Origin of the sequence: Streptomyces eurythermus (genome assembly GCF_014649115.1) — a bacterium.
Taxonomy (GTDB): Bacteria; Actinomycetota; Actinomycetes; order Streptomycetales; family Streptomycetaceae; genus Streptomyces; species Streptomyces eurythermus.
In genome coordinates this window covers 173,014-229,828 of sequence record NZ_BMSK01000002.1, presented here as the reverse complement: position 1 = coordinate 229,828, position 56,815 = coordinate 173,014, and the positions used below count along the sequence as shown (strand labels likewise).

Genomic DNA, 56,815 nt, shown 5'->3' with positions numbered 1-56,815 from the left:
ACCGCCGTCATCACCTTCGCCGCCGCGCACCCGGGGCTCCTCGACACCAGCCGCGCCGTCTGGCTCCTGGCCCGCGCCGTCGATCTCCTCGACGATCCGGGCAGCGCCGAGCGCGCCCGGCTGCGGCGCACCGCGCTGACCTCCGTACCGCCGCGCGTCTTCCCCTCGCTGCATCTGTCCATCGCCCGGGAGGCGATCGACGCGCTCGCCGACGCCGGGGACTGGACCGGCGCGGCCGACGTGGCGGCGGACATGCTGGTCGCCGTCCACGCGCTCTACGACGCACAGGTCACCGCCGCCGCCCGCCGCAGCGTGCTGCTGATGACGAGCGGAACCGCCCGCCAGGCCGCCTTCCTGCTGGCCCGCGCGGGGCGTCCGGAACACGCGGTCGAGGCGATCGAACGGGGGCTCGCCCGCGAGTTGTCGGTGGCGGCCGGGCGCGACACGGTGGATCTGAAGGCGCTGGAACGCGTCGATCCGTCGGCGGCCCGCCGGTACGAGGAGGCGCGGGAGCGCTATCGGGTGGTGGCCGCCGGGGTGGCAGGGGCCGGCGTCGACTCCGGTGGCGGTTCGGCGGGACCGGGCGACGGCTCGCATGGTGGGTTCGTCACCTCGGTGGGGGCGCAGGCCGCGGCCGAGCGGGGTGTGCGGGCGGCGGTCGAGGAGATCCGGGCGATCCCCGGGTTCGAGGGGTTCCTGCGGACGACCGAGGTGGCGGACGTCGTTCGGGCCGCCGGCGGAATGCCGCTCGCCTACCTGGTGAACTCGCCCTGGGGCAGCTGCGTGCTCCTCGTCCCGCGAAACCACGAGGAAGGCGTGCGTGCCGTACTCGTCCCCGAGGTGACCAGTGCCTCGATCGCCAAACTGCTGACCCTGGACCTGGACGCCCCCGCGGTGGGGCTCTTCGTGGTCCAGCAGGCCGGTGCCCTCAAGCGGCGCCGTGAACTTCCCCGGGCCGTGGACCGGTTGCGTGAGCTCGCCCCGCTGCTGCGGCCCCTCGCCGGGCTGCTCGCCGAGGATCCGGGGCACGAGGCGGTCGTCGTACCGACCGGGCTCCTGGGGCATGTGCCGCTGCAGGCCGTACCGCTGGGACCGGGTGATGAAATCCTGGACGACATGGGTACGTTGACGCTCGTCCCGTCGGCCGGTGTGTACGCCGCCGCGCGGGCCGCCGCCGCGCGGGCGGCACCGTCCGTGCCGCGCCTGGTCGCCGTGTCCGATCCCGACGGCTCGCTGCCCGGTGCGCGCAGCGAACTCGCCGAGATCCGGGCGCTGTTCGAGCCGGGTGGGGAGACCGTGTGCGCCGTGGGCGCCGATGCCACGGTCGGGTGGCTGCTGGAGCACCTCACCGAGGCGTCGTACCTCCATCTGAGCTGTCATGGAACCGCGGAACTCGTCGGCCGGGGTGGGACCTTGGTGCTCGCGGACGCCACCTTGGACCTGGAGGCGCTCGTAAGGCGCCGGCTCCCCTCCTGCCGGCTGGTGGTGGCGGGCGCCTGTCAGTCCGGGCGGTACGAGATCATCGACGCGCCCGACGAGTTCACCGGGCTGCCGGGCGGCTTCCTCCAGGCCGGGGCCGCGTGCGCGATCACCAGCCTGTGGCAGGTGAACGACCTGGCGACCGCGCTCTTGATGACCCGCCTGTACGAGTTGCTCGCCCCCGGCGCGGACGGCGAGGAGCCCGTGTCCGCGCTGCGCGGGGCGCGGACCTGGCTGCGGCGGCTGACCTGGGACGGCCTCGGCCGCTACACCGAGGCGCATCCGCATCTCGCGGCACTGGCCGGGCAGTACACCCGGCCGGGGCACGACCCGGACGAGTGTCCCTTCGCCTCCCCCGTCCACTGGGCCGCGTTCTCGGCGTGGGGGGTGTGAGCCGGGTCAGCCGCGGTAGGTCGGGCCGAGCCGGTCGAGCGTGTAGTGGGCGTCGGGGTCCGTGGGCGACCGCGGGGCCCGCACCTCCATGAGGGTGTAGCGGCCGCCGGACAGCCCGGAGACGACGACCGTGGCGGCCGAGGCGACCTCCCGCCCGTCGACGCAACTGGGCCGGCAGACCACCTCCGTGACCATCCCCCGCGCGGTGGCCGTGGCGTCGCCCCAGCCGGTCCACACCAGGTCGTGCAGCATGGCCGTGCCGTCCCCGCAGAACAGCAGGAGCGAGACGGGTTCGGTCAGTGGCTTGCCCTCGCAGTCGTTGACGGTGCCGGTCCGCCTGGTCTGCTCCGGGCTGGGCGGGGGCGGCGCCTGGCTGGTGGGCGTGGCCGGTTGGGTGGACGGCTCCGGATCGTCGCTCGGCCCCTCGCTGGGAGTCGACTGTCGCGGCGGTGCCTCGCTCACGCTCGGCTGGAGCCGAGTCGGTCCGCTGGTCGCGGGGGCGTCCGCGGTACGGGTGCCCCCGTCGCGGCCCGGTACCAGGATCAGCAGCGCCGTGACGACCACACCGACGAGGACCGCGGCGACGACCACGAGGGCGAGCCGGGCCCCGGAGAGGCCGCGCGGCCTCGGGTGCGGGGGCGCCTCGACCGGGGTGTCCGAGGGGGGTGCGTTCCGGGTCGGGGCGTCCGAGGGCGAGCCGGCGCCCTCTCCCGGCATGGTCAGCCCGTCCGCCTCGACCGTCCAGACGGGTGGCTCGGGCGTCAACGTACCGATGAGCGCGAGGACTTGCTCCGGGGTGGCCCGCTCCTGCGGGTCCTCGGCCAGGCATACGGTGACCACCTGGCGCAGCCGCACCGGCAGCTTGCCGACATCGGGCCGCCTGCTGCCGCTCACGCCGGTGTACGCCGCGACCAGCAGCATCCCGAGGGCCATCATGTCCGCCGCGGGCGTGTACGACCCCCCGCCGTGCCCGTGCGTCTCCCCCGCCAGGCGGGCCCCGCTCCGCGTCAGCAGCACGTTCCCGGCCCGCACACTCCCGTGCCCCCGCCCGGCCCGGTGCAGCACGGACAGCGCCCCGGCCAGCCCCGCCGCGATCCACAGCACCGCGTCCTCCGGCAGGCCGCCCGCGGCGCCGACGACCTGTGCGAGCGAGGGCGCGGCCCCGTCACCGTCCCGCCGCGCCGGCTCCGCGCCGCCCCGCGCCTGCGCCTGCCCCGACCCGGCGCCTCCCGGGTCGCTCCCTGCCGAACGCCTCATCCCGTCCCCCATGACCAGAAAGAAGTTTCAGGACGAGTCTGACCAAAACCAACCCCGGCTACAAGGACTTGGATGTCACGGCAGCCGCCCTTCACCACACCGACACGCCCCGAGCCACCAAGGTCGGCGAGATGACGGCAACGCCCCGGGCGGCCTTCCATGATCTGGTCTGCGCGGGGGCCGGCCGCCGCAGGCCGGCCCGGACCCACCTCGGCCGCCTGGCCGTCCACCGCGATGGTCGAAGATGGAGTCATGACAGGGGAAGCGAGCGAGATCGCTCTGAGTATGCGAGAACTGCGTGAGGTCACCGCGTTCGCCGCGACGTGCGCGGAAGCGGTGCTCCAGGTGTTCGAGGGCGATCAGCCGGACGACTTGCGGCCCCGAGACGCAATCGGCGCCGCGTGGGAGTTCGCTCGAGGCGGTCGGCGGGGGAAGGCTCTGCGAGACAGCGCGTGGGCGGCACTCCAGGCAGCCAAGAGCACGGACACCGCGGCCGCGCGTGAGGCGGCTCGGGCAGCCATGTCCGCGGCAGGCGCCGCCTACCTGCACCCGCTGGCCAAGGCCACCCAGGTCAAGCACATCCTCGGGGCCGGCGCCCATGCGGCCAGAGCGGTCGAACTCCTCGCCGACGACGACCGGAGCGTTGGTGCCGCACATCTTGAACAGGTACGGCATCACGCGACGCCGGTCGTCGTCGACGTACTCGAACGCTTCCCGGCAGCACCGGCCGGCGGCGGAAGAGTCGGCGAGTTGATCCGCGTACTGGACGTCGGCCTTCGCTCGAACCTGTGATCAACTCCGTTCGTTTCATTGACATTTCACTCAGACGTCCTACCGTTGGGAGCGCTCCCATGACAGCTTGCAACTGGAAGGAGTCCCCCCACATGCGCAAAAAGAGTCCGTTAACCGGGCGTTCGCGGTCGTCCCTCCGCCGGCCTCTCCAGGCGCTCGCCATGCTGTTCGCCGTGGTTGCCGGCGCGCTGGCCTGGTCGGCACCCGCCCAGGCCCACGGCACGATCGTCGACCCCGCCTCCCGCGCCTACCAGTGCTGGAAGACGTGGGGCAGCAACCACACGAACCCGGCCATGCAGACCCAGGACCCCATGTGCTGGCAGGCGTTCCAGGCCAACCCCGACACCATGTGGAACTGGATGAGCGCGCTGCGCGACGGCCTCGGTGGCCAGTTCCAGGCGCGGACCCCCGACGGCACGCTCTGCAGCAACAACCTCTCGAGGAACTCCAGCCTGGACAAGCCCGGGCCCTGGAAGACCACCACCGTCGGCAACAACTTCTCGGTCCACCTGTACGACCAGGCGTCCCACGGCGCCGACTACTTCAAGGTCTACGTGAGCAAGCAGGGCTTCGACCCCAAGACCCAGACCCTGGGCTGGGGCAACCTCGACTTCATCACGCAGACCGGCCGCTACGCCCCGGCGCAGGACATCACGTTCCCCGTCCAGACCTCCGGCTACAGCGGACATCACATCCTGTTCGTGATCTGGCAGGCCTCGCACCTCGACCAGGCCTACATGTGGTGCAGCGACGTCAACTTCGGCTGAGCCGGGGAGCGCGGCGCACGGCACCGACCTCGGCCGGGTGGCCGGTGACCCGCCGCCCGGCCGACCGGACTCCGTCGGGGCAGGGAAACCCGTTCGGTCACCCTGCCCCGACGGGGCTCCTGCGCTCCTGGATGGGACCGGCCCGCGCCGGGGACCTGCCGCGGCCAGGCCGGCGGACTCTACACACGCTCGCCGACCACGCCTACGCATGACCTCTCGAGCCGCCGTCATCCGAGCACCCTTCTTGATCGTGTGGTGACGGTACAGTCCGATCTTGGGTACTGAGAGCGCATGAGGTTGCTCGAGACAGTGCGTGACGTGGACCGGAAGCTCACGAGGCAGGCCGCTTCCCGCGTGCCACGCCCGCTGGCCCAAGCGCTGTCGGTGGTCGAGGAGGCGGCGCAAGGCACGAAGCTGTGGTGCGGTGTCACCGCGGTGCTGGCCTGGCTGGGCGGCCGACGCGGCCGCAGGGCGGGGACCGCTGGCCTGGTAGCCGTCGCGGTGGCACAGCTGGTGTCCAACGGCATGTGCAAGCCCTTGGCCGACCGCCCCCGGCCGCCCAAGGGCTGGATTCCCCACGACGAGGTCGAGGACCGGCCCGACTCGTCGTCGTTCCCCTCCGGCCACACGGCTGCCGCCGTGGCGTTCGCGGCGGCCGCCGCGCCGGCGTGGCCCCTGGTCGGCGCCCTGTGCGCGGTCCCTGCCGCGGTGGTCGCCGTGGAGCGGGTGCAGAGCGGCGCCCACTACCCCAGCGATGTCGCTGCCGGGGCGGTCATCGGTCTGGGCGCGGCCTGGTTCACCCGGTGGTCTCCGCGCCTGCTGCGCCGATGTCGATCCCGGTCGGTCCCCGCGTGCTCGTACGGGTGGGCGCACCACGTGCTCACGATGCCGGGTGTCATCCTGCGCGGCCGGGGCGGCACCCGTGCTCGCCGCTGAGCGGCCTGCTCGCGCTCCCCCGGGCCGTTGTCGGCCGGTCGGCGGCCGCCGGGCCGCGCCGTGACGGACAGGACCGTGAACGGCTCGTCCAGAACTCCGAAACCCCCGATCACTCGGCCGGCCGACACCCTGATGCGCCGGCTCACCCGCGGGCGGCGGCGGCCGTGGACGCGCGGGAGGTCACGGGCGGCTGTCCGGTGGCCACGTGCAGGTCCTGGTCCCGCAGCCGGCCGGCCGCCCACACGCTCACCAGCCCCGTCAGCGCGAGGTAGCCGCAGGCCCACCAAGGGCTCCCCGAGCCGAAGGCCAGCAGGGCGGTCATGATCAGTGGAGTGATGCCGGACGCGAAGACGCCGGACACCTGGTAGACGAAGGACATGCCCGTGTACCGGACGGGTGTGGCGAACAGCGCGGCGAACAGCGTGCCTTGAGCGCCGTAGAACCATGCGTGCACGATCCCCAGCGTCACGATGAGCGTGGCGGCGAAGGCCGGGGTTCCTCCGGTGCCGAACAGCCAGAACGCCGGGAAGACCGAGACGGCGAAGGCAGCCATGCCCGCGCGGTAGACCCGGCGGGCTCCACGGCGGTCGACGGCGGCCCCGGTCACCGGTATCAGGGCGGCCATCACGAGCGCCGCGGCCGTGACCGCGAGCAGCACCGGTGTGCGGTCCAGGTTCAGCGTCCCGGTCGCGTAGGTGAGGGCGAAGACGCCCCAGGTGTTGAAGGCGGCTCCCTCTCCCCAGCGCGCCAGCATCCCGAGCAGGAGATGCCGGCGCGCGGCGGGCTCGCGCAGCAGTTCGACCAGCGGGGCCGGCCGGGACGGTGCCCCCAGACGCCGTACGGCACGGAACGCCGGTGTCTCCTCGATCCTCAGCCGTACGGTCAGTCCGACGGCGACGAGGACGAGGCTGACCAGGAAGGCGATCCGCCATCCGTAGTCGAGGAACGCCGCTTCGCCGAGCACGTCGTCCAGCAGCGCGAACACTCCTGTGCCCAGCGCCAGTCCGAGGGCCAGCCCGATCTGCGGGTAGCTGCCGAACCGGCCCTTGCGGCCCGTGGGCCCGTACTCCACGGCCAGCAGGACCGCTCCGGCCCATTCCCCGCCGAGTGCCACGCCCTGGGCGACACGCAGCACCAGGAGCGACGCCGGTGCGAGCACGCCGGCCTGCTCATAGGTGGGCAGCAGGCCGATGAGGGCGGTGGAGACGCCCATGAGGCCCATGGTGAAGGCCAGGGTGTGCTTGCGGCCGATCCGGTCGCCGATGTGGCCGAAGAGCAGGCCGCCCACGGGACGGGCGACGAAGCCCACGGCGAACGTCGCGAACGACAGCATCGTGCCCACGGTGCCGTCGGCCGTGGGGAAGAACAGTTTGCCGAAGACCAGTCCCGCGGCTGTGCTGTACAGGAAGAAGTCGTACCACTCGACGGTGGTGCCCAGCAGGCTGGCGAGCACGACCGTCTTCAGTCCCCGCGCATCGGTGGGATCCGGCTCGTGCGCGCGGGCCTGGGCCCGCGGGGACGCGGACGCCGGGCTCATCGGGCGGCGAACGGGACGATGCCCGCCTCGACGGTGCGCGGACCCGCCGGGTGCCGCCACAGACCGCGCTTCTCCAGTACCGGCAGAACGCCTTCCCCGAACCAGTACGCCTCCTCCAGGTGCGGTACCCCGGACAGCACGAACTCCTCGATGCCGAGGCGGTGGTACGTCTCGATCAGGTCGGCGACCTCGGTGTGGCTGCCGACCAGTGCCGTGCCCGCGCCGCCGCGGACGAGGCCGATGCCCGCCCACAGGTTCGGGTAGACCTCCAGGTTGTCGGTACTGCCGCTGTCGTGCAGCTCGCGCATCCGGCGCTGCCCCTCGGACTCGCTGGTCGCCAGGCCCCGCTGCACCTCCCTGATGTGTGCGGGGTCCATGGCCTTGAGCAGCCGCTCCGCCTCGGCCCACGCCTGCGCCGAGGTGTCCCGGCTGATGGTGTGCAGCCGGATGCCGAAGCGCACCCGCCGGCCGTGCGCGGCGGCCAGCGAACGTACCCAGTCGATCTTCTCCTTCACCTGCTGCGGCGGTTCGCCCCAGGTCAGGTACACATCCGTGTGCCGTGCCGCCACCTCGCCGGCCGCGGGTGAGGAGCCGCCGAAGTAGATCGGCGGTGCGGGCTCGGGCAGGCGGCTCAACCTGGCGCCCTCGACCCGCAGATGCTCGCCGTGGTGGTCGACCGTCTCGCCCGCCCACAGCCGCCGCACGATGTCGAGGAACTCCCCGGTGCGGGCGTACCGCTGGTCCTTGTCGAGGAAGTCGCCGTACGCGCGCTGTTCGGCGGATTCGCCGCCCGTGACCACGTTCAGCAGCAGCCGCCCGTGCGACTGCCGCTGGTAGGTCGCGGCCATCTGCGCCGACAGTGTCGGGCTGATCTGCCCGGGCCGGAAGGCCACCAGGAACTTCAGCCGATCGGTCACCTGCGTCAGCATGGCCGTGGTCAGCCACGCGTCCTCGCACCACCCGCCCGTCGGGGTGAGGGCCCCGACGAAGCCGAGCTGCTCGGCGGTGCGGGCGATCTGGCCGAGATATTCGACGGTGGCCGGGCGGTCCCCGGCGGCGATGCCGGGCGTGGACCCGTGACCGCCGCCGACGACGTGCCGGCTGTCACCGGTCGTGGGCAGGAACCAATGGAAGGTGAGGGCAGACATACAAACTCCGAAACGGGTACGAAAACGGCTGCCGGGCATGCCGGTGTGGTGCCGTGCGGGGGGGGCGAGGGCTGGAGGCCCGGTGGCCGTGCGGGCCCGAGGACGTCAAGGGCCCCGAGGGTGTCGTCGGCGCTGTCGCACTCGCCTGCTACAGCAGGCCGTGCCGCGGTGGTCTGGTGCCGTCGATGACGTACCGACCGATGTGCTGGACCTTCCAGCGCGTCGGGTCGTGCAGGGTATGGGTGCGGGCGTCGCGCCAGTGCCGGTGCAGGTTCAGTGACCGGAGGGCCGCGCGGGTGCCCGCCACTTCGAACAGGGCGCCCGAGACCTCGACTGCGGCCTGCGCCGCCACCACCTTCGCGGCGGCGACCGCGATGGACGCCGCGGCCGCGGAGTCGTCGGTGAGGTCGTCGCGGGCCGCGTCGACGGTGCGGGCGGCCTCCCGCAGGAGCGCCTCGGCGGCTCTGACCCGCAGGCCGAGTTCACCGAACCGCTGGATGAGCAGCGGGTCGTCGGCGGCGGACTCGACCCCGCTCTCGAACCAGGGCCTGCTCTTCGTCCGTACGAACGCGGCCGCCTCGGCGAGGGCGCCCGCGGCGATGCCCGCGTCGATGGCCGCGTGCAGCAACTGGGCGAAGGCGCCGTGCAGTTGGGGGCCCTGGAAGGTCAGGTGGTGGGGCAGGACCCGGTCGGCGGGCACGGTGACGTCCGCGAGGTGGACCGTGCCGCTGGCGGTGGTCCGCTGGCCCATCCCGTCCCAGTCGTCGACGACCGTGAGGCCGGGCGCGTCCCGTGGGACGTACGCCGCGTGCAGGGTGTCGTCCTCGGCCCGGGCCAGCACGGGGATCCAGTGGGCGAACAGGGCGCCGGTGCAGTAGTGCTTGACGCCGCTCAGCAGGTACGAGCCGTCGGGACGGCGCCGCAGCCGGGTGCGGATGTCCTGGACGTGCTTGGTGCCGGCCTCCGACTGGGCGTTGCCGAGGCGACGCCCGGCGAGCAGTTCGGCGAAGAAGAACTTCTGCTGCTCGGGCGTGCCCTGGCGGCGGATGACATTGACGTACACGAAGTGGCTCTGCGGGATCTGGGCGATACTGCCGTCCGCCGACCCGAGCAGGCGGAAGATCTCCGCGAGCGTCCCGGTGCGGACGTCCGCTCCCCCGTGGCCTGCGGGCACGGTGACGGCCAGGAGCCCGGAGGCGGACAGCCGGTCCAGTTCCTGTCGGGGCAGCCTGCGCTCCGCGTCGCGCAGGGAGGCGCCCGCCCGGAACTCCTCGGCCAGCTCCGCGGCGACCGCGAGGGCTTCGGCGTCGTCGGCGATCACATGGGCGGTCATGGTGATCAGCCCGCCGCGGCCAGGAGCGGGGTCCGGCCGAGTGCGGCCGAGAAGTGGTCGATCACGCGGGTCAGTGCCTCGTCGGCGGCCGGGGCGACGCGGAGGGAGCCGTCGTCGTGGACCGTGATGTCCTGGTCGAGGGTGAACCAGCCCTGGACGATGTGCGAGGCCCCCATGGAGTTCAGGACCGGGCGCAGCGCGTAGTCGATGGCCAGGACGTGAGCCGTGCTGCCGCCGGTGGCCAGCGGCAGCACCGTCTTGCCCCTCAGGGCGTACTGCGGCAGCAGGTCGAGGAGCGCCTTGAGCACCCCGGAGTACGCGGCCTTGTACACCGGTGAGCCGACGACGACGCCGTCGGCGCGGGCGAACAGTTCCGTCACCTCGAGGATGGCCGGGTGCCGGAAGTCGGCGCCGAGCAGGGCCTCGGGCGGGATCGTACGGACGTCGAGGGGGACCACGTGGTGGCCGTGGGCGAGGAGCCGCTGGTCCAGGTGGCGCAGCAGACGGTTGGTGCGGGAGGAGACGGAGGGGCTGCCGGAGACGGACAGAACGGTGGCCATGGGGTTTCTCTTTCGGGCGGAGGGGCGCCCCGCTCAAGGGGCGCCCCGTCGGTGCGGCGGTCAGGAGTACCAGGTGGGTTCGGGCAGCTCGCCCTCCAGGATCCGGCGGCCGACCTCACGCCGCTTGTAGGCGACCGGGTCGTGCAGGGTGTGGGTGCGGACGTTGCGCCAGAAGCGGTCCAGTCCCTCGGCGCTCGCCGTGGAACGGGCGCCGGTGACCTCGAAGATGCGGCTGGTGATCTCCAGGGCGACGTCGGTGGCGCGTGCCTTGGCGGCGGCCACCCGCACCTCGAAGTCGCCCCGGGCCTGCTCGGTCACCGCGTCGGGGTCGTCGTGCAGTCGCTGTCCCTCGGCGGCGACCGTGTCGGCGAGCGCCTCGACCGCCCAGAGTTTCGCGGTGAGGTCGCCGTAGGTGTCGATGACGTACGGCTCGTCGACCGCGCGCTCGTGGCCGCCGTGCAGCCACGAGCGGGACTTGGTACGGGTGTACGCGGCGGCCGTCTCCAGGGCGCCGCCCGCGATCCCGAGGTAGAGGTTGACGAAGACGAGCTGGATGGTGGGCACGTTGAGGGTGTTGTAGACGCGCGGCTGGAACCGCTTGTCCACGTAGCCGGCCGCCGAGGACCACGGTGTGCGGACGCCGTCGAGCGTGACGCTGCCGCTCTCGGTGAGCCGCTGGCCGATGTTGTCCCAGTCGTCGTGGAAGGTCAGGCCCTCGCTGTCGGAGGGCACGATGGCGAAGACGTGGCGGTCGGTGCCCTCGAAGACGCCTTCCAGGACGGTGACGTCGGAGACCCTGCTGCCGGTGGAGAAGGACTTGCGGCCGGTGAAGACCAGTTCGTCGCCGTCCTCGGTGACGATGACGTCCTTGTCGCGCGGGTTCACCGCGCCGCCGAAGAACCAGCGGTTGCGGGCGGCCTCGGCCTCGACGTGCTCCCACTGTTCGCGGGTGCCGACCAGGCGGGCGGCCCAGTTCCAGAGGTAGTGGTAGCCGAGGAGCTGGCCGATGGAGCCGTCGGCCTTGGCCACCTCGCGGACGACCCGGTAGGCCGTGCGCCAGTCCTGCCCCGCGCCGCCGTGCTCCACGGGGCCGAGCAGGGTGACCAGGCCGGAGTCCTTCAGCAGTCGCACCTCGGCGTACGGGGTGGCACCGGCCCGGTCGCGCTCGGCGGCGTCGGTGGCGAGCACGGCGGCCACTTCGGCGGCGCGGGCGATCCAGTCCGCGGCCGTGCGCGGGGCGGGGCGGGTGGTCCAGTCGGTGGGCGTGGCAGTGCTCATGCGGGGGTGACCTCTTTCACGGTGCGGTGTGGAGGGTGGGGGGGTCAGGCGTGAGCGGGGACGGACTCGTCCTCGGCGCCGGAGAGCCGGGCTTCCAGTTCCCTGACGAGGGGCAGTACGCGCGTGCCGAAGTACTCGACCTCCTCGTGGTAGTGCAGGAAGCCGAGCAGGAAGAGGTCGACGCCGAGTTTCTTGTAGGCGACGATGCGCTCGGCGATCTGCTCGGGGGTGCCGATCAGGCCCGTACGGAAGCCGTCGTTGTACTGCACGAGGTCCTCGAAGGAGGAGTCCTGCCACATGCCCTTGCCGTCGGCGGTGGACCGGCCGGCCTGCCGGACCGCGGTGCCGAAGCCCTCGACGGCCTCGGTGTCGGCCCGGGCGACGATCTCGCGCAGGGTCTCGCGGGCCTCGTGTTCGGTGTCGCGGGCGATGAGGAAGCCGTTGAGCCCGAACCTCGGCGCGGTGCGTCCCGCCTCGGCCGCGGACGTACGGATGTCGTTGATCTGCTTGACCACTCCGTCGAAGTCCTTGCCGTTGGAGAAGTACCAGTCGGACACCCGGCCCGCCATGCCCCGGGCGGCGGTGGAGTTGCCGCCCTGGAAGATCTCCGGGTGCGGCCGGCCGGTGGTACGCAGCGGCTTGGGTTTGAGGGAGAAGTCGCGCAACCGGTAGAAGTCACCGGCCAGTTCGGCGTGGTCCTCGGTCCACAGACGGCGCAGCGCGGTGATGAACTCCTCGGCCCGCCGGTACCGTTCGTCGTGCTCCAGCCAGGGTTCGCCGAGGGCGGTGAACTCGTCCTTGAACCAGCCGCTGACCACGTTGACGGCGAAGCGGCCGTGGGACAGGTGGTCCGCGGTGGCGCCGAGCTTGGCCAGGACGCCGGGGTGCCACAGTCCGGGGTGGACGGCGGCGATGACCTTCAGGCGCTGGGTGGCCAGCAGCAGGGCCAGGCTGAAACTGGTGGACTCGTGCTGGTACTCGGCGCCGTAGCTCGCCATGTAGCGGACCTGGGTGAGGGCGTACTCGAAGCCGTTGTTCTCGGCGAGTACGGCGAGTTCGCGATTGTAGTCGTACCCCCAGTCGGTACGTTGCTCGATGGTGCTGGTGACCAGCCCCCCGCTGACATTGGGAACCCAATAGGCGAACTTCACGGGCTGTGCGGGCATGCAGAACTCCTGTTGCGGAAAGTGCGGTGTTTTTCGCACGCCGACGCGTTTTCCGCGCGCCGACGTGTTTTCCGCACGCCGAATCGACGGGGCGTGCCGGAACGCCTAATCCAGGCGGTGCGGTGAATACGCGGCACGCGGCCGTGCTTCGACGGGCGTGGCGTGGGGGAAGGGCGGCCGATCGGCTGATCAGGCCGCGGTGCAACAGGAGGCGCTGGAAACGCGGGCGAGGTCGACATGGCGTCGCCGCGTGAGGTCCAGTCGCATCTTCATGCCGACGATGCTGGCAGCAGCCGGGGGAAGCCGTCAAGGTAAACCCGACCGGTTTCGCATCGCGGACCACTGGAATTCACGAGGGTGTGACAGGAAAACCCTTGAACGAGTCCCGGAACAGACCGCACTCTGCTGGTGTGCGAACGGAACAGCTGGAGTACATAGCGGCCGTCGTCCGGCTCGGTTCGCTGCGCCGGGCCGCCGAGGAACTGCGCCTGTCCCAGCCGGCGCTGAGCGAGACCGTGCGCAATCTGGAACGGGAGCTCGGAGTCGACCTGCTGGAGCGCAAGCGGACCGGGGCCACCATGAGTACCGCGGGCAGGGAACTGCTCCCCCACGTCCTCGGTGTACTGGAGGCGGTCGACCGGCTCAGGGCCGCGGCGGGCGAGCAGCACCGCATCAGCCGGATGGTGCGCGTCGGCACGGTCAACGCGGCGACGGTACCGCTGCTCATTCCGGCCGTGCGTGCCTTTCGCGCCGCCCACCCCGTCACCCAGGTCGAGGTGGTCGGCGCGCAGCAGTCGGACATCCACCGGGCCCTGTCGGAGGGCGGTTTCGACCTCGGTCTGGTCAATCACCTGGAGGGGGACGACATACCCGCCGACTTCGAGTCCACCGAGCTGCTGTGGGGCCGGCCGGTGGTGTGTGTCCGGCCGGACAGCCCGCTCGCCTCCCGCCCGGTGGTGACGGTGGAGGACCTGCTCAGCGAGCCGTTGATCGCGATGCGCACCGGATATGTGATGCACCGTTATGTGCACCGGCTGCTGGACGGGCGTACGGCGTCCTTCTCGTACTCGACCGACGGGGCGGAGATGGGCAAGCTGATGGTCGCCGAGGGGCTGGGGGTGACGGTGCTGCCGGACTTCAGCGTGTGCGGGGATCCCCTGGAGCGGCAGGGACTGATCACGCACCGGCCGGTCGCCGCGGACGCGCCCCGGGTGCTGCTGATGCTGCAACGCCGCAAGGCGGAGTCGGAGCCGCAGGCGGCCCGGGACCTGCACGAGGTGTTCGTGCGCACGGCCCGGGAACTGGGCGGTACGCTCACTGGCGCCTGCCCCCGGCCGCCCGCGCCCGGGCCCCCACCGCGCTGATCGCAGCGCGAGAGCGGGGGAAGTCACCCCACACCGTCCGAAAGCGGCCAGCCCGCGGCCCCACGCCGGCAGTCATGTCTTGCGCGCCCGCGTCAGCGGGTCGGGACCGGCCCGTGGCGGGCGTGTCCGCGGCGGTGTTGGCCCGCCGTTGGGTGCGGGGGCGACGCCGGGCTGGACCGACCGCAACGCGCGCTGCGCCTCGCTTCCGCGTGGCCTGTAACGGCCATCCGCCGCCGTCTCGGAGCCGCGAGTGCAAGCCCCTCTTCCGGCAACCCCGCAGCGGGACGCACCCTGCGGACTCACGACCACCTGTTCCGGGGCGCGGAGAGACGTCCACCAGGCCGCCCGCGAACCGGTCGTCGCTGGTGAAGTCCGCGCCCGCACGGACGCGTTGGCCGCCGACTCCACCGGTGTCCACCGCTGGCCGGTACTGGACTCGGCCCGGTGGAGGCGGTACGCACCAGCCCGGCCGCGTGGAAGAGGTGCGGTTCGTCCTCTTCGACGCCTCCCGGTACGAGGCGTTCGCCCGGGAACCCGGCGGCCCGGCCTCCCGGTCAGCTGGGCCGGGGCAGCCAGACCGGGGCGCTGCTGCCGCGTGGCACGAGGACGGTGCGGAAACGTCCCGGGGTCCTCGACATGATCACCTGGTCGGTGACGCCCTGGTAGCGGCCGCACGGGGTGTCGGCGGTGAAGGTGTCCGGGTCGAGGTAGGCGTGCGGGGAGTCCGGGTCCGGGGCGAGTGCGGTCTCCCGGGCGTAACTCCGGTCGAAGACACCGAGGCTGAGGATCCAGGTGGCGATCCGCGTGAGGTTGAGGGTGACGCGGTAGCTGCCGCCCTCCTCGGCGCGTCGCATCAGCGCGGCGAGCGCGCCGGTGGTGGCCAGCCAGGACAGGACGTAGTCGTTGACGACGCTGATGTACGGCAGGGCCGGGGTGCTGGTCGGGCCGGCCGTGACGCCGTCCTCGCCCTCCATCAGCATGATGCCGCCGAGCGCGCCGGCGGTCTGATCGAAGCCCACCCGGTGGGCCCACGGTCCGGTCTCGCCGGCGAGGGTGAAGCTGCAGTGGATGATCCCGGGGCGGACGGCCGCGGCCTCTTCCGCGCTCAGGCCGATCTTCTCCAGGTAACCGGGGCGGCGGTTGGCGTAGAACACGTCGGCGTCGCGCAGCAGTTGACGGATCCTCGCCCGGCCGTCGGCGCCGTAGGGATCGATGGTGGCCGAACGTACGCCGACGTTGGCGCTGTTGTACGTCGAGTCGTGCTCCAGTTCGTTGGGCCGCCAGATGTTGAGCACGTCGGCGCCGTGCTGGGCCAGGTCCCGGCCGACGCCGGCACCGGCGATGATGTGGCCCATGCCGAGGGCGCGCACGCCGGACAGCGGCTGGTCGGCGCCGGCGCTCAGGGGCTCGGGCTCGCTGTCGCCGATCTTCTCGATCCTGATGAGCGGTTCCCGGGCGATGTACTCGTACGCCGGTTCCCGCAGGAACTCCTCCGTGGTGCGCAGCATCGGCATCACCACGCCGATCTCGTCACCGGCCCGTTCCAGGTCGGCGGCGTCCCATCGGGCGATGGCGTCGGCGACGGCCTGCTTCTCGGGCCAGGTGCGCAGCAGCTTGTAGACGGCGTTCTTGATCTTCGGGTAGGGGTTGAGCGGCATCACCCAGCGCCCGTCGCGGGTCCGGTAGAAGTCGAACCCGAGTGGGTTGACGGGATCCGAGGGGGTGCCGCCGGGGTAGCCGTTGAGCAGCTCCCACTTCTTGTCGTAGAAGGGGCACAGCCGGTGCGGGGCCTTGCGCAGGTCCATGGTGATGTCCTGGCCCTCGCCGCCGCGCCGGCGCCACAGGGCGGCCAGCGCGGCCGACTTGGCCGTCATCCCCAGGGCGGGGACGGCGCCCAGGCGCATGATGCTCGGCACGACCGGGTCGCTGCCGATGAACGTGATCCTTCCGCCGCTGTCCTCGGGGCGCAGACCGGCCGGGGCCAGCACCTCGCGCAGGGCCTCGTGGATGTCGAAGCCGTCGTCCTCGTGGGTGAGGGGGTGGGCGAGGGCCTTCCGGATGCGTGCGGTGATTTCTTCGGTGCTCATGTCCAGCCTCTGTGCGGGTGTGGGTCGGGTCAGCCGTCGTAGCCCTCGCCGAGGGCGCGCATGACGGCGATCTGCCGGCGGTCGCGTTCGGCGGCGAGGTCGGCGACAGAGCCGCCGAATTCCTTCACCTGCTCGGTCAGCAGCCGCCGGGTGCGCTCGTCGAACGCGACCTGCTCCTCGGCCATGTCGGCCCAGCGGCGCTCCATGCCGGCCCCGAGGTGGCTCATGAAGTGGGGCAGCCCGCCCTCGCCGCCGCCGAGGTGGAACGAGCGGAAGGGGCCGGCGACGGCCCAGCGCTGCCCGAGGGAGGAGGTGACGATGTCGTCCAGCTCCCGCATGGTGACCACCCCCTCGCTCACCAGGTACACGCACTCCCGGAAGATCGCCGACTGGAGCCGGTTCGCGACGAACCCCGGCACCTCCTTGCGCAGCACCTGCGGACGCTTGCCCAGGGCCTGGTAGAAGGCGCGGGCGCGTTCGGTGGTCTCGGGCGAGGTCCGCTCGCCGGGCACGACCTCCACCAGCGGCACCAGGTGCGGCGGGTTGAACGGGTGTCCTACGACCAGCCGTCCCGGGTCCTTCAGGGCGGTGGCGATCTCGGTGGCGGGGATGCCGGACGTGGAGGTGGCGAACAGGGCGCCGGCGGGGGCGTTCTCCTCGATGACACGCCACATCCGGTGCTTGACCTCCAGCCGCTCCGGGCCGTTCTCCTGCACCAGGTCCGCCGCGCGCACCGCGTCCGCCAGGTCCGGTACGAAGGCCAGCCGTGCGGTGAGGTCCGAGGTGTCCAGCCCCAGCGCGCCGAGCGCGGGCGCGGCCTGCGCGATGTGCCCGCGCACGGCCTCCTCGATACCGGGCTGGGGATCGCTGACCGTGACGGACAGCCCGCGGGCCAGGAACAACGCCGCCCAGGAGGCGCCGATCACTCCTCCCCCGACGACGGTGGCGGTGCGGATTCCGGCGATGCTGTCGTGATCTGACATGCGCGCCCTTCTCCTCTCGGTTTCTCTTGCTCCGGGCCGGTTTCTCCGGCTCCGGCTCGCGGGAGCGGTCAGCGGGCGAGGTAGTCGTGGACGACCCGGGCGCGGCCCAGGGTCAGGTCGGTCAGGACGTGCGCGGCGGAGACGACCTCCAGGACCGGCAGGTCGGCGAGCGGGGCCAGCGCGTGGGCGAAGAGCTGGAGCCGCGCGGGACCGCTCCAGGCGCCCTTGACCACGATGTCGGCGATCTGCGTCCGGACGAGTTCGCAGATGCGCGGCGAACCGTCGTAGTGCGGCAGCTTCTTGAGCATGAACGTCGGCCGGGTCAGCTCCTCGCGGGCCTGCTCGGTGTTCAGCGGCCGGTGCTTGTAGCCCATCGTGGCGCGGGCCACGGGCAGCGTGCCGTGGTCGAGGGTGCCGACCAGGGTGTCCTGGTCGACGTACAGCCGGGGGCGGCCGGCCTTCTTCGGGAAGGCGCCGATCTCCCGGCCGCTGGCGATGGCGGGGAAGTTGTCCACATGCATCGAGATGCTGTACTCGCCCGCCTCGCCCTCGTACTCGACGACGGCGAGCTGGCCGGCCTCGGTGTAGTCGCCCAGTCCGGTGACATCGGGCATCCGCATGACCTCGAAGCGGACCAGCGGCTCGGCCACCCGCAGCGGCTCCGGCACCACCCTGCGCAGGGCCTCGGGTTCCGTCCGGTAGGTGATGTTCAGGTACTCGCGGTCGGTGAACCGGTACGGGCCCGCGGGGAAGGCCGGGGCATCCAGCGGTGTCGACGGTGCACGGACGACGTCCTCGGCTCGCATGACTCTCGCCTGCCTCTCCTGGCCCCTTCCGGACTATCCGGAGCATAAGGGGCCCAAGTGCGGCAAACATCTCGTCCGACTGCCCCTGGAGAGGGTCGGACGGGGCCGCACGATCAGTGAGTTGTAAATGGCAACTGAATCCACCGTACCGCCGGGTCGAGGGTGTTGCAAAACGCAACCTCGACGGGTCTATGTGATCATGCGTACCGGAACCATGGGGAAGGACGAACACACGTGACCGACGACGACACGGAGGTCCCGGGACTCGTCCGGGAGCTGGTGACCCTCTCCCGGCGCTTCCGGGCCAACGCCGAACGGCTCCACCCGGACCTGAGCTTCGTCGACTATTCACTGCTGTCCGAGCTGTCCGAACGCGACGGGGCCCGGGCGGGGGACCTGGTCGGGCTCTACGGGCTCAACAAGTCCACGATCAGCCGCCAGGTCACCGCCCTGGAACGGGCCGGCCTGCTGGTACGCGAGCCCGTCCCCGGCAACCGCCGTGTCCAACTGCTGCGACCCAGCGACCGGGGCCGGGAACTGCTCGCCCGCGCCGACGCCCGGATGTACCGCGAGGTCGACGCCCGCACCGCCGGCTGGTCCCCGGAGGAGGTCGGGGCCCTGCGCGCCCTGCTGGCCCGCTACAACGCCGCCGCGTCCGCCGTGGCCGGTGACGCTTGACGGGGGACGTCTGATGGGGGGCGCTTGGCGGGCCTTGCCGAGGAACCTGACGGGGGTCGTCTGACGAGGGACCCTGGCGGGCGTGGGGCATCTGACGTGGAAGGCATCCGGCCGGGAACCCGCGGGGGCACCGGGTCCGTAGGGGCCGGCCGGTCAGCTCAGTGAACGCAGGGCCCTGCCGAGCCGTGCCACTCCGTCGGCGATGACACCGGGCGAGCCGGACGCGTAGCCCAGGACCAGACCGGGCGGCCCGGAGGACTGACGGTGCCAGGACAGCGGGTGGCACTTCACGCCGTGCGCCAGCGCCGCCGCCGCGAACTCGGTGTCCGGCACGTTCCCGGGGTACGTGACCGTGAGGTGCAGACCCGCCGCCGCGCCGTGCACCACCGCGCCCGGCAACTGCCCGGCCAGCGCGGTGATCATCGCGTCGCGCCGTCTGCGGTGACGCCCGCGCGCCAGCCTGAGGTGCCGCTCCAGTTCCCCGGACTCCATCAGCCGGGCGAGCACCAGCTGCGGCAGCACAGCGTTGCCCAGGTCGTTGAAGCGCTTGGCGTCCACCAGCGCGGAGCGGTACCGGGCCGGTGCCACCAGCCAGCCGATCCTCAGCGCCGGCGCGAGCAGCTTCGAGGCGCTGCCCAGATAGCAGACCCGATCGGCCAGCAGGGCTCGCAGGGCGGGGACCGGGGGCCGGTCGTAGCGGTGCTCGGCGTCGTAGTCGTCCTCCAGGATCAGCCCGCCCGCCCGCGCCCACTCCAGCAGTTGGCGCCGGCGTTCACCGCTGGTGACCACGCCGGTGGGGAACTGGTGGGCGGGTGTGAGCAGGACGGCCCGGGCACCGGTCGCCCACAGCGCGTCGACCCGTACGCCGTCCTCGTCGACCGGCACCGGCGGGGTCGCCAGACCGCCGTTCGCCAGGTGCTGGCGGGCCCCGAGCGAGCCGGGGTCCTCCACCGCGACCGCGTCGACGCCGTCCGCCCGCAGCACCGGGTGCAGCAGGGTGAGCGCCTGCGCGGTGCCCGCGACGATCAGCACGGACTCCGGGTCCACCCGTACGCCGCGCATCCGCGCCAGCCAGTCGGCTACGGCGCGCCGCAGCCGGGGCGCGCCGCGCGGATCGCCGTAGCCCAGGTGGTCGGCGGCCGACTCGGCGAGTACCGCGCGCTCGGCCCGCAGCCAGGCCGCCCGCGGAAAGACGGTGAGATCGGGCCGTCCGGGCGTGAAGTCGACGACGGCCGGGGCGGCCCGCAACGCGTCGAAAACGCCGGCCCCGGGCACCCCACCGAACAGCCCGGCCGGGTCGGGGGCGGCGGGTGTGTCGTGGGACGGGCTGGCGAGGCTTCGGTGTGCGGATGCGCCGTGGGACGGGCTGGCGGAGCTTCGGTGTACGGATGCGCCGTGGATTGGCTCGGCGGGGTTCCGGTGCCCGGGTGCACCGTGAACAGACCTGGCCGAACTCTGGTACCCGGGTGTGTCGCGGTTGGGCCCGGCGGGGCCTTGATGCTCGGGTGTGCCGTGGAACGGTCCAGGCGGCCCTGGGCGCGCGAGTACACCGTCGACGGGCGCCGGGCCTTGACGCTCGGATGCGTCGCAGAACGGTCCGGGCGGCCCTGGGCACGCGGGTACACCGCCGACGGGCGCCGGGCCTTGACGCGCGGGTGTGTCGTGGATCGGCCCGGCCGGGCATCGGTCCGCGGCCCCGCCGGGCCGGTCGCCGCGCGTGACGTCGTTCCCGAGCCTGTCGGCGCCACTCGTGCCCCGCGGGTCGGGGTGCCCTCCGACGGCATCCACCGTCGACCCGCCGGCGTCACCTGCGCCCGACCCTTCGGCATGCCTTTCGGCGTTCTGCGCCCGCGGCCCGTCCGCGCCTCCCGTGCCCAGTGCGTTGGCGTCCCCTCCGGCGCTGCCCACGTCGAGGCCGTCGGCGTGCCGACCGGCGTCGCCTACTCCCGGCCCGTCGGTACCCCACGCCTTCAGCCCGTCGGCATGCCCACCGGCATCCCCCAGGCCGAACCCGGCCCCCGGACCCGGCGTTGCAGTGTTGGCGAACGGGGCGGCGACGACGATCGTGCCGGCGCGGCGGCGGCCCGTCACCTGGCCGTCCTCGGCGAGGCGCCGGTACGCCTCGGTGACCACGCCCCGGGACACCCGCAGTTCGGCCGCGAGCACCCGGGTCGGCGGCAGCCGGCCACCCACCGGGAGCCGGCCGTCCGCTATCGCCGCCCGCAGCCGCCCGGCCAGCCACTCCGCCTTGCCTCCGGCGGGCACGTCGGCGACAGCCAGCTGGAGGAAGTCGGATCCGCGTGCCGCCCCGTTCACCGTGTCCCGCCCCTCGTCCACGCCGCTCATGCTGCCACGCGCCCCGGCCCGCCCCGACGGCGGCGGTCAGCCGAAGACGAACTCCGGGGCGTCCGGCGTGAGGACGGCCGTCGTCGTGGTGGCCGTCCAGTGCGACGCCACCTCCTCCTCGATCGTCTTCAGCACCTCCGCCACGGTGTCCGCGCCGCCGTCGTGCATCGCCTCCGTCACCACCAGCACCCGCCCGCTCCCCGCGCCGACCGCCGAGTGGCCGCTCTGCCGGTGGGTCCAGCGGCGGGCATGGGCCCGGTCCGCCGAGTCGACGAAGGTCACCTCGCCGGGCGCGGGACACTCGTCCCCGCCGCCGAAACGTGTGTACGTCTCGTCGCCGTGAGCCGGCCGGACCTCCAGCAGCGGCCCGCTGATCCGGTCGACGTCGAGCACCGCGACCGGCACCGCGTACGCCACCGAGACCGCGTTGCACAGGTCCACCAGCGGATGGATGCGCGGCAGCTGGCCTTCTTTCCGCAGCCGGCGCAGCAACGACTCCGAGGCCGACCGCACCTGAGTCGGCTTCACCCCCATCCGGCTGAAGGCCCGCCGCCAGGCCAGCACCTCGGGGAACTCACCCTCGGCGGCGCCGGCCAGCCGCGCCACGGCCCGCGCGGTGTACACGGCGGCGGCCGGACCGGTGTCGGCCGGGGCACCGACGCCGGCGGCGTACAGCGCGCCGGCGGACAGTTCGGGATACGCGGCCCTTACCGCGTCGGCATGCCGGAATCGCACGGTCACGCCACCACCGCTCGCACGCCGGGATCGGACGGAACACTCAACGGGACCTCCTCGGATGATCGTCGGACCCCACCCTGCCCCGCCGTTGGCCCGGCGACCAGGACCAAACAAGGTCCGGCGCACAGGTCCATAACCCGGCACGCGACCGGCGGCGCATGCCCTGCCCACCGGCCCCGGCCCACGGCGTCACAACTTCGGCCGGGCCCGGGACAGCCGTACGAAAGCCGAGACCCGCGATGAACCCCGCTCTGCCGGACGACCTCTCCCTAAAAACGACCGTTCTCCCTGAAGATGACCGACAAGGACGTGCCCCGGCCGGAGGAGGCGCGCGGGACGGCATCCCGCCGGGCACCCGGATCAACATCACCTTCTTGGCCGGCGAGGACACCACGACCCGGCGGAAGCCGTCCTTCGGCGGAAGGACTGATCCCTCACCCTCGTCGGCTGACCGGCAGTCAAGCAGGTCAGTCCGCAGACCCGAGGTCACTCACGGGTCAACCTTCAGGGAGAGCAGGTGGGCAGGATGGTGGTGAGCTGGTTCAGGTCGTTCGGGCGGACACGGATTCCGGGAAGCCACAGGTGCTTTCCGTGCCGCGTGACCTGGATCCAGATGCTGGTGTGTTGGTGGTTCTCGTCGGTGACGGTGACGCCGTTGGCGATGGTGCAGCGTGCCTGGAGCAGGTCGTGGTGCCAGACACGGTCGGCGGAGTTGGAGGTCACGTACGGGCGGTAGGGGTTGTAGGCGAGGGACAGCGCGCATTCGTGCGTACGGGGTTCCTGGCATTTCTTCTCGACGTTGTGGACGAGAACACCGGCGTTGCCGCTTTCGCTCGGGCTTCCCTCGGCGCTCCGCGCCGCATCGGAGGCACCTCGCAGGGGCAGCGCGAACAGCAGTGCCGCTACGAGCGCACCCCCGGCGGCAGCGGCCGCGGCGATGCCCCCGCGGCTGGACAGGGCTCCACGCAGCCGACGCCACCAGGCAGGACGGGAACGGGAAGACGGACCGGCAGCACCGGCAGCACCGGCGGTGTCGGTGACGGCCGGCACGTCGGGCCGGTTCCGGTCGGCCGCCTCCCACAGCGCGCGGTACTCGGCCGGGTCCGCGCCCAATGCCCGGCACAGGTCCCTCACCACGCCCCAGACCGGCACGGTTTCGCCGCGGAAGTAACGGGAGAGCGACGAGTCGCTGATACGGACCTGCGCCTCCAGGCTGCGGAGCGTACGCCCCGACTGCTGCTGGAGGGTCCGCAGCGCGTCCCCCAGCCTCCGTGCTGCCGCACCCCGGTCTGTTTGTCGGCCGGTCATCGATCGGGGCCTTCCTGAAGGGCGGGGCAACAGCGTCCCACCGACTGACCCTTGTCCCGGGACAGGCATGTCCCAGCAGGTCAGGACTTTATTTATCCCGACATCGGTGAAGCAAACGGGATCTGGTTGTGAAGGTGCAGCTTCCTGCGCAAACTCGGCATACCGGCTCAGCGGATCACCCCCGAGGGTGAGCGTGCCGGTGGACGGGGCCGTGCCGGCGGATGCCGCACGGACCGACTTCACACCCCAACCGAAAGGATGTTCATCATGCGTGTGCGCACCACACTGTCCGCCTTCGCGGCCATCGCGGTGACCGGTCTCGGTCTGGCGTCCGCGGCTCCCGCCGTCGCGGCCCCCGGCACGGCGTCCCACCGGGTGGCCGCTGTCCAGGCAGCCGACAGCCTCGACATCCACCGCGGCAAGTACATGACCTTGAGCGGCTGCCAGACGGCGGGCCAGCAGGGCATCGACCGTGGGCACTGGGACCGCTACCAGTGCGCCGAGGGCAACATGTGGCCCTGGAAGTGGAACCTGTGGACCAACCGCTGACAACGTGACGCTGCCGGTGGCCTCCACACGCACGGGGGGGGGGAGGCCACCGACGGCCGGCGACCGCTGACCAGCTCGGCCACCCGCCTTCACCGGCCCGCCCGCCGGTGGATGGCGGGCACGGCCACGATCACGACGATCCGCTCAGGCCACAGAGGGGATCGGGTTCACCGTCAGAATCCTGCGGGGTGTTCGCCGCCATGTTCGCCGCCGACAGCCGGGCGGCGTTCACCGCCCTGTTCCTGGGCAACGGGCTTTCGTTTCTGGTGACCGCGCCGACCGTGCGGATCGCGGTGAACCGCGCCGTCACCGGAACCTCGCTGCCGGGCGCGCCCGTACGGCCCGGGTCGGCACCTGCCGTGGCCGAGCAGCCGGAACCGGCGGTGTGGTCGCCGTTCCGCGACGGCTGGTTCATGCTGTTCGCACTGGCCCATGGTGTGCTGTCGCTCCACGACCCACGCACGCAGTCTCCGGCGGCGGCATCCACGACCCGCAGTGGCACCAGGGCTTCTACCACGCCTCGGGCAAGGTCAGCCAGACCGTGCCGTCGGCGTCCCTGCGGCACGGCACCGGCCCGGCGTCGGGGATCAGCTCGCGCGGAACGCGGCCGATGCTGTGCAGCGCCTCGACGGTGGCCGGCAGTGGATGGCCGGCGAAGCGGATCGGCTGACCGTAGGAGCTGTGGATGCTGATGCGGCCCCGGTCGGCGTCCCGGACGGATACGGTCGCCGGGACACCCGACCGAGTGGCCACTTCCAGCCGCAGACGGCCGCCACTCGCCTGCCGCTCGAAGACGGTGAAAACAGCTACGCCATCGGACACTTACGGTTTCTGCGCCACGCCGACGTAGAGGGGCACCTGCTCGTCGGCGAACTCCTGGTCGGGCTCCGGATGCCAGTTGGTGACGACCTGTACACCCGGTTCGATCAGGTCAAGGCCCGTGAAGAACCGGGCGACTTCGTCTCGTGAGCGTACTTGCGCGGGCACTCCGCTCTTCCGGTAGATGTCGACGGCCTTGGCCCACCCGGCAGGGTCGAAGTCTCCCGTCACATGCGAGAGCATGAGGAAGCTGCCGGAGGAGAGCGGGGCCAAGAGGTTGTTGACGAGTTCGTAGGGACGGTACTCGTCGGAGACGAAATGCAGGAGGGCAACGAGCGAGAGAGCGACGGGTTCCTCGAAGTCGAGGATCTCCTTGGCGTTTTCGACGATCTTCTCGGGCTCGCGGACGTCCGCCTCGATGTACTTCGTCGCCCCCTCGGGCGTGCTCCGGAGGAGCGCCTCCGCATGACGGAGAACGATGGGGTCGTTGTCGACGTACACCACACGCGCTCGCGGATTGACCGCTTGTACGACCTGGTGAAGGTTGGGCTCGGTCGGGATGCCGGTTCCGATGTCGAGGAACTGCGTCACGCCTCGTTCAGCCAACAGTCGCGCGGCTCGGTTCATGAAGCTCCTGTTGGTGCGGGCGGCGGTCCTGATGGCCGGCAGGAACGATATGACCCTCTCCGCGGCCTCCTCGTCGACCGGGTAACTGTCCTTGCCGCCAAGGTAGTAGTCATACATGCGCGCCGGGTGGGGCCGACTGGTGTCAATGGGCTTTGATGTCATCGCTATTCCGCGTGTCCTTCGTAAGTGGAATGGTGACTTCGGGGTCTGCCGGCGGCAGCGTGCTGAAGTGTGCCACGGCACCCCCATGACTCACAGACTGCAGCCCTCACTATGCAGGTTGCAGAGTGCGTCTTGCCAACACCACAGACTAGTCAGCTTAGTTGCGTGGTGTGTGACTCGGGCACCGAGTCGGCCTCGACAGCTCCTCGCCGCACGGTTCGCCGGGTGCTCCGGACCGCGGCCGTGCCACGAGGGCGCCGCACAGCTGCCGGTTGTCAGCGGGCCACCCTTGAAGGAGTGGGAACCTGTGCGTCCTCGACCGGCTGTGGGGTGAGGCGTAGTTCGTATTCTGCGGTAGCCAGCATGCGTGCGATGCCGATCGGGAGGGCGGCGAGTTCCCTCCTGACGATCCCGGCCGGGTCGAGCCGGTGCGTCCGTCCATCGACTCCCGTGGCCTCGATGACGTAACGGTATCCGCTGGATGTGGCGGAGTCGCGTGCCACCTGCCAATGTGCGCCGTGCCGCCGAATCAGGAAGTCGGCGAGGCAGCACAGCAGGTCCTCGTGCAGCGCCAGCCAGTCGGGGTGCCCGAATTCATCGAGTGGCGCCCGCGAGATCCAGTCCTGAAGGGCCGGGATGAGACTCATGGGGTCACGGGCATAAGCCTCGGTGGGCACTCCCAGCATGTCCGCTACACCGACGGTGGTCCGGTGTGCCTGCTCAGCCCATTCTTTGATGTCGGGTCGGCTTGCTCTGGGCATGTTGTGCGCCTTCTGTCGGATTTTGCTGCCGAGAGCACGGATGGTACTTCGCCGTCGCCTGGGCGGGGTGTGTGTCGTGACGGGAGGATCATGGCCCTGAAGGCCGATCCGCGTGTCCCTGCTCGGACGTGTAGGCGAGGAAAGCGAAAAGGCTTATTCAGTCGAGGAAGGGTGAAGAAAGCTCTTTCACGGTGACGGGCTCGTCCGGGACCGGGGGCCGCATGCCGGGAGTGACCCAGCCGCGGCGTCCACCACAGCGTCACGCTCGTCCTGGCCGCCGGCGACCCGCAGCAGGAGGTCCAGCGCCGGGAACAGCCTGCCGGGCGCGGACGACAGCAGACGCACGGCACCCATGACGTCGGACGCGGCGAGCAGTTGCCCGGCACGGCTGTCGAAGGAGCGCGCCCCCTTGTCGCCCGGCGCCACGGTGAACACCTCGGCCGTGTGCGGCCTGCGCGGGTACTCGTGCGGGTGCAGACGCCTGCCCAGCCGCTTGAACTGCTCGCGGTAGGCGGGTACGTCGGCCGGCTGGGCGGGGTTCGCGGTGACTGCCGCGTCAAGGCCCGTGAGCAGGGCGCGGAACCGGGTCGGTTCCCGCAGCGTCACGTCGCCGCCCGAGAGGGCACAGGCCAGTCGCAGCACGTCGACGACGGTGTCCAGCAGGAGGTCGGCAGCGGCGGTGAGACGGGCCGCGTTGACGACCGCCCGGTTCTCCCGGACCGGGTTCGACTCTGGCTGAGGGCCGGAAGCACACCGCTCGGCGAGGCTCTCGAGGTCGCTCAGGTGCTCCTCGGCCAGTGGCGTCGGACTGCCCGCCAAAGCCAGCTACAGGTCGGTGAGTTCGCCGTCCAGGTCGGGCCCGAGGCGCAGAACGGTCAGCCGGTCGCCCGCCGGGGCGACCAGTTCGTCCTGCGCCGCGAGCATTGCCTCGTAGGTGTGCTCGTAGCGGCCGTAGGCGGACAGGCTGAGCAAGTCCGGCGTCCCGTCCGCCAGTTGTCTCCCGTACGTTCTCGCGCGACCGTTCGTCGCCGAGGGCCGCCACCAGGCACCGAGTCCGGAATTCCTCGGTGTCCGGCACGTTCGCCGGGAAGTCGATGAAGTACGCGTTGTGCCGGACGTGGTCTCCCACCATCTCGCTCACGGTGCGCAACACCCGCTTGGCGGTGTGCACGACGGCGGACTCGGACATACCGGAGAGCCGCTCCAGCAGTTGAGCCGAGAGTTTGAAGCCGACGGACATCGGCGCATCGGAGTTTCCGCGCCGGCCGTGTCCGCCCCCGGCCTCACCGGCCCCCGGACACACCGGGCATCGGGTGTGAGGGACGGCCGCCGGGGCACGTCCAGGTGAGCCGTGTCCGGTCAGGGAAGCTCCGGCAAGGTGCGCAGTGCCGCCTTGTCCGGTTTGCCGCTCGGCGCCACGGGCACCTCGGTGATGGTGACGACACGGGCCGGGACGGCGGCCTCCCCCAGTTCCCGGGCCACCAGCTCGCGCAGGGCGTCCGCGGCCGGTGCGGCTCCGGGGTGCGGGACCACGAAGGCGTGGATCGCCTCGCCGGTGCGGTCGTCCGGGACTCCGACGACGTATGCCTGGTCGATGTCCGGGTGGGAGGCCAGGGCCCGCTCTATGGGGCCCGCGTAGTGGACGACGGCGTTGACGATGACGATGTCGCGCGTGCGCCCGGTCAGCCGCAGGTACCCCCGCGCGTCGAGCCGGCCGAGATCCCGGGTGCGGATCCAGCCGTCCCGCAGGACGTCCGCGGTCTCCCGGGGGTCCTCCCAGTAGCCGCAGAACGCGTCCGCCAGCCGGACCCACACCTCGCCCGTCCGGCCCGCGGGGAGGTCTCGACCGCTGGGATCCCGGACGGTCATCTCGACGGTGTCGAGTGGGCGCCCGACGCTGTCGGCGAGGCCGGGATCGGCTGTGAGTTCCTCGGGTTCGAGGACGGTCAGCATGCCCGTCTCCGTCTGGCCGTAGGCGTGGTGGACCACCGGTCCGAGCAGCGCGGCCGCCTCGGTCAGCCGGTGCGGGGCGAGTGGGGAGCCCGCCACGACGAGGGCGCGCAGGCTGCCGGTGTCGACGGCCCTGTCGCGGACGGCGTCGAGGATGCCGTACAGGCGCGGCACCGTCGTCATGCAGGCGCTGACGCGGTGCTCGGCGAAGACCTCGGGGAACCGCGGGGGCTGGTCCGGGATGACGGCGGTGCCTCCGCCCAGCAGCGACAGACACACGTGTTCGAACATGACGGCGCTGCTGAGCGTGCCGAAGAGCAGGAAGCGCGCGTACCGGGCCGCGAGGCGCCGGGTGCGGTCGGTCCAACGGCCGGGTTGCAGGGCCCAGTCCTCCGACAGGGCACCGTAGGTCACCATCGTGCCCTTGGGCCGGCCGGTGCTGCCGCTGGTGAGGTGGATGACGCCGATGCCGTCGCGGTCGCCCCGGGCGGTGAGGTCCTCGGGGCCGGGCGTGACGGGTGCCGGGGGCCGTAACAGGCCGCCGGTGTCCAGCAGGGGTATCCCGCCCGCTTCGGCGGCCAGCGCCGGCCGGCTCGCGAGGTCGTCCGTCACCACGGCGCTGACTGCGCGGGCGAGGATGTCGCGCAGGTGCTCGCGGGTCAGCCCGGGGCGCAGCGCCACCACCTGACAGCCGACGACATGGGCGGCGACGCGGACGGCGAACGCCTCGGGCGTGACACCGGCGTCGAGGGCCACGCGGGATCCTGCGGTCAGGCCCGCACCGCGCAGGCCTCGCACGAACCCGGCGACCAGCACGAGCACCTGCCCCCTGGTGACCGCGCGCCCCCGGTACTCGAAAGCGGGCAGGCCGGGAGCGTCGCGGAAGGCGTCGATGAGCGCTTGCGGAAAGACTTCCCCGGGCTTTTCGTCCACTTCGTCTCCACTCTGGGCCGGTAACCGACGTAAAGGCAGTGTGAATGACTGGAAAACGACCACGGGAGGCACGCTCGGCACTCCGGCCCGCCTCTCACGCCTTCACGTTAACCGAAGGAGGAAATGCGCCACCTCCAGCACCATGTGACCTAGATCACATGTCACGGGGGGTGGCTCCGTGCTTTAACCGTCAAGTACCGTCTTTCCCGCCCCCACAGAAGGCAGGAGAAGGCCATGTCTGATTCAGGGCAGGTTGACTATCTCGTCATCGGCGGCGGCCCCGCGGGGCTCCAGGCCGGGTACTTCCTCCAAAAAAGCGGCAGAGATTACCTCATCGTGGATGAGAGCGACACTCCTGGCGCTTTCTTCACCCGTTTTCCCAGACACCGGACCCTTATTTCCTCCAATAAGGTGCACACCGGTTGGAGCGATCCCGAGTTGCGTCTGCGCGTCGACTGGAACTCCTTGCTCTCGGATGAGGGTCCGCTGTTCACCGCTTACTCCCCGCGCTACTTCCCCCCGGCCGACGACATGGTCCGCTACCTCGTGGACTTCGCCCGGGCACACGAGTTGCGGATCCGCCTCAACACCCGTATCACCCGCATCTCCCGGCCCGACGGCGGCCTGTTCGTGGCGACCGACGAGAATGGCAACGTTGTCCGGGCCCGGCGCGTCATCGTGGCCACCGGTGTCTCGCGGCCGTACGTGCCGCCCATCGAGGGCGCCGCGGAAGCGGAGCACTACGACCAGGTGTCCGTCGACCCCGCAGAATTCACCGACAAGCGGGTACTGATCATCGGGCGGGGCAATTCCGCCTTCGAGACCGCCGACCATCTCATCGAGACCGCGGCCGTCATCCACGTAGCCGGACCCGGATCGCTCAAGCTCGCCTGGCGGACGCATTTCGTCGGGCACCTGCGGGCCGTGAACAACAACTTCCTGGACACCTATCAGCTCAAGTCCCAGAACGCCGTACTGGACGGTGACATTCTCCGTATAGCACGGAAGCCCGACGGCACCTATGTCGTGAGCGTTAAATTCTCGCGCGTCGCGGAAGTCGTGAAGGACATCCCGTACGACCGGGTCATTCTGGCCACCGGATTCCGCTTCGACGCCTCGATCTTCGACGACGACTGCCGTCCCGACCTCGTCATCAAGGACCGCTTCCCGCAGCTCACCGACGCCTGGGAATCCGTGAACGTGCCCGACCTGTATTTCGCCGGCACCATCACCCAGTCCCTGGACTTCAAGAAGTCGACCAGCGGATTCATCCACGGGTTCCGGTACGGCGTGAAGGCGCTGCACCGCATCCTCGAACGCCGCTACCACGACCGGGACTGGCCGCACACCGTCCTGCCCGCCGCCGCGGGCCCCGTGACCGACGCGGTCATCGAGCGGGTCAACCGGACCTCGGCCCTGTGGCAGCTGTTCGGCTTCCTCGGTGACGCGCTGCTGGTCGGCACCGACGGGACGGTCCGCCACTGCGAGGAGGTCCCGGTGGCACACCTGCATCATGCCGCCGCCCGGGGCGAGTTCGGCGAGCCGGCCTCCTACTTCACCGTCACGCTGGAGTACGGCGCCGACCACGACCAGGTCGATCCCTTCGACATCACCGTCAGCAGGACGCCCCAGCAGGACACCAGCGGCCTCGACGCACGCTACCTGCACCCCGTGGTACGGCAGTTCCTGCCCGACGGCACCGGCAAGCCGGTCGCCGAGCACCACATCACGGAGAACCTGGAGAACGAGTGGGACAACCCCGACGTCCATGTCGGGCCGCTGCGCTCCTTCCTCGCGTCCCGGCTGCCCGCCGGGGACGACCTCCCGGCTGGCGAGGACATCGCCGCGCCCCGGGCATGACCGGCTCGCAGGCCGGCCCGCCGCACGATCCGGCCGGGTCGGCACGGGCGAAACTCCGTCCCGAGCACTACGACTACTTCGCCGGCGGCGCGGGCGAGGAGACGGCGCTCAGGGAGAACGAGGACGCCTTCGGCCGGCTGGCCCTGCTCCCCCGGGTGCTGCGCGGCGGTGGCGACCGGGACACCCGGGTGAGCGTGCTGGGCCGGGACTGGCCGGCGCCGCTCTTCGTCTCGCCCACCGCCTTCCACCGCCTCGCCCACTCCGACGGCGAACCGGCCACCGCACGCGCCGCCGCCGCGGCCGGCGTTCCGCTGGTCACCGGCATGGCGGCCACCACCGCCGTCGCGGATGTCGTCGCCGCGGCCCGCGAGGCGGACCCGGGGGCCGTGGTCTGGTTCCAGCTGTATCTGCAGCCGGAGCCCGAGGTCACCGCCGAGCTGGTGCTCCGGGCCGAACGGGCGGGCTGCTCCGCCCTGGTCGTCACCGTCGACTCACCCGTCTTCGGCAGGCGCACCCGGGACTTGCGCAACGGTTTCCACGACCTGCCGCCCGGTCTCGCGGCCGAGAACATGCGGGACCTGCCCGGTGTGCCACCCGGCACCACCCGCGACATCGCGATGTGGCCGGCCGGCTGGGACGACCTGGCGCGGCTGCGCGAGCTGACCGGCCTGCCCCTCGTCCTCAAGGGCGTGCTGCACCCCGAGGACGCGCGTGTGGCCGTCGACCGGGGCGTGGACGCGCTGGTCGTGTCCAATCACGGGGGGCGGCAGCTCGACGCCGCTCCGGCATCGGTCGAGGCGCTCCCGGCCGTGGCCGAGGCCGTCGCCGGTCGGGTGCCCGTCCTGCTGGACGGAGGAGTGCGCCGGGGCACCGACATCGCCCTGGCCCTCGCCCTCGGAGCCACGGCCGTCGGTGTGGGCCGGCCCGTGCTGTGGGCCCTGGCCACGGGCGGCGAGGACGGCGTACGGGAGGCGCTGACGGCGTTGCGCGAGGACTTCGAGCAGGTGCTCGCCCTGTGCGGCGGGACCCGGCCGCAGGACCTGACGGCCGATCAGGTGGTCGCGCGCGGGCTGCCGTACCCGCCGTACGGTCCCACGGCCGGGCAGGGGGTCCCTCGCGGCCTTGCGTACCGGCCCCGGCGGGGAGAGCGCCCATGGTGAGCAGGAGAACGGCGGCGGCGCTGGCGGCGGGCGGAGCGCTGCTGCTGTCGTCCCCGTCCTGGCTGCCCGGCAAGGTCGTCGCCCTCCGTACGAAGGTCTTCGCCCGCGTCAACGGCGACGAAGGCATGCTCCTGCCCAATGACACGTTCGGCCCCGACCGTTTCCAGGAGGTCTACGGCCACCCGTCGGCCGGGGGCCGCAGCAAGGGCGCGGCACTGTCCGACTTGTTCTGGTACTGGCTGGCGCCCGGCGCCGACGTCCACCAGGAGCACCTGGAGGCCGGACCCCGCTACGACGAGGTCGCCCGCCGGACGCTCGCGCTCCTGTCCGGACCGTCGGCGGAGCTGTACGAAGCCGCCGCACGGCACACCCGGCAGGTCCTGGACGCGGCGGACACGGGACGCGTGCGCGCCGTACGGCTGCGCGATCTGATGATGCCGGTGTGGGCCGAGTTCTTCTACGGGCTGGTCTTCGAGGAGCCCTGCCCGGCCGAGGCCCGGCAGCTGATCGTCGCCCACGCCGAGGACGTCGTCAACGCCCTCAAATGCACCCGTCCACGTCGCATGCGCCGCAGGAACCGGCTCACCCGCTACCTGCTGCGCCGCCTGGCGGCCGGGGACGTACCGCACGCGCTGCCCGCCGGACTGACCCGCCGGCAGCAGGCCCACTACCTCCAGGGCACCTTCTTCAACACCGCCGTCGTGCAGATGTCCGAGGCGATGGCCCACCTCCTGCTGGCCCTGGCCCAGCACCCGGACGTGCAGGAGCGGGTGGCGGCCGCCCCCGACGACGACCGCTACCTGACCCAGGTCATGAACGAGACCTTCCGTCTCTACCCGCTGTTCGGAGTGGCCCACCGGATCACCACCGCGGACATCACCCTGGACGGCCTGCCCACGATCCCGGCGGGCTCCGTCCTGACCTTCAGCTACCCCGACTACCACGCCACCGGCTACGCCGACCCCGAACGCTTCGACCCCGAACGCTGGGCGACGCTCTCCGCGAAGAACGCCCACCACATCCCCTTCGGTGTCGCCGCCAACCGGCCCTGCCCCGCCTGGCGTCTCGCACCGGTCGTCATGCGTGCCGCGACCCGCGAGGTGCTGGCCCGGTACGTGCTCGACTCCCCCGTCGGCCACACCCGCTCCATCCCGCACCGCGCTCCGTGTCTGCTCCTTCCCCGAGGCCGGCCGGTCCCGGACCGTCTGCGCCACGTACTGCGCACCGCGCTGACCGTCCGCGACCGCGCCGAGGACGTCGGACGCAGCCTGCTGCAACTGCTCTTCGGCACCTGGATGGTGCTCGACGCCCGCCGCGCCAGGCCCGCCGCGACGTACTTCGCCCGGCACGACACCGAGGGCCGTCCGCTGGACGGCGCTCACTCCCCACCCGGCCACGCGGCGGGGCCCGAACAGGCCGCTGCCGCCTGCCCGTACACCGGCCGCGGTGCCTGACGGCGGCAACACCCCCCATACGTCTCCTCATTAGGGAGTCACCGTTGTCGACCACCGAGATGGGCCCGGCGTTCTTCCTCGCCGTGGCCGTCATCCTCACCGCGTGCCGTCTCGTCAGCCGGCTGCTGCGCCCGCTCGGCCAGCCACCCGTCGTCGGCGAGATGGTCGCCGGCGTGGCCCTCGGTCCCTCCGTGCTCGGCCTCCTCTCGCCCGGTCTGGAGGAGGCCGTGTTCCCGGACGAGATCCGTCCCGTGCTGTACGTGGCGGGGCAGGTCGGCCTCGTCGTCTTCATGTTCCTGTCCGGCTACGAGTTCCGCACCGACCGGCTGCGGTCGGTGGGCCGTACGGCGGTTCCCGTCTCGGCGGCCGGCATCGTCGTGCCGCTGCTCCTGGGCACCGCGCTGGCCTGGGCGGCGCACGACGCGGTGGACCTCTACCCGGACGGCATCTCCCCCTCGGTGGGCGCCCTGTTCGTCGGTGTCACCGTGGCCATCACCGCCTTTCCGATGATGGCCCGGATCATCACCGAGCGGGGCCTGACGAAGACCCGCTTCGGTGCGGTCTCCCTGGCCGCCGGCGCGCTGGACGACGCCGTCGCGTGGGTCCTGCTGGCCGGGGTGCTCAGCATGGCGGGCGGCGGTGCGGGGACCTTCCTGCGCGCGATCATCGGCACGGCCGGGCTCGCCGTGTTCCTCGGGATCTTCCTCCGCGTGCGGCCCAGCGCACTCGAACGGGCCCGGCGCCTGACCGCGGAACAGATGCTGCTGGTCACCGTTCTGCTGCTGTTCCTCGCCGCGTGGTACACCGACCGCATCGGCCTGTACGCCGTGTTCGGCGCCTTCAGCCTCGGTGTCGTCTTTCCCCGTGACCCGGTGGTGACCCGCGCGGTGGAGGCCGTCGCGCCGGTGAGCCGGATCGTGTTCCTGCCCCTGTTCTTCGCCTATTCCGGCCTCAACACGGACTTCACCCTGCTGTCCGACGGCAAGCTGCTGTTGTTCACGGGGGTCTGTGTCGCGGTGGCGATCATCAGCAAGTTCGGTGCCTGCTGGGCCACGGCGCGGCTGCTGGGCGAGCCGCAGGCCGTCGCCGTCCGCGTCGGCACGCTGATGAACGCACGAGGTCTGATGCAGCTCATCGCCATCAACGTGGGCCTGTCCGCGGGCATCGCGTCCCCCGCGCTCTTCGGCGTCCTCGTGATCGTCGCCCTGGTGACCACGGTGATGACGGCCCCGCTGCTGGCCCTGCTGGACCACCGAGACCGGAGCCGGCGGCCCGAGGAGGCGCCCTTGGCCGGGGTGACACCGACTACGAGAGAACCATGACGTCGGCCGAGGGCCCGGGCTGGTCCGGGCGGGCGACCGGGCGCAACGCCGGTGAGCCGCGCGATGAGACCAAGGTCTCCAGAGGCGACAGGGCCGAGCCTTGGCACACCGCCGGACGCCGCCGGACGCGATGTCGCCGTCCAGGCAGCCCACGGACCGGAGAGTCCGCGCGGACATGGGCGGCGGCACGGCGGTCGCCGGCGCGCGTGCCGTTTTCGCGCTACAGGCCCAGGTCGAGGGCCAGGCACGAGTAGTACTTCCAGGTGCCGGCCGGGTCGTAGGAGGCGCGCGTCCCGTCGCTCGGACCGGCCTCCACCCCCTCGGTCATCTCCTCGAAGCGGATGCGCTCCGGCAGTCTGCCGTAGCGCGCGTGCCGGGCCGCCGCGGCGGCCGTTTCGCCGGTGAGTTCCTCGTTCATGGCCATGGTCCACTTCCTCGTTCGTGGATGGCGTCCCCTGTCATCCCGGGTACGGCTTCAGCCTGAACCCCTGTGCGTCACCTGTCAAGTAGGTGACGCACCCTCGCCACCACACACACCCTGATGACACGTTGCACCGGTGTGGCCGGATTGCCCCTGCTCGACACATGCTTCAATGTGCAATGATCTGCGGCGATCATTTGCCGAACCCCTCGTGCCGACGCGCATTCGCGGCGGCACGCAGACGAAAGGTTGGGTCACATGTTTCTCCCCAGGACGAAAATCCGTAGCGCAGCCGTTGCCGTCACCACGGCCGCGGCCCTGATCGGCCTCGGCGCCGGGGCCGCCGGGGCCGCCGGCTGGCCTCCGCTCCAGGAGGGCGGTCACCTGTATGCGGGCAGCAACGGGACCGGCACGGTGACGACGGTCGACCTCGACGACTTCGGCACGTGTCACACCCTGTCGGAGCCGTCCCTGTCGATCCAGGTCGTCTCCGGCTCCAGCTCCGTGGTGATCTACTCCGAGGCCGGCTGCACCGGCCACGCCTGGGGCAGCGGCTCGCTGGCGCAGTCCGACCTTCCGTGGGCGGCGCTCAGCTACCGGGTGGTACCGGCGTAACAGACACGTGTGTTCCGTTCACACCTGTGCGGAGCACCACCACAGGCCGAAGGGCACGGTACATCTCGTACACAGTGATGTTCCGACTCCGCCGGCCCGGGAGCCCAGGCCCGGAGAGGCCGCCGTCGGCAGCAGGTGGACAGGCCGCCTGCCGCCGACGGCGGTTCGGCTCCCGGGGGTCAGACGGTGATGGTCTTGTACTCGGTGTAGGCGCCGATACCGACAGCGCCGTACTCGCGGCCGATTCCGCTGGCCTTGAAGCCGCCGAACGGCCCGTCGAAGGCGACGGAGGCGCCGTTGACGGTGACGGTGCCGGTGCGGACGCGGCGGGCCACGGCCAGGGCGCGCTCCTCGTCGGCGGACCAGACACCGCCGGAGAGGCCGTACTCGGAGTCGTTGGCGATGCGCACCGCGTCGTCCTCGTCGTCGTAGGCGATGACGACCAGGACGGGGCCGAAGATCTCCTCCCGCGCGATCCGCATGGAGTTGTCGACGTCGGCGAAGACGGTGGGCGTGACGTAGTTGCCCTTCTCCAGGCCCTCGGGGATCTGCGGCCCGCCGGTGACCAGGCGGGCACCTTCCTCGATGCCGAGCCGGATGTAGTCGCGCACGCGCTCCTGCTGGTCCGGGCGGATCATCGGGCCGATGAAGGTCTCGGGGTCGCCGGGGTCACCGACCTTCAGCGATTCCACCAGCTCCCTCAGCGCGGTCACGACCTCTTCGTACCGGCTGCGGGGGGCCAGGACGCGGGTCTGCGCGATACACGACTCGCCGTTGTTGAGGAGGGAGCCGAACTTCAGGCCCGCGACCGCCTTGCCGAGGTCCGCGTCCGGCAGGATGACGGCCGCGGACTTGCCTCCCAGCTCCAAGCTCACCCGCTTCAGCTGCTCGCCCGCGATCGAGGCGATGCGGCGACCGGCGCGTGTCGAGCCGGTGAAGGCGATCTTGTCGACGTCCTTGTGGGACACGAGGTACTCGCTGGTCTCCCGGTCCGCGGGCAGCACGCTGAGCACGCCCTCGGGCAGGCCCACCTGCTCCACCAGCCCGGCGAGGAAGCCCATGCTCGGCGAATTCTCCGGAGACACCTTGAGGATCACGGAGTTCCCGGCGACCAAGGCCGGGATGATCTTGGAGGTGGCCGACGAGAAGGGCGAGTTCCACGGGATGACGGCGGCCACGACGCCGATCGCCTCCCGGCGTACCACGCTGCGCACCGGGGAGGCCGGGTCGGAGGGGGCCAGTGTCTCCTCCCACGCGAACTCCTCCGCCGCCTTCAGGTAGGCGTTGGCCTGGCGGGTCAGGCCGGGCTGCCCGGCGCGGGTGAACCAGCCCGCCGAGCCGTTCTCCATGGAGATCAGCTCCGCGATCTTCTCCGCGTTCTCCTCGCGCAGGGCGTTGAACCGGCGCAGGACGGCGATCCGCTCGGCCGGCGGGGTCAGCCGCCACACGCCTTCATCGAAGGACTTCCGGGCGGCGGCGACCGCGCGGTCGATGTCCGCGGGCCGCGCCTGGGCGGCGCGGGCGATCACCGACTGGTCGTGCGGCGAGACGATGTCGAGCAACCGCGGGTCGCTCGGCTCGACCCAGCGACCTCCGATGTAGAGCCGGTCGTAGGTGATCATGCGCTTTCCCTCTTCCGTCTGGCGCGCGTTCAGGGGTGGCCCGGACTCCCACCCAAATGTCACTCGAATGTAGCAGTTAGTTTGTCAATCGACTCGCTAGCGTGACGGCAGGCCCGCGTTCCTCCTGACAGCGGTGAAGTCGCTCCAGTCGAATGACCGAGGCCCTCGACTGGGAGGGTGCGAGGCATGGCGCAGTCACCGCGAGGGCACACGCGTCACCCGGTCCCGTCGGCTGCGGACCCTCAGCCGGACACCGGGCGACCCCTGCGGCACGTCACCCGCCCGGCGCCGTCGACGGATCGCACCGTCATGTGACTGATGCGCCCGGATCCGTCGCGGGCGAGAGTGTGAGCGACCGACCCGAGCGTCACCCGCTTGACTGGTGACGCATCGCATGCAAGGGTCATCGCGCCGCAAGGAGCAGCGACCCCGTGCCGCCGAGGTGCGCGACGAGGCTTCCCGGCACGGATGGGTCACCGGACACGCACGACGGAGGACTTCAAATGATCAAAAGGCGCACTTTCAGCAAGGCCGTCAGCCTGGGCACCGGCGCGGCCGCCGTGGCACTGACGGGTGCACAGAGCCAGGCGTCCGCCACAACCGCCCCGCGGCGGCCAGGAGGCGGGGTGGCTCCCACCGTCCCCACCATCGCCCCTGGCACCCACGCCACCTTCCCCGCGCTGAAGCACGTCAAGGCGGGCGTCCTGGACGTGGGTTACGCCGAGCTCGGACCCCACCACGGCCCGGTCGTCATCTGCCTGCACGGCTGGCCCTACGACATCCACAGCTACGCCGACGTCGCCCGGCTCCTCGCCGGTCTGGGCTACCGCGTCATCGTCCCCTACCTGCGCGGCCACGGCACCACGCGCTTCCTGTCCAGCCGTACGCCCCGCACCGCCGAGCAGTCCGCGATCGCCCTCGACGTCATCGCCCTGATGGACGCGCTCGAGATCCGCGAAGCGGTTCTGGCCGGCTTCGACTGGGGCTCGCGCACCGCCGACATCATCGCCGCCCTGTGGCCCGAGCGCGTCAAGGCGCTGGTCTCCACCGGCGGTTACGTCATCACCGACCGCAAGGCGCAGCTGGAACCGGCCGCTCCCGCCGTCGAGCACAACTGGTGGTACCAGTGGTACTTCGCCACCGAGCGCGGCAAGAAGGCGATGGAGGATCCCGACGAGCGTCTCGCCCTGTGCCGCTATGTGTGGACCCTCGTCTCCCCCAACTGGAACTTCGACGACGCCACCTACCAGCGCACCGCCCAGGCGTTCCTCAACCCGGACTACGCCGCCATCGTCCTGTTCAACTACCGCTGGCGCATCGGCCTCGTCGACGGCGAGCCCCGCTACGACCGTTACGAGCGGCGGCTCTCCGCCCAGCCCTCCATCGGCGTCCCCACCATCACCCTGGACCCGGCCCTGGACCCCTTCACCCCGCCCGGGAACGGCTCCGCCTACCGCACCCACTTCACCGGCCCCTACGAGCACCGCACCATCGCGGACATCGGCCACAACCTGCCGCAGGAGGCGCCCACCGTTTTCGCCCAGGCGGTCGTCGACGCCTCCCACCTGTAGTGAGCCCCGGTCACTTCGTCACCGCCTTGACTGGTGACGAACAAGTCTGACACTTTCGTCACCAGTCAGGGCGGCGATGAATCCGGCGCAGCCGGTCCGTCCACTTCCAAAACATCCGAAAAGAGGTCTGTCGTGGTGAGCAACAAGGGTGGGCGCAAGCGAGTGGTGACGGGTGCGGTCTCCACGCTCACGGCGGGACTCGCGCTCGGCGCGTTCGCCCTGAGCGGGTCCGCCGACGGGGCGACCGGCTCCGAGGCCGCCGCCGGCGGACCGCGCGTCAAGCCGACCGTCGTCCTGGAACACGGCGCCTTCGCCGACGCCTCCGGCTGGAACGGTGTCATCGCCGGCCTGCGCGCCGACGGCTACCCCGTCGTCGCCGCCGCCAACCCGCTGCGCGGCCCGGCCTCCGACGCCGCCGCCCTGCGTACGGTCCTCGACCACATCAAGGGTCCCAAGGTCCTCGTCGGCCACTCCTACGGCGGCAACGTCATCAGCGAGGCCGCCGCCGGCGACCCCGACGTCAAGGCGCTGGTCTACATCGCCGCCTTCGTCCCGGCCCCCGGGGAGACCGCACTGGAACTCACCGAGAAGTTCCCGGGCTCCACACTCCCCGACGCCCTGGACCCGGTCACCTACCGGCAGGCCGACGGCACCACCGCCACCGACCTGTACATCCGGCAGGACGAGTTCCGCCACCAGTTCGCCGCCGACGTGCCGGCGGGGCAGGCCGCCCTCATGGCCGCCGGGCAGCGCCCGATCGCCCAGGCCGCCCTGGAGGAGAAGGCCACCGTCGCCGCCTGGAAGACCAAGCCCAGCTGGGACATCGTCACCACCGAGGACCTCAACATCCCGGCCGTCGCCCAGCGTTTCATGGCCGGACGGGCCCATGCCCACACCATCGAGGTGGCCGCCTCGCACTCCGTGGCCGTCTCCCACCCCCACCTCGTCGCGGACGTCATCGAGCGAGCCGCCCGCGCCACCGCGCGTTGACCCGCCCCGGCGGCGTCGTGTCCGAACGGCTGACATGTGACGGTGAATGACATGAACTCCCATGCTTGCCTCGGTGCGTTCCTCAAAGCCCGCCGGGCGCAGTTGACACCGCGGGAGTGCGGACTGCCCGACGCGGGATCCGGCCGCAGGGTCACCGGGCTGCGCCGTGAGGAGGTCGCCCGGCTCGCCGCGATCAGCGTGGACTACTACACCCGCCTCGAACAGGGCCGCGTCCGCGCGTCCGCCCCCGTCCTGGCCACCCTCACCCGCGCCCTCCGTCTCGACGAGGACCAGCAGAGTTACCTGTACGAGCTGGCCGGCCGGAGCGACGACCGCCCACGCCGCCGCCCGCCCGCCCAGCGGCTACGGCCCGCCATGCGCCGTCTGCTCGACCAGCTCACCCATACCCCCGCCCTGGTGCTCGGCAAGCGCCTGGACGTCCTGGCCTGGAACCAGGCGGCGGTCGCGCTCTACACGGACTTCTCGGCCGTCCCGCCCGACCGCCGCAACTACGTGTACCTGCTGTTCTCCGACCCGGCCGTCCGCGGCATGCACCGGGACTGGGAACATGACGCCCGCGCCTCCCTCGCCGCCCTGCGCAGGGCAGCCGCGGCCGACCCGGACGATCCCCACCTGGCCCGCCTCGTCGGCGAACTGGCCGCCCGGGATCCCGACTTCGGCACGTGGTGGGCGGAACACCGCGTCGTCACGGCCGCCTACGGCACCAAGCGGTACCGTCACCCCCTCGTGGGCGACCTCACCCTCGACTGCGACACCTGGGCCAGCCCCGACGGTTCGGGACAGCGTCTGATGGTCCTGACCGCCGAGCCGGGCAGCCCCTCCCACGACGCCCTGCGCATCCTCGGTTCCTGGAGCGGGCGGCAGCCCGTCCGGAACACGGCGGCGGACGGGAGTCCTCGGTAGCCCGGTGATCCGCCCGGCGGTGAACGCGGGCGCCGACCAGGTGGTGGCCACGGCCCGGTGGGCCGGACGGAGACGCGCCGCGTCCGCCCCGCCGTGATCGACAGCCCGCGGCCACGCCGCGGACGGGCTGCCCTACACCCGCGTACGAGCCCGGGCCACCGTACGGGACCGGGCCGCGTACAAGACCGGGCCGGCGAACGGCCGGGGGCCCTGCTCCCGGCGTCCTCTAGACTGCGGTGATCGCATGGGGGTGCACGGATCCTGGGGGCGGGAACAGCCGGGCCGGCGCAGGGCACCGGGCCTCCATACGTCGGCCGTTGGAGGCAGCCCGATGACTGACCCGGACCCGACCGTCTGCCCGGCCACGCCACGGCTGGTCGGACGCGACGCGGACCTGTCGTTCATCCACTCCTTCTTCGGCAACACCGAGGTCCACGGTGCGGCCCTGCTGCTGTCGGGCGAGGCCGGGGTGGGCAAGAGCGCGGTCCTCGACGCGGTGGTGGCGGGCACCGTGCGCAACGGGGTCCGGGTACTGCGCGCGGCCGGTGTGCAGTTCGAGGCGGACATCAGCTACGCGGGTCTCAACCAGCTCCTCGTACCGCTCTTCGACGAGCTCGACGTCCTGGACAACCCGCACCGCGACGCCCTGCGGGTCGCCGTCGGCATCGGCGGCGGGCCCGCTCCCGACCGCCTGCTGACCTCCACCGCGGTCCTCCTGCTGCTGCGGCTGACAGCCGCCGAGACGCCGCTGCTGCTGGTCGTAGACGACCTGCCGTGGCTGGACCGGGCGACCAACGCCGTGCTCGGTTTCGTGGCGCGGCGGCTCGTCGGCAGCCGTATCGGCTTCCTCGCGGCCTCCCGTGCGGGCTCCGACAGCTTCTTCGAGTCCAGCGGCCTGACCGAGCACCGGCTGGCGCCGCTCGATGACGCGGCGTCGGCCGAGCTGCTCGCCCTGACCCACCCCGATGTCTCCCCCGCGGTCAGGCGCCGTATCGCCGCCGAGGCACGCGGCAACCCGCTGGCGCTGGTGGAGCTGCCCGTGGCGCTCTCCGCCGAGCAGCGCGCGACCCTCGCCGCGGTGCCCACCGTGCTGCCGCTGACCGAGCGCCTGCAGGCCATGTTCGCCTCGCGTGTGGCCGGGCTGCCCGAGCGCAGCCGGGAGCTGCTGCTGATCGCCGCCCTCGACGGCACCGGTGAGCTGGCCACGATCGAGGCGGCCGCGGCCGGCCGGGCCGCCATCGACGATCTGGCGCCCGCCGAACGCAGCCGGCTGGTGACGGTCTCTGCGGACAACCGGCGGCTGTCCTTCCGGCACCCGCTGATCGGCTCCGCGGTGGTCGAGCTGGCCACCGCCTCCGAACGCAGAAGGACTCACCAGGCACTCGCCGCTGTGCTCGGCGACCGGTTGGAGCGGCGTGCCTGGCATCTGGGAGAGGCGGCCCTTGGCCCGGACGCGACGGTCGCGGCCCTGCTGGAGGAGGCGGCGCGGCGCCGGCTTCGCCGCGGGGACGCGCTCGGGGCGGTGACGGCGCTGACCCGGGCCGCCGGACTCAGCCCCGCCGCGGCGGACGAGAGCCGGCGGCTGGCCGAGGCGGCGTACGTGGGCGTGGACTCCAGCGGTGAACTGGAGGACGCCTCGCGTCTGCTGGCCGGGGCCCGGCTGGCCCATCCCGGTACCGGGGGGCAGTCGCTGCACGCGGCGGCGGCTTCCGCGTTCCTGCTGATCAACCGGGACGGTGACATCGACACCGCCTACCGGCTGCTGGTCGGGGCGATCGAGTCCGGTGACCACGGCTACGACGCCTCCGACGAGGCCCTAGTCGAGGCCCTGCACCTGATGGTGCTGCTGTGCTGGTACGGCGGTGAGCCCGCGCTGTGGCAGCCGCTGCTGACGTTCATGGACCGGCTCACCCCCGAACCGCCGGAGCTGCTGTGGGTCATCGTGCGCACGTTCGCCGACCCGGCGCGCACGGGTCCCGCCGCGCTGCCCCGGCTGAAGGAACTGATCGCCACCGTCGGGGACGATCCCACCCGGGTGATCCGCGTCGGCACCGCCTCGGTCTTCGCCGACCGGCTCGGGGACTTCCGGTTCGCCACCCGCCGGCTGGTGGAGCAGGGCCGCGCCGGCACTTCGCCGGTGCGCCGGCATCTGGGCGCGCTGATGCACCTGGGCCTGGACTACTTCCACCTGGGGCGCTGGGACGACGCAGCGGAGCTGGCCGCCGAGGGGCTCGCCCTGTGCACGGACCACGACTACCGGTTCTTCGCGTGGTACTTCCAGTACGTGCGGGCGGCCGTGGCCGCGGCGCGGGGCGACGCGGAGACCGCCGCCGCGCTGACCGAGGAGATCGTCCGGTGGGCCACGCCCCGCGGGGTCCTCGGCGCGCGGTTCTTCGCCTGCCACGCCAGGGCACTGGCCGCTCTCGGCAGCGGTGACTTCGAGACCGCCTACCGGCACGCCCGCGCGCTCAGTCCGCCCGGGACCATCGCCCCCTACGTGCCGATCGCCATGTGGGGCACGATGGACCTGGTCGAGGCGGCTCTGCGGACCGGACGGGAGCAGGAGGCGGCCGCCCACGCGGCGGCGATGCGCGGGTCCGCGATGGCCGAGCTGTCGCCCCGCCTCGAACTGCTGGTCGTGGCCTGTGAGGCGCTGACGGCCCCCGGGGAGGAGTCCGTCGCCCTGTTCGAACGGGCACTGGCCCTGCCGGGGCCGGAACGCTGGCCCTTCGACGCCGCCCGGATCCGCCTCTTCCACGGCGAACGGCTGCGGCGGCTGCGTGCCACCACCGAGGCCAGGGAGCAGCTGACCCTCGCCATGGAGGCCTTCCAGCGGCTGGGCGCCAAGCCCTGGGTGACGCGTGCGGCGGCCGAGCTGCGGGCGAGCGGCATGTCCGCGCCGGCCTCCGTGCGGCCGGGGCCCGTGACCCTGACCGCCCAGGAACTCCAGATCGCCACCCTCGCGGCGACGGGGCTGACCAACAAGCAGATCGCGGAGCGGCTGTTCCTGTCCCACCGGACCATCGGCACGCACCTCTACCAGATCTATCCCAAACTGGGCATCAGTTCCCGTGCCGCGCTGCGGGACGCGCTCTCCGGACTGGACCTCGGCCGGGAGGAGTGAGAAGAGGCGGGAAGCGCTGACGGCACGGGCGTTCGCTCAGTCATTTGACGTATGCCGGGACCGTGGGCCCCGCGCACAGTGGACGCCGAAGCGGCTCTGGAGCCTTCTCCCGCGGTGGCCGTCCCGGGAGCCGCCGACGGCGACGCGAAAGGAAGACCGGATGCCCGACACCTCGGACAGCCATCCGGACATCCACTGGCCGTCGGGTTTCTCGCCCGAGCAGGCCCACGGTTTCTGCCAGGCCCAGGCCGTTGTGCACGCGCCGCCCGGCACGGCCTTCGCCCTGCTGGCCGATGTGCCGGGGTGGCCGGAGTGGGTTCCGGGCATCACCGAGGCGCGGGCCGGTCCGCTCGCCAGGACGTACGAAGTGCTGTTCCACGGGCAGCGGTTCGAGGTCTTCATGGGGGAGCGGGTGGCGCCCCGCCGGCTCGGCTGGTCGGGGGTCGGCGCGGGGGTGCAGGTGTACCAGGCCTGGCTGCTCACCGCTGTCGCGGGCGGCACTCACACGGTGGTCGCGAGCGTGGTCCGCGGTCCTGCCGCGAAGTCCCTCGCCGTGCCGTCCCCCGCGTGGGAACAGCACCTGAACACCCTCTGGCTGGCACAGCTCAAACGGCTCTCCGAGAGCGCGCCGGACGGGGCGGCGCGTACACAATGACCACGCCTCCAGCAACTGTCACTTATATGTGGCGATTCATGAGTTAGTAAGCTCAATAATGAGACGCTAATTGTCTCAGGCTCCACATCCCGTGGGTAGACTCGCTGCTGTGAGAGCCGACGCAGCACGCAACCTGGAAACCGTCCTGACCACCGGCGCGCGCGTGCTCGCCGCCGACCCCGGCGCGAGCATCGCGAGCATCGCCGCCGAGGCCGGCGTGGACCGGCGCACCGTCTACCGCCGCTTCGCCTCCCGCGAGGACCTCCTCTCCGCCATCTACGAAGCCCGGCTGACGGCCATCGAGAAGGCCATCGAGGACGCCCGGCTGCGGGAGGCACCCGTGGCCGTGGCCCTGCACCGCTACGTCGAGAACATCATCGCCGTCAACCGCACCTGGCCCGTGGACCTCGCCCGCATGCTCGCCGACGAGAGCGTGCGCGCGCGCCGTGACGCGGCCGTCCGCGAGGTGGACGCCTTCCTCGAACGGGCCACCGACGAGGGGCTCCTGCGGCCCGGCCTGCCGGAGGGATGGGCGAGCGCGCTCCTGCCGGACCTCATGCACCTGGTGTCCCGGCAGCGGCCCGAACTGAGCCCCGGCCAGGCCGCGGACGTCGTCGTCGACACGCTGCTGCACGGCCTCGGCGCCTCCTGACAGGGCGTCGGGTCCTCGGTGGTCCGGGTGTGGCGCAGACACACACCTGGCACCGACTCACACGTGCCGTGCCGGCCCGGTGCGACCCGCCGACAACATCCGGCCACGTGCGGGTCAAACGTGTCCGGCCGTGCCCGGTATCGAAATACCCTGAGGACCTCTAGTCTTCCGCGTGAGGCCGGCTCGTGGCGGGGGGTGGGCGACGACCGCGACGTGTGAGCCGGGCCCGTCCAGCGGGGAAGGAAGTGGGGGACGATGGAGTCGATCGCCGGGACGATGGTCGGCCGCGAGCGCGAACAGGAGGCGCTGTCCGAGTTCGTGACGGCCGCCGGGGGCCGGGCCCTCGTCCTGCGCGGCGACACGGGCGTGGGCAAGAGCGCCCTGTTGGAGCACACCGCCGCCCTCGCCGAGGGCGAGCGGCACCGAGTCGTCCGGGCGGCCGGTGTGGAGGCCGAGTCGCAGCTGCCGTTCGCCGGCCTGCACCAGCTCCTCTACCCGCTGCTCCCGCACATCGACCGGCTGGACGACGGCCACCGGGAGGTGTTCGACGTCGTCTTCGGCCGCGGCGAGGCCTCACCTCCCTCGGTCATGACCCTCGGCATCGCCGTCCTCGACGTGCTCTCGCTCGCCGCTTCGCAGCAACCCCTCCTCCTGGTGCTCGACGACGGCCAGTGGCTCGACACCTCCAGCATCGAGGTGTGCGGATTCGTGGGGCGACGGCTCACCGGCAGCTCGGTGAAGCTCCTCGTCGGCCTGCGCTCCGACGTGACCTCCGCTTTCGACACGGCCGCGCTGCCCCGACTCGCGGTGACCACCTTGTCAGAAAAGGCGTCCGAACAGCTCTTGGACCTGCGCCATCCGGGGCTGGACCCCGTGAGCCGGCGTCTGGTGCTCGACGAGGCCCAGGGCAACGCGCTGGCCCTGCTGGAACTGCCGCCCCACGTGCTGCGCGGCGGCCGCCCCGCGGACAACCGGGAGGCCCTGTCCGGCTACCCGGGCGTCCCCCTGCCCCAGCGTCTCCAGCAGGTGTACGGCGACCGCATCAGGGCGCTGAGCGACGACGTCCGCACGGAGCTGCTGCGCGGCGCCCTGGACGGCGTAGGAGCGGGCACGGCGGCGCGGCACCCGCGTGGCAGGCGTTACCGCATGCTGGACGCGGACGAGGCCGCGGCCGGCGGCCTGCTGGACATCGATCCGCTCAGCGGCGACTTCGTCTTCCGGCATCCCCTGGTGCGCTCGACCGTCGTCCAGCTGGCGACCCCCAACGAGCGCCGCGCGGCGCACGCGGCCCTCGCCCGGGTGCACCGGGAGGACGTGGAACGGCGTGCCACGCATCTGGCGGCCGCGACGGTCGACCCGGACGAGGAGGTCGCGGCGGCGCTGGAGGCGGCGGCCGAGTCGGTGACCCGGCGCGGCGGCGCGATGATCGCCGTGTCCTGGCTGACCCGCGCGGCGGAGCTGAGCGAGCGGCCGGAGGAGCGGTCCAGGCGGCTGGGGGACGCGGCGTTCGTCGCCGGTCACGCCGGCCTGCTCGGCCAGGCCCGGCACCTGGTCGGCTCGGGGCTCGCGCCCGGCGGCGGCCACTCCCCCGCCTCGGTGGTCGCGGCCGCCTACGCGGCGCTGTACGAGGACGGGGACGTACGGTCCTCGCGGCGCCATGTCGTCGCGGCGATCGAGGACCTGCGGGACAACGGCGTCAAGGACTCCCACGAGGTGCTCACGCGGCTGATCAACCTGCTGCTGGCCATCAACCAGTACGCGAGCGACGAGGCGGCTTGGCAGCGGACGCACGCGCTGCTCGACACCCTGGGTGAGCTGGTGCCCGCCCACTCCCGCATCTACCAGGACGCCTGGGGGGATGTGGTGCGGCGCGGCGCCGGTGTGCGCGAGCGGGTGGAGAACGCCTTCGCCGCCCTGCGCGATCCCGAGCCGTGGGACATCACTCGGCTGGGCGCCGCCGCCTATCACGTGGACATCCTCAGCCCGTACCGGCCCCTGCTGCAGCGCGCCCTGGACCGTGAGTCCGGGACGGGCGCCATGGCGACCAGCATGACGATGCTGCACCAGATCATGCTGGACCAGATGGCGGTCGGCGAGTGGGACGAGGCCGAGCGGACCGGGCAGCAGTGCCTGGACCTGGCGACGGTCCATCACCACATGCTGTTCGCGCATCATGCCCGGGGGTATCTGGGCCTGCTGGCGGCGATGCGCGGCCACAGCGACCGCGCCCGCCGGCTCCAGGCGGCCGTCGACGCCTGGGCCCGGCCGCGCGGCGTCGGCTTCCTCACCCAGATCGCGGACGCCACCGGCACCACCGCCGCCCTCACCGAGGGCGACTACGAAGCCGCCTACCTCCACGCCGTCGGCATCACACCCCCCGGCACCTTCACCCCCTACGCCCACCAAGCCCCCCGTACCCTCCTCGACCTCGTCGAAGCAGCCCTCCACACCGGCCGCCACGAACAAGCCCGCGCCCACGCCCTCGCCGCCCGACGGGCCCGGCTCCCCGAGATCTCCCCCCGCCTCGCCGTCATCACCCACGGCGCCCTCGCCATGACCGCCACCGACCCCACCGAGGCCGGCCACCACTACCACCGGGCCGAAACCCACCCCGCCGCCGCCACCTTCCCCTACGAACTCGCCCGCATCCGCCTCGCCCACGGCATCCACCTGCGTCACACCCAGGGCCGCAAAGCCGCCCGCCTCACCCTGACCCTCGCCACCGAAACCTTCGAACGCCTCGGCGCGCCCGCCTGGGCCGAACGCAGCCGTGCCGAACTACGGGCCGCCGGCGCGTCCCCGCTCGCCTCCTCGGCACACCTGGCGAGCCTGACCTGGCAGGAACGCCGGATAGCGGACCTGGCCGCCGGCGGTCTGACCAACAAGGAGATCGGCGCGCGCATGCACCTGTCACCCCGTACGGTCAGCTCACACCTGTACCGGGTGTTCCCCAAGCTGGGCATCACCTCCCGCGCCGCGCTGCGCGACGCCCTGGCCAAACTGCCCGACGGCCAGGACGCCTGACAGCGGCAGGGGGCGACGGTGCCCGGCGGCGACCCGGGGTTCACCTCGCCGGCCACGGCGTGTCAGCCCTGCGGGGACTGGCCCCGATGCCGTGCTCGTCCAGCCAGCCGAGCACGTAGTCGGCGACGAAGCGCCATCCGCTGTCGATGACCAGGCTGTGCCCCCGGTCCGCGAACTGCTTCAGGCCGGTGACGGCAGTGGAGTCGCCGTACTGCTTGTACACCGCGCGGGTGGCCTCGTCCGGTACGAGTCTGTCCTCCTGTCCGGAGATCAGCAGGAGCGGGCCGCGTCCCGCGTTCCCGACGTCCGCCACGGCGCGCGGGCTGCGGGGAGCGCCCGCGCACCCGAGGTCGGCGAGCAGGCGGCGCGGTGCCGGGACGGCGTAGCGGTCGTAGAGCCGGTCGGACTCCGCCGCTCGGAGTGTGTTGGCGAAGAGGTGGTGGAACTGTTCCGGCGACAGGGTCACCAGTTCACCGGCGGGGTCGCACCGGCCGGGCGGCGGCAGTCGGCCGGGCGGCGTGGGCAGCGGGATGTCGTTGACCGGGGCCGGGGCGATGGCGACGGCGGCACGGCCTACGTCGGCGGCGATGAGGTGCTGTGCGATGAGCCCGCCGACCGAGTGCCCGATGATCACCGGCGCGACGTCGAACGACCGCACGATTCCGGCGTAGTGCTCGGTCAGCGCGTCCAGACCGACACGACCTAGCGGCTCGGGTGACCTGCGCACGTCCCGGGCGGTCCCGGCCTCCCCCTGCCAGCCGGGCGCGAGGGCGAGGAAGCCGCTGCTGGTGAAGTGCTCGACCCACGACTCCCAGCAGAGCGCGTGCAGCCACACGCCATGGATGAAGACCACGGGAGTACGTTTCACGGCTGACTCCTCCGAGCACGACGACCATTGGCGCCGGGGCACCGGCGGCCGTCTCAGCATCGTTCAGGCAGGGGCCGGGGACGACAGTCGAATGACTTAATGTCGGCGGCCCTCGGCGCACGCAGGCCGAGTCAGCCCCAAGGGGTGTCCCGCAAGGGGCGTGCCGAGGCGGACAGCGGTCCGGCCTGCGGACGCCGGTCGAGGCGGGAACCGACACGGCAGGTCGTGTCCGACGGTCAAGTTACTTATGTACGGCGCTTCCACGCGCACGAGAGTGGGCCGGGCCAGCTTCCGCAGCAGGGAAGGATCCACCCGTCATGAGCGGCGACCAGCCAGGTGTACAGGACCGCCGGACATCACCGCACGGTCGTCGGCGGCTGTCCTTGGACATCGAGCGCGTGCTGGACGTCTCGGCCCGGCAGGCGATCAGGGCCGAGTTCCGGTACGACCCGGCACTGCCCCTGACCGTCTCGGTGGAGCTCGTCGCCGAGGGCGGCCCGCGGGTGCTGTGGCGGATCGGGCGGGACCTCCTGCGGCAGGGGCTGTACGCGATGAGCGGCCTCGGCGACGTCCAGATGTGGCCGTCGAGCCTGGAGGAGGGGGCCACGGCACGGCTCCAACTGGCCTCCGGGGACATGGCGGCGCTGTTCGAACTGCCCGTACCGCCGCTGGCGGCGTGGCTGGAGCACACCTACTCCCTCGTGCCCGCGGGCCAGGAGCTCGCCGGAGTCGACTGGGACGTCACCACCGCGGACCTGCTGCACGGTCCGGCAACCCCGGAATGACCACGGCGAGATCCGCAGCCCACTCCATGCGTCACCACCTTGACTGGTGACGCATGGAGTTGCCATGATGGCGTCACCACCTCAACCGGTGACACGAGAAGTGTCCGGGAAAGGGAGGTGGATGAAGACCTATTCGCATCAGATGGGGAGCCCGGTCATGGCAGTCAGCTACACCGCCGTCGTCGACGTCGACGGAGAGGGCCGCAACGGCGGTCGCGTTCGCTCCTCCGACGGTCTTCTGAAGACGGGCCTCGCCCTGCCCAAGGAGCTGGGCGGCGCCGGCACCGCCACCAACCCGGAGCAACTCCTGGCCGCCGGCTGGGCCGGCTGCTTCCTCGGCGCCCTGCGCCGGGCCGCCACGACCCGCGGGATACGGCTGACCAGCACCAGCATCACGGCCGAGATCACTCTCACCCACGGCGACGACGGTGAATTCTCGCTCTCCGCGGTCCTCAGCCCGGTACTCGGCGGCGTCGACCAGGCCACGGCCGAGGAACTGACGCGGGCCGCCCACCAGATATGCCCCTACTCCAAGGCCACGCGCGGCAACATCCCCGTCGTTCTCGACGCCACGGCTGCCGCCTGACCCCCTGACGGCGGGTCCCGTGCCACTTCCCCCGACACGGGACCCGCCCCCCTCTCCTCCCGCACCGTCCACCGAAGAGGAAGAGCGAGGGCAGGACATGGCCTCTATGACGCACTCATTCGCCCGGAAGACCGGATATCGCCGTTCCGTCCCCGCACCATCGCCATCACTCCCTGAAGGAGTGACTGAGAGCGTCGATCGCGGGGCGGCCGCGCCTGTTACTGCCGGAGTCCCACAGGCACCCGCAGGGCCGGACGCCATACAGGTGTGGAGCTGGTCGGCGAGCGTGGCACTGTCGGGGTCCGGACCGACAGCCTCGGAGTTCCTGTAATGCCGGGCCCGGGATCACCGCCCCTGCGACGCACCGCGACTAGGGAGCCGGTCCGCACACCTCCGGTGGTCATCGAGCACGCGCCCGATCGGCGAGAACGTCGCGTACCGCACCACCGCCGTCGGCACATGTCCTAGTCGGCACGTGTCAGGACGGCGAGGGGAGTACGCCGACGGGACGAGCGCATGAGTGTCAGCGGGCGTCGCCCGTCGCGGCCTCCCCCGGCCGCACCAGGGTGTACATGACGGAACGCTGCTGCTTGTGACGCCGGATGCGGCCCTTGGCGACGAGGGACTCAAGGGTGTTCCGCACGACCTGAGGCGTCGGGTGGCGGTCGGGGTACTTCTCGAGGAGCTCGTCCCGCAAATCCTTTGCCCGGCGCGGCTCCTTGTACTGGCCGAGCAGCTCGGCGAGCAGGTCACCGAGGAGAGGCTGACGCGACTTCCCCTTCGCGCCGGCCTTCGCCGTCCTGCCCGCCCGAACGGTCCGCGCCGGTGCCGGGCGCCGCGAGGCGGGCCTCGACTTCGCGACGACGGGCTCGTCCTGCATCTGCTCGGGCAGGCGGGACGCGTCCGCGAACCCTTCGTACCGCTCGGCGAGGCTCAGGATGTCCTTCAGGAGGGCCTCCTGCTGTTGCAACACCTTGATCCGCTCTGTCAGCTCCTGCTGCAGGCGGCGGTTCTCCTCCAGGTCCGATGCGGCCTGTGCCACGTACCGCGACCGGAGCGTGGCGGCTGACTGGCTCGTCACAACCGTTCACTCCCTCGATATGGACGACGCTGCGCATGGTACCCACGCCGAGGCTCCCACCGCAGACAAGTGTCGACGCCGGACGCTTCCCCGAACTGGCTTTCCGATCCGGCCTCCAGCACCCGCTGCGAACAGCGTGCCCGGTGGGTGTGCGGCCGAACCGCGCACGCGACACACACCTCGCGGCACATGCGTCGGCATGTCGCTCCCCCGGATCGCGGGTCATCCACGCACACGTGTCACCACACAGAATCAGGATGGTTCATCACGCCATGGCTACCCCCCTCACCGCTGTGTCCCGGTCCGAGCTGCTCGGCGTCATCATGAGAGAGCACCGCGAGGGCCTCGTCTCGTACGCCGAGAAGATGCTGGGTGACCGCGGACTCGCCGAGGACATCGCGCAGGAGGCCGTCATCCGCGCCTGGCGGAGCATCGACCGCCTGCTCGGGATGGAGGGATCCGTGCGGGGCTGGCTCTTCACCGTGACCCGGCACCTGGTCATCGACTGGGTGCGCAAGCCCCACGCCCGCAGGGAGGTCGTCGGGGACGCCTGCCACGATCCGGTTTCGGGCACCGACGGCACCGGGGCGGTGCACGACCGCCTCGTGGTCCGGCCGCTCCTGCGCAAGCTGTCCGCCGAACACCGCGCCGTGCTGGTGCACCTCTACCTGTGCGACCGCACCCTCCAGGAGACCGCCGGCATCCTCGGAGTGCCGGTCGGCACCGTCAAGAGCCGTCAGCACAACGCCCTGCGCAAACTGCGTGCCGTCGTACGGCCCGAGGCGGCCTGAGGGATGCCGTGTCGGTCTTGGCCGGCCCGTGTGACGTATGCGCGTGAACCCGGGGCCCCGCCTCAGCCGTGTACTGACTGACCCGGTGACACGTAAGGCGCCCTCGTTCCGGCGGGCCGTCGTGTCACACCTCTGACCGGAAGGACAGCCATGTTCGTTCGTTCCCTCGCGGCTCTCGCCTGCGGCGCCGTCGCGGCCCTGACTCTCGGCGTCTCCCCCGCCTCCGCGGCGCCGGCCGCGAGCTGCGACGGCGCCCTCGTGCTCTGGGACAACATCAACTACAACGGCACCCACATCTGCTTCGGTTACTGGGAATCGGAGAGTGACCTCGGCAAGGTCTCGGCGCTTCCCAGCGGGAGCATGCAGGACAAGACCTCGTCGGTGCAGAACTTCACCGGCTCGGCCTTCTGCCTGTACGTCGACAACAACTACTCGGGCGACAGGTTCACGGTGGACGCGCACACCTCGATCGTCGACATGAGGGTCCCGAACCCCTACTGGAACGACAAGATCAGTTCGGTGCGGCCCGGCGCCTGCTGACGGCTTCCGCCGAGTGCGTCCGCGCCGGCGGTGGTAGATCCGGCTCGCGCCGTCATCCGCTGCCGAACGCTGCGCGGGCACCTGATTGCCGAAGCGGATGACGCGAACGCCCGGCTCCGCCGACTGTGCCCGCGCCTGCTGTGGTGGTCTGCTCTCGGCAGCCTCGCGCGGGGTGCCGAGCACGGTGACGCCTTGGGCGGCATGCCGGAGCCCGGCGGCGATGTTGCTGTGCTCTGCGGCGCGGAGGGTGTTGATCGCCAGGTTGCGCAGGGTCGCCATGTTGTCGGGGCCGTGGCCGGTGCGGATCGTCGAGGCGTCCTCGGCGAGAGTGGTGTCGCGGACGAAGTGGAGCCGGCTCTCGATGGTCCACTGTGACCTGACGAGCCGGCCGAGGCGCTGGAGCGATGCCTGCTGCCAGGTCAGGTCCGTGATCGAGTAGAGGGGCCGGCGCAGCGGACGGTCACGAAGAGGGCGTTCTGCAGCTCGTCGTATCCGGTCCCGGGCTGAGTGGCGTCGTCCTCTGGGCTGCGGGACCATGGTAGTTGGGGGTATCGGAGCAGCGCGGAGGAACCGATGGAGCCCCGGAACGATTTCACGGACGATCAAAAGAAGGTGATCGACGAGGTCACCGCGGAGCTGGAGGATCTGCTTCTCGATCACGTCAGGAAGGCCCATGCGGAGGCGCGGGAGAAGCTGGCGGCCGCCGGAGTCCATGTCGATCCCGACGGCAGTTACTGCCACATATGCCTGAACTCGGCACACCCTTGCGACAGCTACGTCCCGGGCTTCTCGGCGCAGTGCAAGAGATACACCTGCCATCACAGCAGCCTGTTCCACAATCATCCGTGCTAGGGCGTGTTGACGATTCCAGTCGGGCTCGCGACGCCGGGGCACGCGCCTCGCCGCGTTGTCGTCGGCCGGCAACGGCCCCCAGCATTCGGCCGGGAGGTGCCCCCACCGCAGTGGCTCCCTCCTCCGCCTTGCGAGGCACGCACCCGGACGCCGCCCGCTGATCCAACGCGCATTGTCAGACACTGACACGCCCTAGTGGAGCGGTCACGTCGTCCCCGCGTCCGCGGGGTAGCTCCGACGTCGCGCCGGCGGGCCCGATCTTCATGGAGTCGTCCCCGCGCCCGCGGGGTTGCTCCACACCAGGCCCGGGCCCCGCCCGAGGTGTCGTCTCCGAGGCGGGTGCCGGCACGATCTGCGCCGTCGTCCCCGCGTCCGCAGGGATAGCTCCTGGGCCGCCCTGCGCGAGCGCATTGCCTCCGCGTCGTCCCCGCGTCCGCGGAGGGTTGCTCGTGGCCGGCCGGCGGCTCGGCGCGGACGTGTGTGCCGTGGGGCGTCGTCGCTTCGGCGGGTTCTTCCGGGCCGCTCTAGGGTCCGTCTTCAAAGATCATCTGGGGCATAGATCATGGTGTCGTGGTACGCCGTCATGAACTCACTGACCTGGAGTGGGAGTTGCTCGCTCCACTGATACCCCGGGCCGCCACGGGGCGGCCCCGCGTGGAGGACCGGCAGGTCATCAATGGGATGGTCTACAAGATCCGTACCGGGATCTCCTGGCGTGACCTGCCGGAACGCTACGGTCGTGGAAGACCGTGTACACCCGCTTCCGCCGTTACGCCCTTGACGGGGTGTTCACCCGAGCCCTGCAACAGATCCAGGCCCAGGCGGATACGGCCGGCGACATCGACTGGCTGGTCCAGATCGACTCCACCATCGTCCGCGCCCACCAGCACGCCGCCGCCACCGGCCGGAAAGGGGGCGGCACCGGCCGGACGAACCGGACGATCACGCCCTCGGCCGATCCCGAGGCGGACTGACCACCAAAGTCCACCTCGCCTGTGACGGAAAGGGCCGCCCACTCGCGATCCTGGTCACGCCCGGCCAACGGCACGACAGCGTCTGCGCACGCCCTCTGCTGGAACGGATCCGAGTCCCGCGCACCGGCCTGGGCCGACCTCGGTGCAGGCCCGACCAGGTCATCGCGGACAAGGCTTACAGCTCCCGCGGCTTCCGTGCCTACCTGCGAAAGCGCGGTATTGCGCACACCATCCCGCAGAAGACCGACCAGCGGCGGCACCGGCTGAGGCGCGGTTGCCACGGCGGCCGACCCCCAGGTTTCGACCGGGAGAGCTATCGACGACGCAACGTGATCGAGCGCTGCTTCAACCGGCTCAAGGGCTTCCGCGGGATCGCCACCAGATACGAGAAGACCGCCACTTCCTACGAAGCAGCGGTCACCCTCGCGTCACTCCTGCTCTGGGCAAGATCCGTTTGAAGACGGACCCTAGTACGTGGTCACGAGGGGCTTGGTCGCGTCGACGACGTATGTGGAGAGCATCATCGTCGTGACCGTGCCGACGTTGCGGGCGTTGTGGATCGCGCCGTCGGGGATGAAGAACGGGTCGCCCGTGCGCAGCCGGAGGGGCGGCCGGTCGTCGAACTCCATCAGGACGTCGCCCCGGATGATGTAGCCCACCTCGATGCCCGGGTGGCTGTGCCGGCCCGACTCCTTGTGCCGGGGGATCTGTACGAGCGTCTGCACGGCTTCCCAGCCGTCGGCCGGCGAGGGGTGCTCCTGGAGCAGGATGCGGGTGACACCCGCGGTCGGACCGGAGTCCGCGGGGAGGCGGGCGGGCCCGGCCGCGGCGGCGGGGGACGGCAGGGCCGCCGCGCCGAGGGCCCCGGCCGCGGCGGCGCCGCTCGCACGGAGCAGATGGCGTCGGTCGAACATCGTGTGTCCTCACTCTCGTAGGGCGGACCTGTATCGCCCGCTAGGGGGTGTCGATCTCGTACATGGCGGCACCGTCCAGGTACCGCACGGTGTTCAGGTCGCGTCGCAGTACCGCCTCCACGGGGTGCCGCAGACTCAGGACGACGGGATACGCGAGGTCCCACGTGGTGGCCGTGATCTCCTCGCCCGGCCGGACCAGCGGCGTCAGCTCGCGCACGCTCTCCAGCTTCCGCACCTCGTCGAGGGCGCGGTAGCGCACCAGACGGCCGGACGCGGGTGACACCAGCGCCGCCCATGCGGCCGCGGTCCTGCGCCGGTACGGGGTGCCGGCCCGGGCGAGGAATCTGCGCGGCCTGACGTAGGCGTCGACGGCCCACTCCAGCTGGCCCTCGCCGATGGCGTCCGCGACGTGGTACGGCAACCCGGACGGCCGGGCGCCGGCCTCCACCAGCCGGGGGCCGTCCGGCGTCAGCTTGATCTCCAGATGGGCGGGGCCGTGCCGGATGCCGAGGGCGTCCAGCACCCGGAAGGCGTAGGGCACCAGTTCGCCGACGCACGGGTCGTCACCGCGGAGCAGGACCTGCGCGACGACCAGGTCCCGGACGCCGTTGGCCGTGACGCGGTCCGTGCTCCAGACGTCGGTGACGGTGTGCACACCCTCGCAGCTCACCGTGTTGACGATGTACTCGGCGCCGGTGAGGTACTCCTGGGCGACCACCTCGGTGATCCGCTCGCCGAGCGCCGACGTCGCGTTCCGGAGCGCCGCGAGCGCGACGGCCGACTCGTCGGGCGAGTCGCAGAACCGCACGCCGTGGCCCAAGGCGCCGCGCAGCGGCTTCACCACGGCGGTCCCGCCCAGGTCGGCGTGCCAGGCGCGCAGCTCCGCCTCGTCGCCGGTGCGCAGCTGCCGCATCGCGGACACGCCCTCCGCCCGGACGCGCTCGATCTGGAGGTACTTGTCGCGCCGGGTCACGCTGAGCGCCGTGCCGTTGGACGGCAGTCCCAGCCGCTCCGACAGGGCGTCGGCCAGCTCCACCCCGGACTCCCGGCCGGGCAGCACGGCACGCGGCCGCAGCGTCGCCAGTCTCCCGGTCAGGTCGTCGAGGTTCCCCTCGTCGAAAAGCGTGTGGCTGAACCTCGCCGGGTCCACGGGGGCGACTCCCGGCAGAAGGTCCGGCGTGCTGCGGACGTGGATCACCGCGCCGCCGGCCGCGGCGAAGGCGTCCACATAGCGGTGCGATGTGCCGAAGGCGTCCACGACGGCCACCTGGAA

Annotated in this window: 48 protein-coding genes and 4 pseudogenes (2 of these 52 running past the window's edge); 25 read left to right on the top strand and 27 right to left on the bottom strand. The window is 71.7% G+C overall.

The genetic code is table 11. The features are described from left to right. Positions 1–1,872, top strand: partial view of a CHAT domain-containing tetratricopeptide repeat protein gene (locus tag IE251_RS41635; protein ID WP_268253307.1) — the 3' portion only. The gene continues 1,449 nt to the left of window position 1, outside the view; the window shows 1,872 of its 3,321 coding nt (coding positions 1,450–3,321); its start codon lies beyond the left edge, outside the window; its stop codon occupies positions 1,870–1,872. Between the two features lie 6 nt (positions 1,873–1,878). Here IE251_RS41635 and IE251_RS03755 read toward each other — a convergent pair whose 3' ends face one another. Continuing rightward, positions 1,879–3,129, bottom strand: a complete 1,251-nt coding sequence (locus IE251_RS03755) for a serine/threonine-protein kinase (protein WP_189751467.1) — start codon at positions 3,127–3,129, stop codon at positions 1,879–1,881. A 252-nt stretch (positions 3,130–3,381) separates the two neighbouring features. Here IE251_RS03755 and IE251_RS03750 point away from each other — a divergent pair, with 252 nt between their 5' ends. The 3 genes from IE251_RS03750 (at position 3,382) to IE251_RS03740 (ending at position 5,624) form a co-directional block, all read left to right on the top strand. Beyond that, positions 3,382–3,921, top strand: a complete 540-nt coding sequence (locus IE251_RS03750; protein WP_189751466.1) for a putative immunity protein — start codon at positions 3,382–3,384, stop codon at positions 3,919–3,921. 92 nt (positions 3,922–4,013) lie between these two features. Then, positions 4,014–4,688, top strand: a complete 675-nt coding sequence (locus IE251_RS03745; RefSeq protein WP_491590658.1) for a lytic polysaccharide monooxygenase auxiliary activity family 9 protein — start codon at positions 4,014–4,016, stop codon at positions 4,686–4,688. Between the two features lie 318 nt (positions 4,689–5,006). After that, positions 5,007–5,624: a phosphatase PAP2 family protein gene (locus IE251_RS03740; protein ID WP_229896567.1), complete on the top strand. Its 618-nt coding sequence runs from the start codon at positions 5,007–5,009 to the stop codon at positions 5,622–5,624. A 142-nt stretch (positions 5,625–5,766) separates the two neighbouring features. Here IE251_RS03740 and IE251_RS03735 read toward each other — a convergent pair whose 3' ends face one another. The 7 genes from IE251_RS03735 to IE251_RS41980 all read right to left on the bottom strand — a co-directional run bounded on the left by IE251_RS03735 (position 5,767) and on the right by IE251_RS41980 (position 12,913). After that, positions 5,767–7,161, bottom strand: a complete 1,395-nt coding sequence (locus IE251_RS03735) for an MFS transporter (protein ID WP_189751463.1) — start codon at positions 7,159–7,161, stop codon at positions 5,767–5,769. Further along, positions 7,158–8,309, bottom strand: coding sequence for an LLM class flavin-dependent oxidoreductase (locus IE251_RS03730; RefSeq protein ID WP_189751462.1), 1,152 nt, complete (start codon positions 8,307–8,309; stop codon positions 7,158–7,160). The genes IE251_RS03735 and IE251_RS03730 overlap by 4 nt, the downstream gene beginning before the upstream one ends. Positions 8,310–8,457: 148 nt before the next feature. Beyond that, complete coding sequence (locus tag IE251_RS03725; protein WP_189751461.1) at positions 8,458–9,642, bottom strand: SfnB family sulfur acquisition oxidoreductase; 1,185 nt, start codon at positions 9,640–9,642, stop codon at positions 8,458–8,460. Between the two features lie 5 nt (positions 9,643–9,647). Further along, positions 9,648–10,202: an NADPH-dependent FMN reductase gene (gene ssuE / locus IE251_RS03720; RefSeq protein ID WP_189751460.1), complete on the bottom strand. Its 555-nt coding sequence runs from the start codon at positions 10,200–10,202 to the stop codon at positions 9,648–9,650. Positions 10,203–10,262: 60 nt separating this feature from the next. Continuing rightward, the gene (locus IE251_RS03715) at positions 10,263–11,480 is read right to left on the bottom strand and encodes an acyl-CoA dehydrogenase family protein (RefSeq protein WP_189751459.1); all 1,218 of its coding nucleotides are present in this window, start codon (positions 11,478–11,480) and stop codon (positions 10,263–10,265) included. 44 nt (positions 11,481–11,524) lie between these two features. Beyond that, positions 11,525–12,646 carry a dimethylsulfone monooxygenase SfnG gene (sfnG, locus tag IE251_RS03710; RefSeq protein ID WP_189751458.1) on the bottom strand — a complete coding sequence of 374 codons (1,122 nt, stop codon included), beginning with the start codon at positions 12,644–12,646 and terminating at the stop codon, positions 11,525–11,527. A 189-nt stretch (positions 12,647–12,835) separates the two neighbouring features. Next, positions 12,836–12,913: a putative leader peptide gene (locus IE251_RS41980; RefSeq protein WP_351520955.1), complete on the bottom strand. Its 78-nt coding sequence runs from the start codon at positions 12,911–12,913 to the stop codon at positions 12,836–12,838. Positions 12,914–13,056: 143 nt separating this feature from the next. On the opposite strand from IE251_RS41980, the gene IE251_RS03705 reads away from it, so the two are divergent. Further along, a complete protein-coding gene (locus IE251_RS03705) occupies positions 13,057–14,010 on the top strand; it encodes a LysR family transcriptional regulator (RefSeq protein ID WP_189751457.1) in 954 nt (317 codons plus the stop codon). Between the two features lie 554 nt (positions 14,011–14,564). Here the strand turns inward: IE251_RS03705 and IE251_RS03700 are convergent. The 3 genes from IE251_RS03700 to IE251_RS03690 form a co-directional block, all read right to left on the bottom strand. Continuing rightward, positions 14,565–16,097, bottom strand: a complete 1,533-nt coding sequence (locus IE251_RS03700; protein ID WP_189751456.1) for a CoA transferase — start codon at positions 16,095–16,097, stop codon at positions 14,565–14,567. A gap of 29 nt (positions 16,098–16,126) precedes the next feature. Beyond that, on the bottom strand, positions 16,127–17,080 hold the full coding sequence (locus tag IE251_RS03695) for a 3-hydroxyacyl-CoA dehydrogenase NAD-binding domain-containing protein (RefSeq protein ID WP_189751455.1): 954 nt from the start codon (positions 17,078–17,080) through the stop codon (positions 16,127–16,129). A 68-nt stretch (positions 17,081–17,148) separates the two neighbouring features. Then, complete coding sequence (locus IE251_RS03690; RefSeq protein WP_189751454.1) at positions 17,149–17,886, bottom strand: acetoacetate decarboxylase; 738 nt, start codon at positions 17,884–17,886, stop codon at positions 17,149–17,151. Positions 17,887–18,120: 234 nt separating this feature from the next. Between IE251_RS03690 and IE251_RS03685 the strand changes: the two genes are divergently transcribed. Continuing rightward, the gene (locus IE251_RS03685) at positions 18,121–18,564 is read left to right on the top strand and encodes a MarR family winged helix-turn-helix transcriptional regulator (RefSeq protein WP_189751453.1); all 444 of its coding nucleotides are present in this window, start codon (positions 18,121–18,123) and stop codon (positions 18,562–18,564) included. A 153-nt stretch (positions 18,565–18,717) separates the two neighbouring features. Here the strand turns inward: IE251_RS03685 and IE251_RS03680 are convergent. The 4 genes and pseudogenes from IE251_RS03680 to IE251_RS03665 form a co-directional block, all read right to left on the bottom strand. After that, positions 18,718–19,860: pseudogene (locus IE251_RS03680) on the bottom strand (aminotransferase-like domain-containing protein); the annotation flags it as partial. A 729-nt stretch (positions 19,861–20,589) separates the two neighbouring features. Then, positions 20,590–20,910 (bottom strand): annotated as a pseudogene (locus tag IE251_RS03675) (GntR family transcriptional regulator); the annotation flags it as partial. A gap of 36 nt (positions 20,911–20,946) precedes the next feature. Next, entirely contained in the window at positions 20,947–21,651 is a 705-nt protein-coding gene (locus IE251_RS03670; protein WP_229896566.1) for a B3/B4 domain-containing protein, read from the bottom strand. Positions 21,652–22,152: 501 nt separating this feature from the next. Beyond that, complete coding sequence (locus IE251_RS03665; protein WP_189751452.1) at positions 22,153–22,956, bottom strand: helix-turn-helix domain-containing protein; 804 nt, start codon at positions 22,954–22,956, stop codon at positions 22,153–22,155. 267 nt (positions 22,957–23,223) lie between these two features. Here IE251_RS03665 and IE251_RS03660 point away from each other — a divergent pair, with 267 nt between their 5' ends. Then, positions 23,224–23,505: a hypothetical protein gene (locus IE251_RS03660; RefSeq protein WP_189751451.1), complete on the top strand. Its 282-nt coding sequence runs from the start codon at positions 23,224–23,226 to the stop codon at positions 23,503–23,505. 130 nt (positions 23,506–23,635) lie between these two features. Here IE251_RS03660 and IE251_RS03655 read toward each other — a convergent pair whose 3' ends face one another. From IE251_RS03655 to IE251_RS03630, 6 genes and pseudogenes are all read right to left on the bottom strand, one after another. Further along, the gene (locus tag IE251_RS03655) at positions 23,636–23,992 is read right to left on the bottom strand and encodes a hypothetical protein (protein ID WP_189751450.1); all 357 of its coding nucleotides are present in this window, start codon (positions 23,990–23,992) and stop codon (positions 23,636–23,638) included. A gap of 23 nt (positions 23,993–24,015) precedes the next feature. Further along, entirely contained in the window at positions 24,016–24,327 is a 312-nt protein-coding gene (locus IE251_RS03650) for a hypothetical protein (RefSeq protein ID WP_189751449.1), read from the bottom strand. Continuing rightward, positions 24,328–25,113 (bottom strand): SAM-dependent methyltransferase, encoded by a 786-nt coding sequence (locus tag IE251_RS03645; RefSeq protein ID WP_189751448.1) that lies wholly within the window; start codon positions 25,111–25,113, stop codon positions 24,328–24,330. A gap of 275 nt (positions 25,114–25,388) precedes the next feature. Next, positions 25,389–25,874, bottom strand: a complete 486-nt coding sequence (locus tag IE251_RS03640; RefSeq protein ID WP_189751447.1) for a hypothetical protein — start codon at positions 25,872–25,874, stop codon at positions 25,389–25,391. 210 nt (positions 25,875–26,084) lie between these two features. Next, positions 26,085–27,114 (bottom strand): annotated as a pseudogene (locus IE251_RS03635) (hypothetical protein); the annotation flags it as partial. A 119-nt stretch (positions 27,115–27,233) separates the two neighbouring features. Continuing rightward, entirely contained in the window at positions 27,234–28,757 is a 1,524-nt protein-coding gene (locus IE251_RS03630) for a class I adenylate-forming enzyme family protein (RefSeq protein ID WP_229896565.1), read from the bottom strand. 234 nt (positions 28,758–28,991) lie between these two features. On the opposite strand from IE251_RS03630, the gene IE251_RS03625 reads away from it, so the two are divergent. The 4 genes from IE251_RS03625 to IE251_RS03610 are packed head-to-tail and all read left to right on the top strand — an operon-like array spanning position 28,992 to position 34,553. Beyond that, positions 28,992–30,617, top strand: a complete 1,626-nt coding sequence (locus IE251_RS03625; RefSeq protein ID WP_189751446.1) for an NAD(P)-binding domain-containing protein — start codon at positions 28,992–28,994, stop codon at positions 30,615–30,617. Next, entirely contained in the window at positions 30,614–31,777 is a 1,164-nt protein-coding gene (locus tag IE251_RS03620; protein WP_189751445.1) for an alpha-hydroxy acid oxidase, read from the top strand. Before IE251_RS03625 ends, IE251_RS03620 begins: the two co-directional genes overlap by 4 nt. Then, positions 31,771–33,231, top strand: a complete 1,461-nt coding sequence (locus IE251_RS03615) for a cytochrome P450 (protein ID WP_189751444.1) — start codon at positions 31,771–31,773, stop codon at positions 33,229–33,231. Before IE251_RS03620 ends, IE251_RS03615 begins: the two co-directional genes overlap by 7 nt. 44 nt (positions 33,232–33,275) lie before the next feature. Then, positions 33,276–34,553: a cation:proton antiporter gene (locus tag IE251_RS03610; protein ID WP_189751443.1), complete on the top strand. Its 1,278-nt coding sequence runs from the start codon at positions 33,276–33,278 to the stop codon at positions 34,551–34,553. A 220-nt stretch (positions 34,554–34,773) separates the two neighbouring features. Here IE251_RS03610 and IE251_RS03605 read toward each other — a convergent pair whose 3' ends face one another. Continuing rightward, on the bottom strand, positions 34,774–34,971 hold the full coding sequence (locus tag IE251_RS03605; protein WP_189751712.1) for a hypothetical protein: 198 nt from the start codon (positions 34,969–34,971) through the stop codon (positions 34,774–34,776). Positions 34,972–35,232: 261 nt separating this feature from the next. Here IE251_RS03605 and IE251_RS03600 point away from each other — a divergent pair, with 261 nt between their 5' ends. After that, positions 35,233–35,589, top strand: a complete 357-nt coding sequence (locus IE251_RS03600; RefSeq protein WP_189751442.1) for a hypothetical protein — start codon at positions 35,233–35,235, stop codon at positions 35,587–35,589. A 179-nt stretch (positions 35,590–35,768) separates the two neighbouring features. Here IE251_RS03600 and IE251_RS03595 read toward each other — a convergent pair whose 3' ends face one another. Further along, entirely contained in the window at positions 35,769–37,211 is a 1,443-nt protein-coding gene (locus IE251_RS03595; RefSeq protein ID WP_189751441.1) for an aldehyde dehydrogenase, read from the bottom strand. Between the two features lie 503 nt (positions 37,212–37,714). On the opposite strand from IE251_RS03595, the gene IE251_RS03590 reads away from it, so the two are divergent. The 7 genes from IE251_RS03590 to IE251_RS03560 all read left to right on the top strand — a co-directional run bounded on the left by IE251_RS03590 (position 37,715) and on the right by IE251_RS03560 (position 48,151). Beyond that, entirely contained in the window at positions 37,715–38,782 is a 1,068-nt protein-coding gene (locus IE251_RS03590) for an alpha/beta fold hydrolase (RefSeq protein ID WP_189751440.1), read from the top strand. A 132-nt stretch (positions 38,783–38,914) separates the two neighbouring features. Then, a complete protein-coding gene (locus IE251_RS03585; RefSeq protein ID WP_189751439.1) occupies positions 38,915–39,772 on the top strand; it encodes an alpha/beta fold hydrolase in 858 nt (285 codons plus the stop codon). 51 nt (positions 39,773–39,823) lie between these two features. Beyond that, complete coding sequence (locus IE251_RS03580; RefSeq protein WP_189751438.1) at positions 39,824–40,696, top strand: helix-turn-helix domain-containing protein; 873 nt, start codon at positions 39,824–39,826, stop codon at positions 40,694–40,696. Between the two features lie 331 nt (positions 40,697–41,027). Further along, the gene (locus tag IE251_RS03575) at positions 41,028–43,820 is read left to right on the top strand and encodes an ATP-binding protein (protein WP_189751437.1); all 2,793 of its coding nucleotides are present in this window, start codon (positions 41,028–41,030) and stop codon (positions 43,818–43,820) included. 160 nt (positions 43,821–43,980) lie between these two features. Continuing rightward, the gene (locus tag IE251_RS03570; protein WP_189751436.1) at positions 43,981–44,475 is read left to right on the top strand and encodes an SRPBCC family protein; all 495 of its coding nucleotides are present in this window, start codon (positions 43,981–43,983) and stop codon (positions 44,473–44,475) included. A gap of 163 nt (positions 44,476–44,638) precedes the next feature. Then, a complete protein-coding gene (locus IE251_RS03565) occupies positions 44,639–45,127 on the top strand; it encodes a TetR/AcrR family transcriptional regulator (RefSeq protein ID WP_189751711.1) in 489 nt (162 codons plus the stop codon). Positions 45,128–45,382: 255 nt separating this feature from the next. Continuing rightward, positions 45,383–48,151 carry a helix-turn-helix transcriptional regulator gene (locus IE251_RS03560; protein WP_189751435.1) on the top strand — a complete coding sequence of 923 codons (2,769 nt, stop codon included), beginning with the start codon at positions 45,383–45,385 and terminating at the stop codon, positions 48,149–48,151. 40 nt (positions 48,152–48,191) lie between these two features. Here IE251_RS03560 and IE251_RS03555 read toward each other — a convergent pair whose 3' ends face one another. After that, entirely contained in the window at positions 48,192–49,019 is an 828-nt protein-coding gene (locus tag IE251_RS03555; RefSeq protein WP_189751434.1) for an alpha/beta hydrolase, read from the bottom strand. Positions 49,020–49,336: 317 nt separating this feature from the next. Here IE251_RS03555 and IE251_RS03550 point away from each other — a divergent pair, with 317 nt between their 5' ends. Further along, positions 49,337–49,804 (top strand): SsgA family sporulation/cell division regulator, encoded by a 468-nt coding sequence (locus IE251_RS03550; RefSeq protein WP_189751433.1) that lies wholly within the window; start codon positions 49,337–49,339, stop codon positions 49,802–49,804. A 157-nt stretch (positions 49,805–49,961) separates the two neighbouring features. Beyond that, on the top strand, positions 49,962–50,390 hold the full coding sequence (locus tag IE251_RS03545; RefSeq protein WP_189751432.1) for an Ohr family peroxiredoxin: 429 nt from the start codon (positions 49,962–49,964) through the stop codon (positions 50,388–50,390). Between the two features lie 523 nt (positions 50,391–50,913). On the opposite strand, the gene IE251_RS03540 is transcribed toward IE251_RS03545, so the two are convergent. Continuing rightward, complete coding sequence (locus IE251_RS03540) at positions 50,914–51,471, bottom strand: hypothetical protein (protein WP_189751431.1); 558 nt, start codon at positions 51,469–51,471, stop codon at positions 50,914–50,916. 272 nt (positions 51,472–51,743) lie between these two features. Between IE251_RS03540 and IE251_RS03535 the strand changes: the two genes are divergently transcribed. From IE251_RS03535 to IE251_RS03520, 4 genes and pseudogenes are all read left to right on the top strand, one after another. After that, positions 51,744–52,262, top strand: coding sequence for a sigma-70 family RNA polymerase sigma factor (locus IE251_RS03535; RefSeq protein WP_229896564.1), 519 nt, complete (start codon positions 51,744–51,746; stop codon positions 52,260–52,262). Positions 52,263–52,412: 150 nt separating this feature from the next. After that, positions 52,413–52,802 carry a peptidase inhibitor family I36 protein gene (locus tag IE251_RS03530; RefSeq protein ID WP_189751429.1) on the top strand — a complete coding sequence of 130 codons (390 nt, stop codon included), beginning with the start codon at positions 52,413–52,415 and terminating at the stop codon, positions 52,800–52,802. A gap of 573 nt (positions 52,803–53,375) precedes the next feature. Then, positions 53,376–53,654: a hypothetical protein gene (locus tag IE251_RS03525; RefSeq protein WP_189751428.1), complete on the top strand. Its 279-nt coding sequence runs from the start codon at positions 53,376–53,378 to the stop codon at positions 53,652–53,654. A gap of 570 nt (positions 53,655–54,224) precedes the next feature. Next, positions 54,225–55,086, top strand: a pseudogene (locus IE251_RS03520) (IS5 family transposase). Positions 55,087–55,095: 9 nt separating this feature from the next. Here IE251_RS03520 and IE251_RS03515 read toward each other — a convergent pair. Both IE251_RS03515 and IE251_RS03510 read right to left on the bottom strand, forming a co-directional pair. Continuing rightward, complete coding sequence (locus tag IE251_RS03515; protein WP_189751427.1) at positions 55,096–55,542, bottom strand: cupin domain-containing protein; 447 nt, start codon at positions 55,540–55,542, stop codon at positions 55,096–55,098. Positions 55,543–55,582: 40 nt separating this feature from the next. Next, a protein-coding gene (locus tag IE251_RS03510) for an ATP-grasp domain-containing protein (protein WP_189751426.1) crosses the window boundary here: on the bottom strand, positions 55,583–56,815 show its 3' portion. 9 nt of this gene lie beyond the right edge of the window; only the last 1,233 of its 1,242 coding nucleotides appear in the window; its start codon lies off the right edge, out of view — the gene reads right to left on this strand; it ends in the stop codon at positions 55,583–55,585.

What these genes read in the sequence shown, in the direction of transcription:
- IE251_RS03755 (WP_189751467.1), bottom strand. Translation starts at nt 3,129, where the DNA reads ATGAGGCGTTCGGCAGGGAGCGACCCGGGAGGCGCCGGGTCGGGGCAG.
- IE251_RS03750 (WP_189751466.1), top strand. Translation starts at nt 3,382, where the DNA reads ATGACAGGGGAAGCGAGCGAGATCGCTCTGAGTATGCGAGAACTGCGT.
- IE251_RS03745 (WP_491590658.1), top strand. Translation starts at nt 4,014, where the DNA reads ATGCGCAAAAAGAGTCCGTTAACCGGGCGTTCGCGGTCGTCCCTCCGC.
- IE251_RS03735 (WP_189751463.1), bottom strand. Translation starts at nt 7,161, where the DNA reads ATGAGCCCGGCGTCCGCGTCCCCGCGGGCCCAGGCCCGCGCGCACGAG.
- IE251_RS03730 (WP_189751462.1), bottom strand. Translation starts at nt 8,309, where the DNA reads ATGTCTGCCCTCACCTTCCATTGGTTCCTGCCCACGACCGGTGACAGC.
- IE251_RS03725 (WP_189751461.1), bottom strand. Translation starts at nt 9,642, where the DNA reads ATGACCGCCCATGTGATCGCCGACGACGCCGAAGCCCTCGCGGTCGCC.
- ssuE (WP_189751460.1), bottom strand. Translation starts at nt 10,202, where the DNA reads ATGGCCACCGTTCTGTCCGTCTCCGGCAGCCCCTCCGTCTCCTCCCGC.
- IE251_RS03715 (WP_189751459.1), bottom strand. Translation starts at nt 11,480, where the DNA reads ATGAGCACTGCCACGCCCACCGACTGGACCACCCGCCCCGCCCCGCGC.
- sfnG (WP_189751458.1), bottom strand. Translation starts at nt 12,646, where the DNA reads ATGCCCGCACAGCCCGTGAAGTTCGCCTATTGGGTTCCCAATGTCAGC.
- IE251_RS41980 (WP_351520955.1), bottom strand. Translation starts at nt 12,913, where the DNA reads ATGCGACTGGACCTCACGCGGCGACGCCATGTCGACCTCGCCCGCGTT.
- IE251_RS03700 (WP_189751456.1), bottom strand. Translation starts at nt 16,097, where the DNA reads ATGAGCACCGAAGAAATCACCGCACGCATCCGGAAGGCCCTCGCCCAC.
- IE251_RS03695 (WP_189751455.1), bottom strand. Translation starts at nt 17,080, where the DNA reads ATGTCAGATCACGACAGCATCGCCGGAATCCGCACCGCCACCGTCGTC.
- IE251_RS03690 (WP_189751454.1), bottom strand. Translation starts at nt 17,886, where the DNA reads ATGCGAGCCGAGGACGTCGTCCGTGCACCGTCGACACCGCTGGATGCC.
- IE251_RS03665 (WP_189751452.1), bottom strand. Translation starts at nt 22,956, where the DNA reads ATGACCGGCCGACAAACAGACCGGGGTGCGGCAGCACGGAGGCTGGGG.
- IE251_RS03660 (WP_189751451.1), top strand. Translation starts at nt 23,224, where the DNA reads ATGCGTGTGCGCACCACACTGTCCGCCTTCGCGGCCATCGCGGTGACC.
- IE251_RS03645 (WP_189751448.1), bottom strand. Translation starts at nt 25,113, where the DNA reads ATGACATCAAAGCCCATTGACACCAGTCGGCCCCACCCGGCGCGCATG.
- IE251_RS03640 (WP_189751447.1), bottom strand. Translation starts at nt 25,874, where the DNA reads ATGCCCAGAGCAAGCCGACCCGACATCAAAGAATGGGCTGAGCAGGCA.
- IE251_RS03625 (WP_189751446.1), top strand. Translation starts at nt 28,992, where the DNA reads ATGTCTGATTCAGGGCAGGTTGACTATCTCGTCATCGGCGGCGGCCCC.
- IE251_RS03620 (WP_189751445.1), top strand. Translation starts at nt 30,614, where the DNA reads ATGACCGGCTCGCAGGCCGGCCCGCCGCACGATCCGGCCGGGTCGGCA.
- IE251_RS03615 (WP_189751444.1), top strand. Translation starts at nt 31,771, where the DNA reads ATGGTGAGCAGGAGAACGGCGGCGGCGCTGGCGGCGGGCGGAGCGCTG.
- IE251_RS03605 (WP_189751712.1), bottom strand. Translation starts at nt 34,971, where the DNA reads ATGAACGAGGAACTCACCGGCGAAACGGCCGCCGCGGCGGCCCGGCAC.
- IE251_RS03600 (WP_189751442.1), top strand. Translation starts at nt 35,233, where the DNA reads ATGTTTCTCCCCAGGACGAAAATCCGTAGCGCAGCCGTTGCCGTCACC.
- IE251_RS03595 (WP_189751441.1), bottom strand. Translation starts at nt 37,211, where the DNA reads ATGATCACCTACGACCGGCTCTACATCGGAGGTCGCTGGGTCGAGCCG.
- IE251_RS03590 (WP_189751440.1), top strand. Translation starts at nt 37,715, where the DNA reads ATGATCAAAAGGCGCACTTTCAGCAAGGCCGTCAGCCTGGGCACCGGC.
- IE251_RS03580 (WP_189751438.1), top strand. Translation starts at nt 39,824, where the DNA reads ATGAACTCCCATGCTTGCCTCGGTGCGTTCCTCAAAGCCCGCCGGGCG.
- IE251_RS03575 (WP_189751437.1), top strand. Translation starts at nt 41,028, where the DNA reads ATGACTGACCCGGACCCGACCGTCTGCCCGGCCACGCCACGGCTGGTC.
- IE251_RS03570 (WP_189751436.1), top strand. Translation starts at nt 43,981, where the DNA reads ATGCCCGACACCTCGGACAGCCATCCGGACATCCACTGGCCGTCGGGT.
- IE251_RS03560 (WP_189751435.1), top strand. Translation starts at nt 45,383, where the DNA reads ATGGAGTCGATCGCCGGGACGATGGTCGGCCGCGAGCGCGAACAGGAG.
- IE251_RS03550 (WP_189751433.1), top strand. Translation starts at nt 49,337, where the DNA reads ATGAGCGGCGACCAGCCAGGTGTACAGGACCGCCGGACATCACCGCAC.
- IE251_RS03545 (WP_189751432.1), top strand. Translation starts at nt 49,962, where the DNA reads ATGGCAGTCAGCTACACCGCCGTCGTCGACGTCGACGGAGAGGGCCGC.
- IE251_RS03535 (WP_229896564.1), top strand. Translation starts at nt 51,744, where the DNA reads ATGGCTACCCCCCTCACCGCTGTGTCCCGGTCCGAGCTGCTCGGCGTC.
- IE251_RS03530 (WP_189751429.1), top strand. Translation starts at nt 52,413, where the DNA reads ATGTTCGTTCGTTCCCTCGCGGCTCTCGCCTGCGGCGCCGTCGCGGCC.
- IE251_RS03525 (WP_189751428.1), top strand. Translation starts at nt 53,376, where the DNA reads ATGGAGCCCCGGAACGATTTCACGGACGATCAAAAGAAGGTGATCGAC.
- IE251_RS03515 (WP_189751427.1), bottom strand. Translation starts at nt 55,542, where the DNA reads ATGTTCGACCGACGCCATCTGCTCCGTGCGAGCGGCGCCGCCGCGGCC.